We start from the raw sequence: 54,319 nt of genomic DNA on the forward strand, positions 1-54,319 counted from the left end.
TCATGGCCAAGGCCAAATTTGAGCGGACCAAACCCCACGTAAACGTTGGGACGATTGGACACGTTGACCACGGGAAGACCACATTGACGGCAGCCATCACCACGGTGCTGGCCACGGTGGGCAAGGCACAGGTCAAGAAATACGAAGAGATCGACAACGCTCCGGAAGAGCGGGAGCGGGGGATTACCATTAACACCGCCCACGTGGAATACGAGACCGAAAAGAGGCACTACGCCCACGTGGACTGCCCGGGCCACGCCGACTACGTGAAGAACATGATCACGGGTGCGGCCCAGATGGACGGGGCGATTCTGGTGGTATCGGCGGCGGACGGTCCCATGCCCCAGACCCGGGAGCACATTTTGCTGGCCCGGCAGGTGGGCGTGCCCTACATTGTGGTGTACCTGAACAAGGCGGACATGGTGGACGACCCGGAACTTTTGGAACTGGTGGAGATGGAAGTGCGGGAACTTCTGTCCACCTATGAATTTCCGGGAGACGACGTACCGGTGATCACCGGTTCGGCGTTAAAGGCTTTGGAATGCGGCTGCGGCAAGCGGGAGTGCGAATGGTGTAAATCCATCTGGGAACTGATGGATGCGGTGGACGAATACATTCCCACGCCGGAGCGGGACATTGACAAACCCTTCCTGATGCCCATTGAGGACGTGTTCAGCATCACCGGTCGCGGTACGGTGGTAACGGGCCGTGTAGAGCGGGGCACGGTGAAGGTAGGCGACGAAGTAGAGATCGTAGGACTGATGGATAAGCCGAAGAAGACGGTGGTCACGGGAGTGGAGATGTTCCGGAAGATCCTGGACCGCGGGGAAGCCGGGGACAACATTGGGTGTCTATTGCGGGGCATCGACCGGAAGGAAGTGGAGCGTGGGATGGTGCTGGCGAAGCCCGGGAGCATCAAGCCGCACACCCACTTCAGCGCGGAAGTATACGTGTTGACCAAGGAAGAAGGTGGACGGCACACGCCGTTCTTTAACGGGTACCGGCCGCAGTTTTACTTCCGGACCACGGACGTGACGGGGACGATTACCCTGCCTGAAGGTGTGGAGATGGTGATGCCCGGGGACAACATCCGGCTGGAGATTAAGCTGATCACCCCCATTGCCATTGAGGAAGGGCTGCGCTTCGCCATTCGGGAAGGTGGTCGTACCGTCGGAGCCGGCGTGGTCACCTCGATTATCGAGTAAAGGAAGGGCTGCGCTTCGCCATTCGGGAAGGTGGTCGTACCGTCGGAGCCGGCGTGGTCACCTCGATTATCGAGTAAGCCAGCTAGAACGAGAAGTGGGAAGTGGAAAGTGGGGCCAGTAATGGAAAGCATCCCACATCCCACTTCCCATATTTACGAAAACCCCTTTGCCGGATTTGAAAGGAGGTAGACCCTTGAAAAAGCAAAAGATTCGCATCCGGCTCAAGGCCTACGATCACCACATGCTGGATCAGTCGGCCCAAAAGATTGTGGAGACCGCCCGGCGCACCGGTGCCCAGGTAGCCGGCCCTATTCCTTTGCCCACGGAGAAAAATATCTACACCATTTTGCGTTCACCCCACGTCAATAAGGACTCACGGGAGCAGTTTGAGATACGGACGCACAAGCGCTTGATTGATATCCTGGAACCTACGCCTAAAACCGTGGACGCCCTAATGCGCCTGGATCTGCCTGCCGGGGTGGACATTGAAATCAAGCTTTAGGAGGTGCTAAGGACCATGCCCAAGGGCATCCTCGGCCGTAAAGTCGGCATGACCCAGATCTTTAATGATGCCGGGCAGGCCATTCCCGTTACAGTCATCGAAGCCGGTCCCTGCGTAGTGGTGCAAAAGAAAACCCCCGACCGGGACGGATACAGCGCAATACAGCTGGGTTTTGGCGAAAAGCCCGAGCGTTTGGTCAACAAACCCTTAAAAGGGCATTTTGCTAAAGCCGGCGTGCGGCCATTGCGTTTTTTGCGGGAATTGCGCGTTGAAAATGTGGAAGATTACCAGGTGGGGCAAGAAATTAAGGCCGATGTCTTTGCCATCGGTGAAAGGGTGGATGTGGTCGGCACATCCAAGGGCCGCGGTTTTGCAGGCGGCATTAAACGCCACGGCTTTCACCGGGGACCCATGGCCCACGGCTCCAAGTACCACCGCCGGCCCGGCTCCCTGGGAGCGAAAGGACCGGCCCGGGTTTTCAAGGGAAGAAAGTTGCCCGGACATTACGGTGTAGAGCGGGTAACGGTGCAAAACCTGGAAGTAGTGCGGGTGGACCCGGAGAGAAATCTTTTGGCCGTGAAAGGATCTGTCCCTGGCCCCCGCGGGGGTCTTTTGCTGGTTAAGGAAACCGTTAAGGCCCGCTAGTAACCAGGCACCGGAAGGAGGAAAGCGTTATGCCTACAGTTGCCGTTTACAATATCAACGGGGACCAGGTGGGCGAAATCCATTTGCGGGACGATGTTTTCGGCGTCCCCGTGCATATGTCCGTGCTGCACGATGCCGTAGTCTGGCAACTGGCCGGGCGCCGTCTGGGAACCCATGATACCAAGACCCGTGCCGAGGTTCGGGGCGGCGGACGCAAACCCTGGCGCCAGAAAGGTACCGGCCGTGCCCGTCACGGCAGCATTCGTTCCCCCATCTGGCGGAAGGGCGGCATAGTTTTTGGTCCCCATCCCCGGGACTACAGTTACCGGTTGCCCCGCAAGGTGCGGCGTCTGGCACTGAAGTCCGCCCTGTCGGCCAAGGTGCAGGACGGCAAAATTTTGGTTTTGGAAGACCTGAAGTTGGAACAGCCCCGCACCAAGGATATGGTGCGCATTTTGGGGAATCTCAAGGTAAATGACAAGGCCCTGGTGGTTACAGCCGACCGGGAGGAAAACGTGATCAAGTCCGCCCGGAATATCCCCGGTATTAAACCCATGGCGGCCGATGGTCTTAATGTGTACGACCTTTTGGCACATAATACGCTGGTCATAACGAAGGACGCGGTGGCCAGAGTCCAGGAGGTGCTGGCCCAGTGAAAAATCCCCGGGATATTTTAAAGCGGCCGTTAATAACGGAGAAGAGCATGTCCCTGCTGGCCGACAACAAGTACACCTTTATCGTCGATCCCAATGCCAACAAGGTGGAAATTAAGAAAGCGGTAGAAGAACTGTTCAAGGTGAAAGTGGAAAAGGTAAACACCATGCGGGTTAAAGGGAAAACAAAACGGGTGCGGAATGTCGTTGGTCGCCGCCCCGACGTGAAAAAAGCCATCGTCACCCTGCGGAAAGGGGATAAGATCGAACTCTTTGAGGGTGTGTAAAACTTCCCTCCCCCCCATTCGGGTGCGCGGGCTCATTTTGGAAGGAGGGAAACCAGTTGGGTATTAAAAAGTTCAAGCCGACATCTCCCGGGCGGCGGTTTGTAACCGTATCGACCTTTGATGAAATCACCAAAACCGAACCGGAAAAATCCTTGCTGGTGCCGCTGAAGAAAAAGGCCGGCCGCAATTCCCAGGGCAGGATCACCGTAAGGCACCGGGGTGGCGGCCACAAGCGCATGTACCGGATCATTGACTTCAAGCGGAATAAGGACGGCATTCCGGCCAGGGTAGCCAGTATTGAATACGATCCCAACCGTTCGGCCCGTATTGCCCTGTTGCACTATGCAGACGGGGAAAAGCGCTACATCCTGGCTCCCGTGGGCCTGGAAGTGGGCATGACGGTTGTATCGGGTCCCGATGCCGACATCAAGGTGGGCAACACACTGCCCTTGCGGAATATCCCGGTGGGTACCCTGGTGCACAACCTTGAGCTCTATCCCGGCGGCGGCGGCCAGCTGGTGCGCTCGGCGGGTGCGGCGGCCCAGGTTATGGCCAAGGAAGGCAAGTATGCCCATATTCGTATGCCCTCGGGCGAAATGCGCCTGCTCCTTTTGGATTGTCGGGCCACCATCGGCCAGGTGGGCAATGTGGAGCATGAAAACATCACCATCGGTAAAGCTGGCCGCTCACGCTGGCTGGGCATCAGGCCGACTGTGCGCGGTGTGGTCATGAACCCGGTGGATCACCCCCACGGCGGCGGTGAAGGCCGTTCCCCCATTGGCCGTAACCCGGTTACTCCCTGGGGCAAACCAGCCCTGGGTGCCCGTACGCGGAAGAAGAAACCCAGCGATCGCCTGATCATCAAGAGAAGGGCGAAGTAATTCGGTAATCCGGGTAACAGCCGAAAGGAGGTAGGTGAAAAGGCTATGGGACGTTCTTTGAAAAAGGGCCCCTACTGCGATCCGAAGCTATTGAAAAAAATCGAGGAAATGAACGCTAAAGGGGAAAAGCGGGTCATCAAGACCTGGTCCCGCCGTTCAACCATTTTCCCGCAGATGATCGGTCATACTATTGCCGTACACGACGGCCGGAAACACGTTCCTATATATATTACCGAAGACATGGTGGGGCATAAGCTGGGTGAGTTTGCTCCCACCCGGTTGTTCCGGGGCCACGGTGCCCACACCGAAAGGTCCACGGCCCTGAAGTAATCATAAGGAGGGTTTGGGATGGAAGCCAGAGCAGTGGCCAGGTACGTGCGCATTTCGCCCCGCAAGGTACGCCAGGTGGTGGATCTCATCCGGGGGAAGGATGTGCGTGAGGCACTGGCTATCCTGAGGTTTACGCCTAAAAGGGCCGCGGTTCCGGTGGCCAAAGTAATTAAGTCGGCTGCGGCCAACGCCGAACACAACTACGATATGAATCCGGATAATCTCTATATTGCGGCGGCTTATGTGGATCAGGGGCCAACCTGGAAGCGTTACCAGGCCCGGGCCATGGGTCGGGCGGACCTGCTGCGCAGGCGGACCAGCCACATCACCGTGGTGGTCAAGGAAAAGGAATAGGAAAGGAGGAATAGCGTGGGACAGAAGGTACATCCCAAAGGGTTGCGCATTGGCATTATCAAAGACTGGGACGCTAAGTGGTTTGCCGATAAGAAGAATTTTGCCAGCCTGCTTTTAGAAGATGTAAGGATCCGCAGATATATCAAGCAAAAGCTTTATGCCGCCGGCATCTCCCGCATTGCCATTGAACGGGCAGCCAACCGCATCCGCATCAGCATTTATACGGCTAAGCCGGGGATTGTCATTGGCCGGGGCGGTGCGGAAGTGGAAAACCTGCGCCGGGAGCTGGAAAAAATGACGGGTAAGCAGGTGCACGTGAACATCGTGGAAATAAAAGTGCCCGAGCTGGACGCCCAGTTAGTGGCGGAGAACGTGGCCGCCCAGATCGAAAAGCGGGTTGCCTTCCGGCGGGCCATGAAACAGGCCGTGGCCCGGGCCATGAAGATGGGCGCCAAAGGGATCAAGGTTTCCGTCAGCGGCCGGCTGGCCGGAGCGGAGATTGCCCGTACCGAGTGGTACAGCGAGGGCAAGGTACCGCTGCACACCCTGCGGGCGGATATCGATTACGGCTTTGCCGAAGCGGATACCACTTACGGCAAGATCGGCATAAAGGTATGGATCTACAAGGGAGAAGTGCTGCCGGAGGCCAAGGCTGCGGCCGGTCAAGGAGGAGAGAAGGCCTATGCTCATGCCCAAGAGGGTTAAATATCGTAAACAGCACCGTGTAAGAGATCTGAGCGGCAGGGCCAAGGGGGGTACGGAGGTACACTTTGGCGAGTACGGGCTGATGGCTCTGGAGCCGGCCTGGATTACCAGCCGTCAAATTGAGGCCGCCCGTATTGCTATGACCCGCCACATTCGCCGGGGCGGGAAGGTGTGGATCAGAATATTCCCCGACAGGCCGGTAACCGCCAAGCCTGCCGAAACCCGGATGGGCAGCGGTAAAGGTGCTCCCGAGTACTGGGTGGCGGTCGTCAAACCCGGGCGGATACTGTTTGAACTGGCCGGTATTGACGAGGAGGTGGCCCGGGAAGCCATGCGCCTGGCCTCTCACAAGCTGCCCATTAAAACAAAGTTTGTCAAACGTGGGAGTGAGGCAAATGAAGGCTAAGGATTTGCGGGAACTATCCGATGAGGAGCTGGTCAAGAAGCTGGACGATTCCAAGGATGAACTCTTCAAGCTGCGGTTCCAACTGGCTACCAACCAGCTGGATAACCCCATGAAAATCAGGGAAGTGCGCCGGAACATTGCCCGTTTAAAGACTGTGCTCCGGGAGCGGGAGCTGGGCATCCGGCGGGCCTAACGAAAGGGGAGTCACGAGGTGGAAGTTCGTAAACAGCGAAAAGTCCGGACGGGCCGCGTGGTTAGCGATAAAATGGACAAAACGGTAGTGGTGGCGGTGGAAACCCTGGTGCGGCACCCGCTCTACCAGCGCACCATTCGCAAGACCAAGAAGTTTAAAGCCCATGACGAGGAAAATGCCTGCCGTGTCGGGGACAAGGTGCGCATTATGGAAACCCGGCCCCTTTCGAAAGAAAAGCGCTGGCGGGTGGTTGAAATCCTGGAACGGGCTGAACGGATTTAATAAACCCTTGCGAAGGGAGGTTAAAGCCGATGATCCAGGTACAGTCAATGCTCAACGTCGCCGACAACACCGGTGCCCGCCGCTTGATGTGCATTCGCGTGCTCGGCGGCAGCATGCGCCGTTATGCCAGTTTGGGAGATGAAATCATTTGTTCCGTCAAGGAGGCTACGCCCGGCGGCGTTGTAAAGAAGGGCGATGTGGTGCGGGCGGTGGTTGTGCGGACCAACAAGGAAGTGCGCCGCCCGGACGGTTCATATATTAAATTTGACGAAAACGCTGCGGTGATTATCAAGGACGACAAGAGCCCCCGGGGCACCCGTATCTTCGGACCTGTGGCCCGGGAATTACGGGATCGGGACTTCATGAAGATTATTTCCCTGGCTCCGGAGGTAATTTAGCCGGGGAAGCTGGAGGTGGGTCAGGATGCCCAAGTTACACGTGCGCAAAGGCGATACAGTGCTTGTGTTGACCGGCAAATATGCCGGCAAAAGAGGCAAGGTATTGGCGGCATTACCGGCTGAAGGGCGGGTAATTGTGGAGGGCGTGAATATCGTGAAGCGCCATACCAGGCCCAGCCCGCGCATGCCCCAGGGAGGCATCGTGGAGAAGGAAGCTCCCATCCACGCCTCCAACGTCATGCTGGTCTGCAGCAAGTGCAACAGCCCAACCCGCATAGCTAAAAAGTTTTTGGAGGACGGCAAAAAGGTGCGGGTATGTAAAAAATGCGGGGAAGAACTAGGCTAAAAGGCAGGTGAAAAAGCGTGCCGAGACTTAAAGATAAATATAAAAACGAAGTAGTCAAGGCCATGATGCAGAAGTTTGGTTATAAAAACGTGATGGAGGTACCCAGGCTGGAAAAGGTGGTCATCAACATGGGGGTGGGTGAGGCCACCCATAACAGCAAGGCCATGGACGCGGCGGTCAGCGATCTGGCCACTATCACCGGCCAGCGTCCAGTGATCACCCGGGCCAAGAAATCCATTGCCGCCTTTAAAGTACGCCAGGGGATGACCGTGGGGTGCAAAGTGACCCTGCGGGGAGACCGCATGTATGAGTTTATCGACAAGCTTTTCAACGTGGCCCTCCCCAGGGTGCGGGACTTCCGGGGGGTTTCGCCCAAGTCCTTTGACGGCCGCGGCAATTATAGCCTGGGCATCCGGGAGCAGCTGATCTTCCCCGAAATCGAATATGATAAGATCGATAAAGTGCGGGGAATGGACATCATCTTTGTAACCACGGCCAAAACCGACGAGGAGGCGCGGGAACTCTTGCGCCTGCTGGGCATGCCTTTTGCGGCCGCCTGAGCGGAAACAACTTCGAACGATTATGGCAAAGCAGGTAAGAATCGTATATAAGGGGGGACTCAAGTGGCCAAAAAATCGATGATCGCCAAGGCAATGCGCGAACCCAAATTCAAGGTACGCCAGCACAACCGCTGCAAGCTCTGCGGTCGTCCCCGGGCGTACATGCGCAAGTTCGGCATTTGCCGCATCTGTTTCCGGGTTCTTGCTTACCGCGGCGAGATTCCCGGCGTTCGTAAGGCCAGCTGGTAAAGAGGAAGGGGGTATTGCCATGGTTATGACCGACCCGATCGCGGACTTTCTCACCCGTATTCGCAATGCCAATACGGTTTATCTCGATAAAGTGGAGGCCCCTGCTTCCCGCTTGAAGAAGGCCATTGCCGACATTCTCAAGGAAGAGGGCCTGATTAAGGATTATGAAGTGATCGACGACGGCAAGCAGGGCGTCATCCGCGTATATTTGAAGTACGGCCCTGACAAAAAACGGGTAATTACCGGATTGAAACGGATCTCCAGGCCGGGACTACGGGTCTATGCCCGCAAGGATTCTATCCCGAAGGTGCTGGGTGGCCTGGGTATTGCCATCCTGTCCACCTCCAAGGGCATTATGACCGACAAGAAGGCCCGGAAACTGGGTGTGGGCGGCGAAGTAATCTGTTACGTTTGGTAGGAGGAGGGAAGGCTTGTGTCCAGGATCGGCAAAAAGCCCATTGCCCTGCCCCAGGGGGTTGATGTGCAAATAGAAGGCAATACCGTGCGCATAAAGGGGCCAAAGGGCCAGCTGGAGCGGGAATTCCACCGGGATATGCGCATCCGTCTGGACGAGGAGGGGCGCCTGGTGGTGGAACGTCCCTCGGACGAAAAGCTCCACCGGTCTCTGCACGGTTTGACCCGCACCCTGCTGTACAACATGGTGGAAGGAGTGACCAGGGGGTTTTCAAAAACCCTGGAGCTGGTCGGCGTGGGTTACCGGGCCACCAAGCAGGGTAACAAGCTGGTGCTGTCGGTGGGCTATTCCCACCCGGTTGAAATTGTCCCCCCGCCGGGGCTGGAGATAGAAGTCCCCGCGCCAACTAAAATTGTGGTCAAGGGAACGGACAAAGAAAAGGTTGGCGCCCTGGCTGCGGTTATCCGCGGTGTACGGGAGCCGGAACCCTACAAGGGCAAGGGCATTAAGTACGAAAACGAACAAATCCGGCGCAAGGCCGGTAAGGCTGGCGGTAAAGGTAAGAAGTAGGGAGGCTTGATTGCTTTGATTAAGAAACCGGATCGCAAGGCATTGCGGGCCAAGAGACATTTACGGGTACGCAAGAAGATCTCCGGTACCGCCGAGCGCCCCAGGTTGAATGTCTTCCGGAGCTTAAAGCACATGTATGCCCAGATTATTGACGACGAGCGGGGAATTACCCTGGTCAGCGCTTCGACCCTTTCCCCCGAATTGAGGGAGCAGCTCAAAGCAGGTGGCAACAAGGAAGCAGCTGCCGCGGTGGGCCGCCTGGTGGCCCAGAAAGCCCTGGAGCGCGGGATTAAGAAAGTGGTTTTTGATCGGGCTGGATATATTTACCACGGCCGGGTGAAGGCTTTAGCCGAGGCCGCCCGGGAAGCCGGTCTGGAATTCTAGGTGACGAAGGAGGGAAACGGGTGACCAGGATTGACGCCAGTAAGCTGGAGCTTACCGAGAAAGTAGTATCCATTAACCGCGTGGCCAAGGTGGTCAAAGGCGGACGGCGCTTTAGTTTTTCAGCCCTGGTGGTGGTGGGCGATGGCAACGGCCGGGTCGGCGCCGGGCTGGGCAAGGCCGGCGAGGTGCCCGAGGCCATTCGCAAGGGCATTGAGGATGCCAAGAAAAACATGATCCAGGTGCCCTTATCTGGCACCACCATTCCCCATGAAGTGATTGGTGAATTTGGTGCTGGCAAGGTGCTGTTAAAACCGGCTGCCCCCGGTACCGGTGTAATTGCCGGCGGTCCCGTACGGGCGATTTTGGAGTGTGCCGGGATCCGGGACATCCTCACCAAGTCCCTGGGTTCGCACAACGCCAACAACATGGTTCATGCTACCATGGTGGCATTAAAGAGCCTGAAGACCCCGGAAGAGGTGGCCCGGCTGCGGGGTAAAACGGTGGAAGAATTACTGGGCTAAGGGGGTAAGAACATGGCCAAGTTGAAGATTACCCTGATCAGAAGTCTCATCGGTCGCCCCGAAGACCAGCGCGTAACCGTACGCACTCTGGGCCTGCGCAAACTGCACAGCTCGGTAGTTCAAAACGATACGCCGCAGATACGGGGCATGATTAACAAAGTATCCCACCTGGTCAAGGTCGAGGAAGTCTAAACGACGGGTACGGACGGCCTTTCGACCAGCAACCAACTGGAGGTGTAATTGTGGCTCAACTGCACGACCTGCGTCCCAACCCGGGGGCGCGTACCAAACCAACCCGCAAGGGGCAGGGTATCGGTTCCGGGTTAGGAAAAACGGCCGGCCGGGGGCACAAGGGACAAAAGGCGCGTTCCGGCGGCGGGGTGAGGCCCGGTTTTGAAGGCGGCCAGATGCCCCTGCAGCGGCGCATACCCAAGCGGGGTTTTACCAACGCGCGCTTTAAGAAGGAGATAGTGGCCGTAAATATTGATGTTTTAAACCGTTTTGAAGACGGTGCGGTAATAACGCCGGAAACGCTCCTGTCGGAACGGATAATCAAAAAGCTGGGTGATGGAGTAAAGATCCTGGGCGAAGGGCAGCTGGAAAAGGCGCTCACCGTGCGGGCCCACGCCTTCAGCAAATCGGCGGTGGAAAAGATTGAAGCTGCCGGCGGCAAGGCTGAGGTGATCTAGGTGCTGGACAGCCTCAAAAGTGCCGTCAGGATTGATGAGCTGCGTTCAAAACTTCTCTTTACCCTGGCCATGCTCTTTGTTTTCCGCATCGGCGCTCATATTCCCGTGCCGGGGGTCAACACCGAAGTTTTTGCGAAACTGCTGGAAACGGGAGCCCTTTTCGGCTTCTTTGACGTGATCTCCGGTGGAGCCTTCAAAAATTTTTCTATCTTTGCCATGAGTATTACACCTTACATTAACGCTTCCATCATCATGCAGCTTCTGACGGTGGTCATTCCCTCCCTGGAGCGGCTGGCCAAGGAAGGGGAAGAGGGCCGGAAAAAAATCGTCCAGTACACCCGCTACCTCACCGTCGTGCTGGCGTTTGTCCAGGCTATCGGTATCAGCTTCGCCCTGCGCAACCAGAATGTGCTGGTGAGCCCCACCGTCGGTCACTACCTCCTGGTGGCCCTGACCCTGACCGCCGGGACGGCCTTCCTGATGTGGATCGGGGAGCAGATTACCGAAAAGGGCATTGGCAACGGCATCTCGCTTTTGATCTTTGCCGGTATTGTCTCCCGGGTTCCGGCGGGCGTTGTGCGGGTGGTGGAGTACCTGCAGGCCGGGACAATCAACATCTTGAGCGTGATCCTGCTCGTGGTCATTGGCGCACTGGTCATTGCCGCCATTGTGGCCGTCAATGAGGGGCAGCGGCGCATTCCCGTGCAGTACGCCAAGCGCGTGGTGGGACGCCGGATATACGGCGGGCAGTCCACTCACCTGCCCTTGAGGGTGAACCAGGCCGGCGTTATCCCGGTGATCTTTGCTTCTTCCATTTTGATGTTTCCGGAACAGCTTGCCACCTGGTTTCAAAACACCTGGTTCGGCAACTGGTACCTGGCCTATTTTGCCTGGGGTACGCCCATACACACCATCATTTACGCCCTTTTGGTGATTGGCTTTACCTATTTCTACACGGCAGTGATCATGAACCCGGTGGATATTGCTGAAAACATCAAGAAGTACGGCGGCTTCATCCCGGGCATCCGGCCCGGACGCCCCACGGCCGAGTATATCAGCCGGGTCATGAGCCGGGTAACTCTGGCGGGGGCTATTTTCCTGGCCTTGATTGCCATCCTGCCGAACTTTGTCCTGCTGGCTACCCGCATCCCCCAGATTTACTTTGGCGGCACCGCCCTGTTGATTGTGGTTGGGGTGGCCCTGGATACCATGAAGCAGGTTGAATCACACATGTTGATGCGCAGCTACCAGGGTTTTATCAGGTAGGGAGATGACCTTTATAATGATCATGATTAAATCGCAGCGGGAACTGCGCTACATGCGCGACGCCGGCCGCGTGGTGGCGGGTGTCCTGGGCGAGCTCTCCCGGGCCATTAAACCGGGGGTGACCACCGCAGAACTGGACCGTCTGGCTGAGGACTTTATCCTGGCCCGGGGTGCCAGGCCCGCGTTCAAGGGCCTCTATGGTTTTCCGGCCAGCATCTGCACCTCGGTCAACGAGCAGGTGGTGCACGGTATCCCCGGTTTAAGAAAACTGGAAAGTGGAGATATTATCAGTATTGACGTCGGAGCGGAAATAAATGGATATTTTGGGGACGGTGCAGCCACCTTTCCGGTAGGTGAGGTTTCCCCGGAGGCAAAAAAACTGCTGGCCGTAACCGAAGAAGCTTTGTACGAAGGTATTCGCTTTGCCCGGCAGGGTAACCGGCTGTCGGATATTTCCCATGCCGTACAGAGCTATGTGGAGAAACACGGGTTCTCTGTGGTCCGGGAATACGTGGGCCACGGTATTGGCCGGAGCATGCATGAGGAGCCACAGGTGCCCAACTTCGGAAAGCCGGGACGGGGTCCCAGGCTGAAGGCGGGAATGACTTTAGCCATTGAACCGATGGTCAATGCGGGTACCCATGAGGTACGCACCCTTGGGGACAACTGGACGGTGGTAACCGGGGATTCCAGGCTATCGGCCCATTTCGAGCACACCGTTGCCATCACCGATGGTGAGCCGGAGATCCTTACCCGGTTGTAACTGGAGGTGATCCCGGTGAAGGATTATTTTACGCCGGGCCGGCTGGTGAGCTCTACTGCCGGCCGGGATTGCGGCAAATTTTACCTCATTCTCGACCGCGTCAACGAGACAAGGGTACGGGTGGTCAATGGGGCGGACCGCAAGGTAAGCGGGCCGAAGTTGAAAAATATTAAGCATCTAAAAGTTTATCCCCTGGTGGCCGGCGATATTGCCCACAAGGTAAGCACCGGCCAGCGGGTTACCGATCTGGATGTCCGCAGGGCGATCAAGGAACTGCTGGAAACTTACGGGCAGGCAACACCTGAGCAAAGCAAACCATCGGACGGAAAACTGGAGCTAAAGCTAAACGGCTCCGGAAAGGAGGTTGGCTAAAGCCCATGTCCAAACAGGAAAAGGATGTTATTGAAGTTGAGGGCACTGTGATTGAGCCACTTCCCAATGCCATGTTTCGCGTCGAATTGCAGAACGGCCATAAAGTTTTAGCTCACGTTTCGGGGAAAATCCGCATGAACTTTATCCGCATTTTACCCGGTGACCGGGTGCTGGTGGAACTGTCACCCTATGATTTAAGCCGTGGTCGGATTGTTTACCGTTATAAATAAGGTGATGGTCCGGGCAAAGGAGGTTTAACAAATGAAAGTGCGCCCGTCGGTAAAACCCATTTGTGAGAAATGCAAGGTTATCCGCCGTCATGGTAAAGTGATGGTCATCTGCGAAAATCCCAAGCATAAGCAAAAACAAGGTTAATGGAGGTGTGTTTTCACGCATGGCTCGTATTGCAGGGGTTGACCTGCCCAGGGATAAACGGGTAGAGATCGCCCTGACCTATATTTACGGCATCGGCAGGCCCACATCCAAGAAAATCCTGGCCCAGACAGGAATTAACCCCGATATCCGGGTGCGCAACCTCACCGAAGACGAGGTTAACCGTTTAAGGGACGTCATTGAGAAGAACTACCGGGTGGAGGGCGATCTCCGCCGGGAAGTGGCCATGAATATTAAGCGACTCATCGAAATCGGCTGCTACAGGGGCTTGCGTCACCGCCGGGGCCTCCCGGTACGGGGCCAGCGCACAAAAACCAACGCCCGGACGCGCAAGGGTCCGCGGAAAACTGTGGGTGTGCGGCGGAAGAAATAAAGGGGGGTAAGGTAAAATGGCCAGAAAAGCAGCACGTACTAAAAGGCGGGAGCGCAAGAATATAGAACACGGAGTGGCCCACATCCGTTCTACTTTTAATAATACCATCGTGACCATAACCGACACGCGGGGTAACGCCATTTCCTGGGCCAGTGCCGGGACCGTGGGGTTCAAGGGTTCCCGGAAGAGCACGCCATTTGCCGCCCAGATGGCCGCCGAGGCGGCAGCCAGGGAGGCCATGGAACACGGCATGAAAACGGTAGAAGTGATGGTCAAGGGCCCGGGGGCGGGTCGGGAAGCGGCCATTCGCTCCCTGCAGGCGGCGGGGCTGGAAGTAAGCCTGATTAAAGACGTTACACCCATTCCCCATAATGGATGCCGGCCACCAAAGCGCCGGAGAGTTTAAGGAGGTATCAAGGAAATAGATGGCCAGATACACAGGTCCGCAATGCCGGCTGTGTCGCCGTGAGGGAATTAAGCTTTACTTGAAAGGGGATCGCTGCTACACGGGCAAGTGTGCCATTGACCGGCGGCCCTATGCACCGGGCGCCCACGGGCAGGCGCGCCGCAAGATCAGCGAATACGGTTTGCAGTTGCGGGAAAAACAAAAGGCCCGCCGTATCTACGGGGTGCTGGAAACCCAGTTTCGCAATTACTTTGAACGTGCCGAGCGCCAGCCGGGGATTACCGGCGAAAACCTGCTCCGTTTGTTGGAACGGCGCCTGGACAATGTTGTCTATCGTTTGGGACTGGCCGCGTCCCGCATGGAGGCCAGGCAACTGGTGCGCCACGGCCACTTTACCGTCAACGGGCGGAAGGTGGATATCCCTTCCTACCTGGTGCGGGTTGGCGACGTCATTGCCGTACGGGAAAAGAGCAAGGACTCCCCGCGCATCAAGGAATTGATGGAGCGGGCAGCCGACAGGACACCCCCGCCCTGGCTGGAGTATGACGAGAATCAGGCACAAGGTCGCGTGGTGGCCCTCCCAACCAGGGACCAGATTGACACTCCCGTGCAGGAACACCTGATTGTGGAGCTGTACTCCAGGTAATGGCCTTGGTAAACTCTTATGGCCGGAACCGGCACTTGAGGGGGTTGCCGTATGCTGGAAATTGAGAAGCCCAAAATTGAGTGCGTGGAAAGCAGTCCTGATAATACCTACGCCAGGTTTGTGGTGGAACCTCTGGAGAGGGGATATGGCATTACGCTGGGTAATTCCCTGCGGAGGATCCTGCTTTCATCCCTTCCCGGGGCGGCGGTTACCTCGGTAAAAATCGAGGGCGTACTGCACGAGTTTTCCACCATTCCCGGCGTACGGGAAGACGTGACCGACATCATTCTCAATCTGAAGAGCCTGTGCCTGAAGCTGCATACCGACGAGGAAAAGATCCTGCGGATTGAGGCCAAGGGGGAAGGGGAGGTCAGGGCCGGCGATATCATCCACGACCAGGATGTGGAGATTTTAAATCCCGACCTGCATATTGCCACCCTCGCCCCCAACGGCCGCCTGTTCATGGAAATTACCGTGGCCAAAGGGCGGGGCTATGTACCGGCGGAAAGGAATAAGAAGGGGGATCATATCATCGGCGTGATTCCCGTGGATTCCGTGTTCACCCCGGTACGTAAGGTCAATTACACGGTGGAAAACACCCGCGTGGGCCAGCGCACCGACTACGACAAGCTCACCCTGGAAGTGTGGACCGACGGCAGCATAAGGCCCGATGAGGCTACCAGCCTTTCGGCCAAAATTCTGGGTGAACACCTGCGCTTGTTCATCGGGCTCACCGAAGCGGTTAAAGATGTAGAAATAATGGTTGAAAAGGAAGAGGAAAAGAAGAACAAGATCCTGGAAATGACCATTGAAGAGCTGGATCTCTCCGTCCGTTCCTATAACTGCCTGAAGCGCGCGGGCATCAACACGGTGGAGGAACTGATCCAGCGCAACGAGGAAGATATGATGAAGGTGCGCAACCTGGGTAAGAAATCCCTGGAAGAAGTAATCAACAAGCTAAGTGAGCTGGGCCTGTCCCTGCGCAAAAGTGATGAATAAGGGGGGAGTAAAAAATGGCGTATCGGAAGCTGGGACGTAATACCGGTCACCGCCGGGCCATGCTCAGAAATCTGGTTACGTCCCTTTTCCGCGACAATCGCATCCAGACCACCGAACCCCGGGCTAAGGAAGTTAAAAGCATTGCCGATAAAATGGTTACCCTGGCTAAAAGGGGTGACCTGGCAGCCCGGCGTCAGGCGCTGGCTTACATCTACGATGAACGGGTGGTTCGCAAGCTCTTTAACGACCTGGCTCCCAGGTATGCCGACCGTCCGGGCGGCTATACCCGCATTATCAAGATGGGTTACCGCCGGGGCGATGCCGCACCCATGGTGATCCTCGAACTTGTGTAAGGCAGAGATTTCCATCCGGGGGTTGAGCCATATTTATCACCCGGGCCAGCCCGGGGAAAGAATTGCCCTACAAGACATTAACGGTGATATTCGCCAGGGGGAATTGCTGGCCATCATTGGCCCCAATGGTTCGGGCAAATCTACCCTGGCCCGTCACTTTAATGCCCTCCTCTTGCCGACCCGGGGAACCGTAACGGTGAACGGGCTATCTACAGCCGATCCGGCCAACCGGTGGGAGATCCGCTGCCGGGTGGGGATGGTCCTGCAAAACCCTGACAACCAGCTGGTGGCGGCGGTGGTGGAGGAAGATGTGGCCTTTGGTCCCGAAAATTTAGGCCTGCCCCCGGAAGAAGTGCGGCGGCGGGTCGACCGGGCCCTGGCTCTGGTCGGGCTTGGCGAGCAGCGGCTGCGCCCTCCCCACTCGCTTTCCGGTGGGCAGAAGCAGCGGCTGGCCATTGCCGGTGCTCTGGCCATGAAGCCGTCCTGCCTGGTACTGGACGAGCCTACGGCCATGCTGGATCCTGCCGGGAGGCGGGAGGTTATCCAGACGCTCTTAAGTTTGAACCGGGAGGAAGGCCTGACCGTAGTGCTGGTTACCCATTTTATGGAAGAGGCCGTCCTTGCGGACAGGGTCTGGGTCCTCTCCGGGGGCCGGCTGGTGCTGGAGGGAACACCGGCGCAGGTTTTCAGTCACCGGGAAGCCCTGCAAAAAATTGGCCTGGCCCTGCCCGGGCCGGCGGAACTGGCCTGGCGATTGCGCAACTCCGGGTGGCCCGTCCCTGACGGCATTCTGACTTTAGACGACTTGTTTGCCTGCCTGGCAGGTTTGCTTTTTGAAACTGAATGGGGGCAGCGGCAATGATCCTGGTGGAACACCTGACCCATATTTATGCCCCCGGTACTCCCCTTGCTCTGACATCCCTGGAGGATGTTTCCCTGCGTATAGAGGAAGGGGAATTTGTCGTTCTGGCCGGGGCTACCGGTTCGGGCAAAACCACCCTGGTCCAGCACTTCAACGGGCTGCTTTTGCCCACTGCCGGCCGGGTGCTGGTCGACGGCCGGGATACCCGGGATAAACTGGTGCGCCAGGATTTGTGGCGCACGGTGGGGTTGCTTTTTCAAAACCCGGAACAGCAGCTCTTTGAGGAGAATGTTTTTGCCGAGGTGGCCTTCGGGTGCCGCAATCTGGGCCTGGATGAGGGGACGATCGAGGTCAGGGTCCGCCGGGCACTGGAAATGGTGGGGCTGGATCCGGCTCAGTTTGGCACACTGTCACCCTTTGCTTTGAGCCAGGGCCAGCGGCGCCGGGTGGCCCTGGCCAGCGTGCTGGCCTACCGTCCCCGGGTATTAATCCTGGATGAGCCGACTTCCGGCCTGGACCCGGCCGGCAGGGAACAGATCTGGCAGCTCCTCAAGGCAATGCAACAGCACGACCATACGGTGGTGGTGATCACCCACCACATGGAAGATGCCGCCCGGTATGCGGACCGGGTGGTGGTGCTCCACCGGGGGAAAATATATTGCCAGGGACCGCCGCGCCAGGTTTTCGGCGATCCCGAAGGCCTGCGGGCGGTGGGGCTGGACGTCCCCATGCCCTGTGAGCTGATGTACCGTTTGCGGCAAAGGGGCCTGCCCGTTAGTACCGGCGTCCTGACCCTGGACGAGGCCGAGACGGAGCTCAAAAAACTGGTACCCCATGAGATGGATTCCAGTAAGTAAGCTTCATGGTGGGAAGTGAAATATGTTAAGCGGTATTACCCTCGGCCAGTATATCCCGGGGCGGTCCTTTGTCCACCGCCTGGATCCCCGGACCAAAATCCTTGCCTGTGCCGTGATGATCATGGCCGTGCTGGTATGCAACAAACCGGCGGGGTATGTCTTCCTGACCCTGGGCACACTGCTGGCCCTGGGGTTTGCCGGCACGTCCCCGCGCCTTCTGGTGGGCATCCTGCGCCCCTTTTGGATTATCCTCACGCTAACCCTGATTTTGCAGCTTTTTTTCACTCCCGGGCAGGCCCTGCTGGCCCTGGGACCCCTCCATGTAACCAGGGAAGGGCTGGTCCTGGGAGGACAAATCCTGTGGCGCCTAACCCTGTTAATTGTTTTCAGCTCGCTTTTAACCCTGACCACTTCTCCCCTGATGCTTACTGCCGCCCTGGAGAGTCTTTTGAAACCTCTGCAGCGGGCAGGGGTGCCGGCTTTCGACCTGGCCATGATGATGACCATTGCCCTGCGCTTTGTGCCCACGTTGCTGGAAGAGGCCCAGCAGATTATCAAGGCGCAGCAGTCCCGGGGGGCGGTTTTTACCCGGGGCGGTTGGCTCCAGCGCGTCCGGGGGCTGGTGCCTTTGCTGGTGCCCCTTTTTGCCGGAGCATTTCGCCGGGCGGAGGAACTGGCTACGGCCATGGAAATTCGCTGCTACCGGGTTGGGGCAAACCGCACCCGCATGCACCAGCTCCGCTATGAGTGGCGGGACTACGCCGTGCTGGCTGGGGTGGGGACGTTACTTCTGGCTATTTTGGCCTTGCGCTGGTGGGGATAGCCTTGCGGAACATTAAGCTGACCATTGCCTACGACGGGACCAATTACCACGGGTTCCAGGAGCAGCGGGGTACAGGTCTGGTGACCATCCAGGGGGTTCTGGAAAAGTGCTTGAGGCGCCTGGTGGGCAGGGAAATACGGGTAATTGGTGCCGGGCGCACCGATGCCGGGGTCCACGCCCGGGGTCAGGTGGTGAATTTTGACGCCTGCGGGTGGAGTATTCCCACGGAGCGCATTATCCTGGCCTTAAACGGCATGCTACCCCGGGACATTGCCGCACTGAAGGCGGAGGAGGTAGGCCCGGAGTTCCACGCCCGCTATTCGGCCCTGGCCAAGACCTACTGCTACACCATTTACAACAGCCGCATCCCTTCACCTTTCTGGCGGCTGTACAGCCACTTTGTGCCCCGCCCCCTGGACGTGGAAGCCATGGCGCAAGCGGCTCAAAAGCTGGTGGGGACGCACGATTTTGCCTCCTTTCAGGCGGCGGGCTCGCCAGTAAAACATACCGTGCGTACCCTGTTTGCTGTGGATGTCTTTCGGGAAGGAAAAGAGCTAATCCACCTGAACTTTCGCGGCAACGGCTTTCTTTACAATATGGTGCGGATCATGGTGGGTACATTAATCGAAGTGGGGCTGGGGAAACGGGACCCGGATGACATACCGGCCATTTTGGCCGCCCGGGACCGCACCCGGGCCGGTCCCACCGTGCCGCCCGAAGGTTTGTGCCTGGAGCGGGTGGAATACTGAAGAAGCAGGCAGCAGGCCAGCGTAGCGGACTCGTTCAAGTCGAGTCTTATTAGATGGCATTGATGGCCGTGTAAAATTTTGATAGGAGCCCATGACCCATTCAACGCCACTAACAACGGATAAAATGGCCGCTGTTTTGCACAAAGCGAGGCGAATGGAGCGAGCGCGTGCAAAACAGCGGGCGAGTACAGAGTTACCTACTGAATCTTGATACGGGCTCATTGGATCGCGTTCTTGACACTGGCAGAGCGAGGCATTAAAATACTATTATGTGGATTTTTGCCCCGGCCCTATGAGCCCCGGGGTTGGGGGCATAAAAGGCGATTAATATTTATCGTTGAGCCATTTCTTGTCCGGAATTTATGCTTATACACGGGCATGACGTAAACGATTGGGGTCTCCCCAGTGTACTGCCCACGCAAGAGGAGTGGGCAAATCCAGCCGAAAGGAGCGAAAACCTGGTCGGGGGGAGGCCGCCTGTATGTTCGGCTGTACCAGGTGAGCTGGCATGAATAAAACGTATATGGCCAAGCCAGGTGAAATACAGCGCAAGTGGTATATTCTTGATGCCACGGATAAGCCCCTGGGGAGGCTGGCCGCCGAGGCCGCCCGCATCTTACGGGGCAAGCACCGCCCCCAGTTCACTCCCCACGTAGATACGGGAGATCACGTTATTGTGATTAATGCCGAAAAGGTAATCCTTACCGGCAACAAGCTCAAAAAGAAAAAGTATATCCGCCATTCCGGTTATCCCGGCGGCTTAAAGGTGACGGGGTACGACGAGCTCCTGGCCAGGCGCCCCGAACTGGCCGTACGCAAGGCCATTGTGGGCATGCTGCCCCACAACCGGCTTGGTGCCAGAATGGCCAAAAAATTGCGGGTGTACCGGGGAGAGAATCATCCCCACCAGGCCCAGAAACCAGAAGTTTGGTCCATGTAGCGAGGGGAAGGAGGTCAGCAATGGCTGTCATAAAGTTTTACGGTACCGGGCGGCGTAAGAATGCTGTGGCGCGGGTTTACCTTGTTCCCGGGGAAGGCCGGATAATCATCAACGACCGGCCGGTGGAAGTCTATTTAGGGCGCAAGACCCTGGAGGTGCTGGTGCGGCAACCCCTGGAACTGACGGGCACGGAAGGGCGTTTTGATGTGCTGGCCCGGGTCAGGGGCGGTGGTGTTAGCGGCCAGGCCGGGGCGGTAAGGCATGGTATTGCCCGGGCACTGGTCAAGGCTGATCCCAACCTGCGTCCGGCGCTGAAAAAGGCCGGTTTTCTCACCCGGGATCCGCGGATGAAGGAAAGAAGGAAGTACGGCTTGAAGAAGGCCCGCCGGGCGCCGCAATACTCCAAGCGTTAATGCCTGTGCGGAGTTAAGATTTAGTAAAGGAAGGGCAGGTTCCCTTCCTTTTATCATTTTGTAAGTATTCAGTGAGCCCGGTTGGATGCGGTGCTGTCCTCGCTCACTCCAGTACTTCGCGCGCTATATTTGCATCATTTTTTTGCCCTAAAACGGGCGAAGAGGGCGGATAAAACCACGGCCGTGCCTACGCCCAGGGCCATACCGGCACTATCATTCAATCCCAGGGCTACCGACCAGAAGTAATATACCCCCACTGATGCAGTTACGGTTAGCATCATGGGTAAAAAGCTCCTGCTCATGCGTAAACCTCCCGATACAGCCTGTCCCTTCTAGCATAACAGGGAAAGAAATTCCGGGCAAGCGAAAAGGGCCCTTTAGGAAAAGGGCCGAAAATGGAGGTTAGAGGTCGGTTCAGGCTGTGGCCTGGTCGATGATCTTGCGATAGGGATTGCCGGCGTCATTGCCGGACTCGAGCAACTGGTAGATCCTGCCGGCAGTGTTGTCGTCGATACCCGCTTCTCCCAGCAGGGCCAGCACTTCCTCCCGGGACCAGCCTTTCGCCCGGGCGGCCGGACCGACCAGACTGGCCGCCACTGGAATGAGAGGCTCCGTTTTTTCGGCCAGGGCCATTGCTTCTGCCTTTTGGGCCGCTTTCAGGGACCGGTTCAACAAATCATGGTCCTCCGGCCTGAGTTTTTTGCGCAGCGCTACTTCCAGCCGGTTCCGGATGATCTGGGGCTGGCTTTGAATTGTCTTTGCCATTTCGCCAAGACATTTGCTGGCATAGGAGCACCAGGCGGCACAACCGGGATCGAACCGGGGATTACCCACCAGTTGCTTGCAATTGGGGCAGCGCAGGGTTATATCATCTTTCCAGAACTCGATGCTCTGGCCGCAGTGGGGGCAGGGAGACTCGAATATATCTTCAGGTTTCCAGAAGCTGCGGTCCTGTCCGGGACACTTCCAGATGGACATGGGACACTCCTCCTTTTTCCGGTGTTGAATTGATCATAATATTTCAGGGCAATAGAAATCTGTGAGTATGGTCACACTATCCGGTGAATCGGGAAAATATCAAAAAAAGAGAGGTGGGTGCTGAAATGAAAATTGCCGTTCAGGACAACCTGGAAGAGGTAAGAAATTTTCTGGCTTCCCAGGGGTACGAGGTGGTCAGTCCTTCCAATGCCCTGGGTGCGGCCGCCATGGTCGTTACCGGGGACATCGATGCCCGGGAGGAAGAGCACACCCTGGCCCTGGCCACCAACCCGACCATTACCACCTATGCCCCGGTAATTAACGCCGCCGGGAAGTCCCCGGAAGAAATCCTGCAACGCATCCGGGAAGTGGTTGGGGAAAGAAAAGCCTGATCATACCTTGCGTAAAGTTAAAGCCCGTTCCGGGGAAGGTGCTGTTTAAATAGTCCCTTACCTGCACCTGATCGATTGGCCCGGGACGGGCTATCTTTTATAGAAAATTTGCAGGATTTTCCTTCCTCCCCGTCGAAGGGAAACAAGTAAATTGAACCAAGGGGAGGGGTATTATTGTTGCGCATGAGGTTGCGCTTAACATGCCTGTTAACGGCCGTGCTGTTTTTGCTCTCCGGCCTGTTTTCTGTATGTGGGGCTTTAGCAGCGGGAGAAACATTTAAAGATATCCGGGGTCACTGGGCGGAAAAGGTTATGCTGGAAATGAACGCTTACGACATTGTGCACGGCTACCCCGGGGGGGAATTTCGTCCCAACAATAATGTAACCCTGCTGGAAGCGGTGGTGATGATCCTCAACACCCTGGGGTTGAACGAAAAAGCCGGGCAGGTGGATCTCTCCGGCCTGCAGTTTCACCCTTCGCTGACCTGGGGTAAAGGGCACCTGGCCCTGGCGGTGGAAAAGGGCATGCTTACCCGGCAGGGCCTGCCGCAGATAGATAACCGGCGGCTGGCCAGCCGGGTGGAAGTGGCGGCCCTGGTTTGCCTGGCCCTGGGCTTGACCCCCGATTCCAGCTATGTAACCTTTTTCGACACCAGTGAGATTCCAGAGAAATACCGGGGTTACGTGGGAGCCGTAGTGAAACACAATATCATGCGGGGAATGCCCGGCAACATGTTCTCGCCCGACGAGCCCGTTACCCGGGCCCAATTATGTGCCACTTTATCCCGCTTGATTGACCAGAAACTGGTGCCCCCGCCGGCACCCATGAACCTGGTGGTGGGCCGGATTGCCTCCATAGATGTGGATAAGCGGAAGGTTGTTTTGCGCAACCTGGAAGGAGAAAAAACCGTCTATTTTCCCGCGGATAAGTCCGTGTTCACAGCCTCCGGGACTACCACCCCGGAATCCCTGAGCACCGGTGACCGCCTGAAATGCATTACCGATGGGCAGAACAATGTCCGCTACGCGTCTTTGGTGGATGGTTCACCTTCTATAAAAACCACGGTGGAAGGGGTGGTCGTTTCCTTTGCCAGAGGCAGCCGGGGTTACTCCCTCACCCTGGAAAACAATGAGGGAGATCGCCTTACCTACCCGGTGGAAGATGATGCCCGCTTGATCCGGGCGGGCAAGGAAATCGATGCCTCCGGGCTGGTGGAAAATGACTACGTGGAAATCGGGCTGGACGGGAACGACCGGATTGTCAGGATTGAGGTATACCCGCCGGAAAGAATCAGCGGTACCGTGGTGGAAGTGGAAAGAGATGCCCTCACCCTCAGAAGGCAGGGTGAAGAAACGGAGTACGAAGTAAGCCCCCGGGTGCAGGTAACCAGGAACTTCATCCGCGGGATGAGCTACGGTGAATTAAAGCGCGGCGACCGGGTGGAAGTTGTGGTCATGAACAAGACCATATTCCAGATTAATCTCCTTTCCGACGTGCTTACCGGGCAGAGCGGCATGGTTTCCCGGGTGCACAGCAAGGCCGTATACCTCTACGTGGGAGATGAAGAAAAGCGCTATGAACTGGATGAACGGGTGGAAGTGATCAAGGACGGCCGCCTGGTAAGCCTGGACAAGCTGCGCCGGGGAGACTATGTAAACTTCGAGGTGGATAGCCGCGGGTATTTAATCACCATTGAGGTTCTGGACGAAGAAGACGGTGACTTCGAGGGGACGCTGAAATACCTTGAATTTTACCCCACGCCGTGGATAACCATTGTCACCTCCGGCGGCCTGGAACTGGAATATGAAGTGTCCAAAAGCGCCGGGGTTTTGCGGGACGGGGACAGGATCAACTTGAGCGACATCATTCCCGGTTCGCAGGTCGGCATCCGGGTCGAAGACGGCAGGGTGACGGAAATAGAGGTGCTGGACGATCAAAACCTCACCGTGAAATGCCGGGTGTCCAGTATAAACCGGGAGCGCCTGCGGGTCACCCTGGAGATCAACGGCCGTTACTTCACCTATTCCCTGGCTCCCCAGGTCACCATCCTGGACCGCAACGGCAAACCGGTATCCCTGGAGGATGTCGAAGGATACCAGGTGGAGGTGCGCCTGAAGGACGGGGAGATAAACAGCATCACGATAATTTAACCCGAACCTGCTTACTGTCCCGGTCAAACCGGGATTTTTTTCTTTCCTTCCCGGCATTTCTATCGTATAATTACGATATATAGATATTTCTCTGCCCTGGAAGCCCTGCGGTGCGACCAGAGGTTGAGGCAGATGCTGGAACGGGAGGGTTGTTGTTGCCGGAAGTAAACGTTTCTCTGGGGGCTGCTTTTCTTGCCGGGCTGGTTTCGTTCCTGTCCCCGTGCGTACTCCCTTTAATACCCACCTACATGGCGTATTTAACCGGAGTTTCGGTAACGGAGTTAACGGCACCGGGGACGGCGCGCCTGCGTTTTTTGCTCCTGACCAACGCCCTTTTGTTTGTGGCCGGCTTCAGCCTGGTTTTCGTAGCCCTCGGGCTTTCCGCCAGCGCTCTGGGCAAACTGTTGCTCCGCCACCAAAACCTGCTGCGGCAGGTGAGCGGATTGTTGATTATCTTCTTCGGGTTGCATATGGCGGGCCTGCTGCGCCTTAACTGGCTGATGAGGGAAAAGAGGGTTCATTTTGTACCCCAAAGGGCCGGCTGGATAAACTCTCTTGTGATGGGCATGGCTTTTTCAGCAGGCTGGGTGCCCTGCATCAGCCCCATTCTCGCTTCGATTTTACTGCTGGCCGGCCAAAGCGAAAGCCTTATCCAGGGAGCCTACCTGCTGGTAACCTACGCCCTGGGGCTGGCCCTGCCCTTTTTAATAGCTGCCCTGGGTTTGGGCCACATGGTGCAGGCTTTGCGCCGTCATGCTTCCCTTTTGCCCCTGGTGACCAGGGTGGGCGGGTGGTTGATGGTTGGTGTGGGCTTGCTGGTGCTGACCAACTCCTTCGCCCGCCTCTCGGGCTATGTACCATTTACTCTTTAATGATTAGGAGGCTTAAAGGTGAATAAGAGGCTGTTTTCTGTGGTCATCCTCTCTGTGATAGTTGTTAGCCTTATCGCCGCTTATGCTTACGTTTGGTCGGGCGGCAAGGAAAGGGGGAAGGACGGCACACCGCCCGCCGCAACCGGCAACAAGGAGAGTGGTGTTCCTGTGGGCACGGAAGTGGGCCAGCGGGCTCCCGACTTCACCCTGACCACCACCGGCGGGAAGGAGGTTTCCCTTTCCAACTTCAGGGGCCGGCCGGTGGTGCTCAATTTCTGGGCTACCTGGTGCCCTCCCTGCCGGGAGGAGATGCCGGCCATCCAGAGTTTCTATGAAAAAAGGGGCGGGGAAATTCAGGTGCTGGCGGTTAACCTCACGGCCAGCGAAAAATCCGCCGCCCATGTAAAGGACTTTTTAAAAGCCGGCGGCTTCACCTTCCCGGTTTTGCTGGACACCCGCAACACTACGGCCCAGGAATACCTGGTGCGGGCCATTCCCACCACCTTCTTTATTGACCGGGAAGGCATCATCCGGGGGATCCATACCGGGCCCATGACCCTGGAGATGCTGGAGAAGGCTGTGGAAAAATAGGCAACCAGTAGAATAACTTCTTCTGGAAATGCCTCCCTGTACGATTTTATCATTGACAAACCCCCTGGCCCCTGTTATGCTAAATCCCAGAAGGGGAGTAGCAAGCTTTCCCGGCGGCGTCAGTTCGGCCTGCAGGCCCGCTGCCGGGGCGGTTTTAAGCCGTTTGCAAGACCTTCACCTGTGAAGAGGTGGAGGTCTTCATTTTTTCCTGCCGGCGGGAAATTGGAAACCCATATTGTCTAATTGGAGGTGTACAATCAATGGAATGGCTGAGCACCCAAAACCTGTTCGCCATACTTACTATTATCATTGCCGACTTATTGCTTGCCGGCGATAACGCCCTGGTCATTGGCCTGGCCTGCCGGGGGCTGCCGCCGGTACAAAAACGCCGGGCTCTCCTTTGGGGTACGGGCGGTGCGGTTGTCCTGCGCATCATTTTAACTTGCGGCGTGACTTTGCTGCTTGCCATCCCCTTCCTGCAGGCGGCCGGGGGAATATTGTTAACCTGGGTGGCCTTGAAATTATTGTTGCCGCACAAAGAAGTGGGCGTTGATGCCGCAGAGAATCTCACCGGTGCCATAAAAACTATTATTATAGCCGATGTGGTAATGAGCCTGGACAATGTGCTGGCCGTAGCCGCTGCGGCCCACGGGAGCATTGCGCTGGTTGTCTTTGGGCTTGTCTTAAGTATTCCCATTGTCATTTTTGGCAGCCAGTTAGTTTCCCTGCTGGTGGAAAGGTACCCCATTCTTATTTTTGCCGGGGCTGGTGTGCTGGCCTGGACGGCCGGCAAAATGCTGGTGGAAGACAGGGTGGTGCACCGGCTGGTTTCGAACATTGATTATGTACCGGTGGAAATTATTATCCCGACCGGGGTAACCCTGCTCGTGCTGGGTGCCGGTTGGTACCTTAAGCGGCGCGGGCATAAGCAGGCGCCACTTAAGCGGGGGGTACCTACCCAACAGGGGTAACAAAAAAGGGGGCTTTAACACCCCCTTTTACTCTTCATCAAGGGACCTGGCCAGCAGCTCCACCGTGTGCACCACTTTCTGGGGCATCTGCTGCTGGGTTAGCCCGTCGGTCAGGTGCATCCGGCAGGCGGGACAACCGGTAACTACCAGTTGTGCGCCGGTTCCTTCGATATCTTTTAACTTGCGAGTGAGAATCTGATAGGACAAATCGTAATGGGTCAGGCTGAAGGAGCCGGCATTGCCGCAGCACCGGGCCGGTTCCTTCAGGGGCAGGTAATTGACCCCGGGAATGCTCCGGATGATGGAAAGGGGTTCCTGCACCACGCCCAGACCGCGGCCCAGGTGACAGGGCTGGTGGTAGGTGACGGCTAATTCCAGCGCCTTGAACAGCTTCGGGTCAAAGGGCAGCTTGTGCAGGAACTGGGTTATATCAAGGATTTTGGCGGCCACTTCCCGTGCCCTGTCCCCGTGTCCTGAGACACCATCCAACAGTTCCGGGTACAGGTGTTTAAAGGCTTCCCCGCACGTCCCGCACACGGTGATGATGGCGTCGGCCTGTATACTGCTGAACAAATCCACGTGGGACCTGGCCATCTCCAGGGCCAAGTCCGCCGCCCCGCTATAAAGGATGGGAGCGCCGCAGCAGTGCTGCAGCCGGGGGATAATCACGTCCACCCCGTGGGCCTTCAGGACGCGCAGGGTGGCCTGTCCGATCCCGGGATACAGGTAATTGGTCATACATCCGGTAAAGAAAGCCACCGTGGCCACGGGTCGCTCGACCGTATGCTTTTCCGCCACCTGGCCCCGGAAGGGAACCGGTGCCAGAGGAGGAAGGATCCGGCGCAGTTCCAGGCCGATAGGGAAGCGGGGCTGCATCTTTCCCGGCTCAATGTGTTTAAATAGCAGTCCCTGTATGCGGGCGGCGGTTTTTACCCCCAGATCAAAAAGGCGGGGGCGGCTGAGGCCGGTAAACACGGTCTTCTTTATGAAGGGCAGTCCTTTCCTCTGGGTCAGGGCCGTTCTGGCGGCCAGGATGATCCGGTCCACCTTCACGCCGGAGGGACACGAAGCTACGCAGGCCAGGCAGGTGAGACAAAGGGCGAAGCACTCGGCCAGCCCGGCCGTTGGTTCCAGTTTGCCCTCCAGGACCGCCGCGGCCAGGCGGATTTTTCCCCGGGCCACGGCCGGTTCCCGCCGGGATTCCTGGTATAAAGGGCAAACAGCCTGGCAGTTGCCGCATTTCATGCATTTAAGTATTTCTTCTTCCACCGCCGCCAGCCCGTCAAAAATGCTCATGCTTGCTCCTCCTCAAGTTAGATCTACAATTTTGCCCGGGTTGAGGAGATTGTCCGGATCCAGGGCCTGCTTGATTTTCTTGAGTACCTGCACGCCCGAATTGCCCATCTCCCAGGGGAGAAATTGCTTTTTGGCGATGCCGATCCCGTGCTCCCCGGAAAGGGTGCCTCCCAGGTTCAAGGCCGCGCGGAAGATTTCTTCCACGGCCTGGCGTACCCGCTCCATCTCCTCCTCGTTGCGGGCATCGGCCAGGATGGTCGGGTGCAGGTTGCCGTCACCGGCGTGCCCAAATGTGCCGATAACCAGGTTGTAACGCCTGCCGATGTCTTCCACGGCCAGGAGCATATCCGTGATCTTGCTCCTGGGCACGGTGGCGTCCTCCAGGATGGTTGTGGGCTTGCGTTGGGCCAGGGCGGGCAGGGCGGCCCGGCGGGCGCTCCATAATTTTTCCCGTTCTTCATCATTTTCCGCTGTTTTGACCCACCCGCCGTTTTTGGCAATAACCTGCCTGACGGCAGCCGCCTCGGATTTAACCACCTCGGGAATCCCGTCCACTTCGATGAGCAGGATGGCCGCCACACCGGTGGGCAGACCGACGTGGGCAAAATTTTCCACGGTTTCTACCGTAACCCGGTCCATAATTTCCAGGGTGGCCGGGATTACCTTTTGCCCGATGATATCAGCAACGGCATTTCCCGCGTCGGCCAGGCGGCTGAAACCGGCCAGCATGGTTTCCCTGGCCTGGGGTGCCGGGATCAGGCGGACAATAATTTCCGTAATGATCCCCAGGGTGCCTTCGGAGCCGGTGAACAACCGGACCAGGTCGTAGCCCGTTACATTCTTCACCGTCTTGCCTCCATACCGGATTACCTCCCCGTCGGCCAGTACTACTTCCAGCCCCATGACGTAATGCCTGGTGACTCCGTACTTGAGTCCCCTCAGTCCTCCGGAACACTCGGCTACGCTTCCTCCCATGGTGGCGGTGTTCACCGTGCCCGGGTCGGGCGGGTAAATCAAACCGTATGGGGCGACGGCGTTATTCAAGTCCTGAATGATCACCCCGGGCTGCACCGTGGCCGTCAGGTTGGAAGGATCTATTTCCAGAATGCGGTTCATTTTTAAAGTGCTGAGCACAATTCCCCCTTTGATGGGAACTGTGCCGCCGCTTAAATTTGTTCCCGAACCGCGGGGGTAAATGGGTAAGCGAAACTGGCGGGCAATTTTGACCACTTTCACCACCTGATCCACGTTTTCCGGGGTAACCACCACGTCCGGCTTTTGCTCCGGCAGGTCAGCCGTGGCGTCATAGGAATAACAGAACAAATCTTCGGTGGCGGTAATGACGTTATTTTCGCCCAGTTCCCGGCGTAACGCTTCGATAGCCTGTGTGACGGACATATAATTCCCCCCCTCGGAGAGAAGTTGTCTGATGGTACGACCACCATACGTTTAAAATATTCGCTCTTTTCTTGGTGAATTCCTCCTGTGGTTCGGCATGTTACCAAAAATTTTTTAGGCATTTCTGTAATCAGGAGTAGTGAGTGTTGAGGGCAAGAAAAAATCCTGGTATGGTGTAAAGATAAAAACCCGGTTTAACAACCGGGCCAGGCTTTACGCCATATTGACTACCCTTCCGTACTTTCTGAGAAACCGCATGCCTTCGAAGAGCATGATATCTTCCTTGCCCACGTTTTTGCCAATTCTGGCCATAAACACATTGGCGGGGTGCTCCAGAATGTCGGGATCGTCGGTGGTTACCTTTTGCAGACCCACTTTTCCGAAGAGCCTGGTGAGCATCTTTTGATAAGCCCAGATATCCAGGCCGGTGTTTCTGGTGTCCCAGTGCCAGCAATACTCGGTAGTGATTACAATGAAGTCTTCCACGGCGGGATGGGAAAAGGCCAGTTTCATCAGGTTTTCCGCCACGCCATAACCACGCCATGCCGGGCTTACCTCAATGCCGCCCATTTCCTGCACCCGCGGATGCTTGGACCAGCGGCTGAAATCATCGGGGTGATGGAAGGTGACATAGCCGATAATTTCATTTTCATGGCGGGCAATGAATATCATACCGTCGGGCAAATTGGTAATTTGCTTAAGGGCTTCTTTCTGGCGGTCCGGTGGGCGGAAATTGGTAAGACCCTCGTTCATGGAGAGCCTGTCAATGTAGCTGTCCGTTACCGGTCCTTCAAAGACCACCAGTCCTTTGGAAGTATTCAACTCCACCGGTTTTAACTGTACTGTTTTGGCCATCGACCCCACCTCCCGGGCTGACCATTCGGGTGTCATAATCGACCGTTTATCCCTGGATTACAACCGTTTAGCTATCTTTATTATAGGTGACCCTGCCAATATATTCAATCCTGCCACCTGAAATAGATATATTAAAAATATTCACATATTTAGTTTGCCATGGACTCTTGTATTTATTCCCGGGTTCTGCACCAGCGGCGCAACCACGACGGGGTATAGTGATTCGAATTACACTTACGTAATCAGGAATGATCGAGCGTTTACGATAATTACGTTAATAACCGGCAACTTTGTAATGCAATTAAAAATTAAAGTTAGGATTTGACGAAACTGGGCATTATAGATTATAATACCATCAAAAATAAAAAGGAGATGTGATGTATGGCTTTTGAAGTTTACAAACCTCGTGGTGAAAGGGCAGAAAAAGCACCCATGGTTTCTTTCTCCAAAAGTTCAATTGTGTTAAATAATGTGGCCAGGGAAAAACTGGGTGCGCAGCATGTGGAATTAGCCTATGATCGGGATGCACATATTATCCGGATCCGGGCGATGGAAGAAGGGGGCATGCAGATCAAAAAAACAAAGGTTTTTGGTAAGGGCTTTTTTAAACATTTTAACATCAGCCCCCGCGGAAAGTATGAAGCCAGGTTTGATGAGAATGATCGGGCGCTCTATGTCCAACTGGATGGTACAGTGGAAAACTCTTAATTCGAAGGACAATCTTTAACCCGCATGAGCTTGCGGGTTTAATTATTACCTGCTTTTTGAAAGTAAGTCTGTCCCGCGCAGGCTATATATGCTAACGGTGTAATCAGGTACGTTTTACCCCGCCACGAGCGAGGACGAGGTGAGACGAGATGGGGAAGTGCCTACGGAGGGACATAACCGGCGTCTGGAAGAATTACTGCGTGCCATTTATCGCATTCAGATGAATCATTTTTATCCCCATGAAATAATTACGGGGTATTTCCTTGCCGGCGAGGGAGGACTTTTCCTGGTAACTGTAGAATAAGTTTTTTTCAAACCTTTAAAAGGGGGCTCTTTCCGTGGAAATCTTTCAGAAAATAGGTGAAACGGCTAAGGGGCTGAGCGATAAGGCCAAAGAGGTGACCAGGCGGTCAGGCGAATTTCTGGAGGCCACCCGGCTAAAATTTGAGCTCTCGCGTCTAGAAAAAGAGTTGGAAAACAATTTTTTGAGTTTGGGAGAACTGGTTTATCGCCGTTATAAAGGTGAAGAAGGATTGGACGGGGAAATTGAGCGCCTGTGTCAGAGCACCCGGGGGATAGAAACCGATATGTTATCCATCCAGGAGCAGATCGACAGGTTACAGCCAAAACCCCTGGTTTGTCCTCAGTGTAAAATAGAACTGCCGACGGGGGGCAAATTCTGCAGCTACTGTGGTAACCTGGTTGCTTCGGAAAAACTGGCCGGGGGAGATGATAAGGCCGGCAAGTGAGGTATATAAATGTATTGAGATCGTTCAATAAATAGAAGGGACGAGGGAACGCCGGGTTGATACTTTTGAAAATGCGCGCTGGTAATTGGCGGCCGGTACGGGAATGTCGGGGGGGGCGGTCGCCGCTGAAATTTATCTAAATAGTATGAAATATATCTACGGGAGGTGAACTATCATTTCTACATCCTACCAGGAGAAAATCCGTACCCTGGCCGAACTTCTGCGCCGCTACGACCGCAATTTTGCCCTGACGGGGGCTGGGGTAAGTACCGAGAGCGGTATTCCCGATTTCCGCAGCCCGGGAACGGGGTTGTGGACCAAGTATGACCCGATTAAAACGGCCAGTTTGAGCGCCTTAAAGCGGGATCCGGCGACTTTTTACAAAATAAATCTCTCCCGCTGGGCGGCCTTTAGCGGCGTCGAGCCCAACGATGCCCACCGGGCAATAGCCCGCCTGGAGGAGCTGGGTTACCTGGTGGGGGTAATTACCCAGAATATCGATGGCCTGCACCAGCGGGCGGGTTCAAAGCGGGTGTGGGAAATTCACGGCCACCTGCGCACCTGCCATTGTATGAGCTGTGAGCAAAGTTACCCCTTTTCTTACCTGGTAGAACGGTTTGAAAAGGGGCAGAACCCGCCCCTTTGCGGCATATGCAAGGGAACTTTGCGGCCGGATGTGGTCCTGTTTGAAGACCGGATGAGCGAGGACTTTTTCAAAGCCACCAGGGCCTTGTCCGGCTGCCAGTTAATGCTGGTGGTGGGGAGCAGCCTGCAGGTTTACCCGGCTGCCGGATTGCCGCAGTTTGCCCGAAAGGTGGTGATCATCAACCGGGAGCCGACCCCCTGGGACGAACAGGCCGAGCTGGTGATTCATCACAGTGCGGGCCAGGTATTCCGGGACCTGATGGCGGAACTGGGGGAACCCCTCACCGGCCAGTAGAAATATTCAGTGAACCCGGTTGGATGCGGCCCAGCACTCACCTGAATATGACTCTGCTCCCGGTGTTTCAGGTTTAATACACATCAGGTTTTGGGAAGAGCTAGTATTCCAGTGAGTGCTGGGTTCACCGGGTGCTGTTACCGGCGTGTGCTGCGTCGTTCGCTCCGGACAGCGCCGCATCCTCCTCATAACGGTTTTCTGAATATTTCAGTTCGCCGGTACCAGTTCCACCAGCAGGGGCAAATGGTCGGAAGCTCCTGTGGAAGGAGTAAAAGCCTTGATGATGCGCCAGTGGCAAGAGGCAAATATGCGGTCCAGCCCGAACCGGGGGCGGTAAGAGGGAAATGTTGGCAGATGGTCCGGCGGGGTTACGGGCAGTTCGGGGAAGGCGAGCCGTTCTGTATTCATATCACCGGCTAAGACCACCGGCCCGCTCAAAGAGCGTATGATCTCCCTTGTTGCTTCCGCTTGTTTTTCCCTTTCCTGGTAGTTTAAGCCCAGGTGGGTGTTGAGCAGGAAAAACGTTCCTGCCTCGTGGTCTAAACTGGCGGACTGCAGCCCCCGGGGCTCGTGAGCGCTGGGCAAAGGGTAGTATTGATGTTCTGATATGGGGTAACGGCTTAAAATGGCCAGGCCGTACTGGCAGATGCCCAGCCAGCTTAAGGTGGGGGTAAAAACAAAGTACATGTTCAGGTGCCGGGCTAGCGCCCGGGCCTGGTGGCGCAGGTAGCTGCGGGGAAGGTGGCAGTCCACTTCCTGCAGGGCGACCGCATCGGGGTTATGCCGCTGCAGGACTGCCGCCACGCGCCGTAAACGTACTTTGCCATCAACTCCCTTACCGTGGTGTATATTGTAGGTGAGCAGCCGCACAACGCGCTCCATCTGTTGTTCCCCCGGTGGTTGCGTACCCCGGCAGTTATGCCGGGGTGTTTTTTGTGGTATTATTATAGTATTGTTACTTTGCTTTTGAGAGAGGTAGTGAGATGGGCGTTAAGATTCTGGCAATCGAAACTTCCTGTGATGAAACTTCCGCCGCCGTGGTGGCAGATGGTGTGGAAGTGCTTTCAAATATTATTTCCTCGCAGGTGGATGTACACAGGAAATTTGGCGGGGTCGTGCCTGAAGTAGCCTCCCGCAAGCACCTGGAATTAATCAATCATGTTATTAAAGAAGCGCTGGACCAGGCCCGGCTGGGGTTTGGCGATTTGGATGCGGTGGCGGTTACCAATGGTCCCGGGCTGGTGGGTGCCCTGCTGGTGGGGGTGTCCGCCGCCAAGACTGTGGCCTTTGCCCTGAATATTCCCCTCATTGCCGTTAATCATCTGGAAGGCCACATCTATGCCAATTTCCTGGTCCGGCCCGATTTGCCCTTTCCCCTCATCTGCCTGGTGGTGAGCGGCGGCCATACGGATCTGGTGCTGGTTCTGCATCACGGTGATTACCGGTTATTGGGCAGTACCCGGGATGATGCCGCCGGTGAAGCCTTCGACAAGGTGGCCCGGGTGCTGGAACTGGGTTACCCCGGGGGGCCGGCAATTGAGCGCCTGGCCAGGGAGGGTAACGAAGAGGCTATTGATTTTCCCCGGGCCTGCGTGGACGGCCTTGATTTTTCCTTCAGCGGTCTGAAGACGGCGGTGCTCCAGTACCTGCACCGCTGCCGGCAAAGGGGAGAAGAAGTAAACCTGGCCGATGTGGCGGCCAGCTTTCAGAAAGCCGTGGTGGACGTGCTGGTGGATAAAACCGTGGAAGCTGCCTGCAATTACAACTGCCCGACCATAATCCTGGCCGGGGGAGTGGCGGCCAACGGCCGGTTGCGGGCGGCCCTGGCGTCCCGGGCGTGTCAGGAAGGACGGGAAGTGTTTTATCCCCCGCCGGTGTTCTGCACCGATAATGCGGCCATGATCGGGTGTGCGGCCTATTACAAGTATCTGCGGGGCGATCTAGCCCCCCTAACCCTCAATGCCGTGCCCGGCCTACCCCTGCTCTCGTCTTAAGCAAACTTTGTCGAAGGAATTTTATCGCTTTTTGCCTGTGGATTATCCCGAGTTATCCACAAAAAGTGTGGCCTTTGGGGAACAGCAAATCCGGCGGGCAAAAAGGCGTTGAAAAACGCGAAGCCTTGAAAATCAAGGCTTACAGGGTTGAAATAGTTCCCTGTAAAAACCGGTTTCCGGTCGGGTGAATGGCGGTTCTGTGGATTACGGGTTGTGGATAATGTGAATAAGCTTGTTAATAACTGACCAGTCAAAGGATCGGCCTGTGGGTGAAATTGTGGGTCGATTGATGTCCAATATTTCCGAAACAGATTTCTTTTTGTCTATTAACTTGCCAGATATTTACACCAGCTAATGGCGAGGTAACGAAAAATTTTTCCTCCGGCAGGATGCCCGGAAGTGGTTGTTGAAGTATTCTTTAAATAATGAGTTTATAGTAAAGGAGCAGTGAGCTTGTGTACTGGGATCGCGAGCATGAGACCATGTCCCGGGAACAGCTTCGGGCGCTGCAACTGGAGCGCCTGCAGCTAACCATTGAGCGTGTTTACCGCAACGTACCCTTTTACCGCCAAAGGTTTACCGAAATGGGTATCAAACCCTCGTCCATCCGTTCTTTAGAGGACCTGCGGCGACTGCCCTTCACCACCAAACAGGATTTGCGCGATAACTATCCCTTTGGCTTGTTTGCCGTACCCATGAGCGATGTGGTCCGCGTGCACGCTTCTTCAGGCACCACGGGCAAGCCCACCGTGGTGGGATATACCAGAAACGATATCAACACCTGGGCGGAATTGATCGCCCGTTCACTGGTCTGTGCCGGTGCCACCAAGTTCGATGTGGTGCAGAACGCTTATGGTTACGGTTTATTTACCGGAGGATTGGGCCTGCACTTTGGTGCGGAACGCCTGGGGGCAACGGTGGTCCCCGTTTCCGGGGGCAACACCCAGCGACAGCTCATGCTCATGCAGGACTTCGGTACCACCATCCTCACCTGCACGCCGTCCTATGCCCTGTACATGGCCGAAGAAGGGCAAAAAATGGGGCTGGATTTTAAGAAGCTGCCTTTGAAGGCCGGCATCTTTGGTGCCGAGCCCTGGTCGGAGCGCATGCGCCGGCAGCTGGAGGAGAAACTGGACCTCATGGCGCTGGATATTTATGGCCTGTCCGAAATCATGGGGCCTGGTGTGGCCATGGAGTGTCCCGCCAAGCAGGGGATGCATATCTTCGAGGATCACTTTATCCCCGAAATCATTAACCCCGACACGGGGGAGGTACTACCTCCCGGGGAAGAGGGGGAACTGGTGATCACGACCATCACGAAAGAGGCTTTCCCCCTCATCCGCTATCGCACCCGGGATATCACCCGCATTGACCCGGAGCCGTGCTCCTGCGGCCGTACCCATGTGCGCATAAAACGGATTACCGGCCGCAGCGACGACATGCTAATCATCCGCGGGGTTAACGTGTTCCCCTCCCAGGTGGAAAGCGTGCTCCTGGAATTCGGCGAAACTGAGCCCCACTACCTGCTGGTGGTGGACCGCAAGGCCAACCTGGACTACCTGGAAATATGGGTGGAAGTGGCGGAGCACATGTTCAGCGATACGGTGCGCAAGCTGGAAGACCTGGAACAACGCCTGCGGGAGCGGATCGAAAGCATTCTGGGTATTTCCGCCAGGGTGAAGCTGGTGGAGCCAAACACCATCCCGAGAAGTGAAGGCAAGGCGAAACGGGTAGTCGACCGGCGGCAGATATAAGCGGTATAATTCAAAGAAGGGAAAGGGGGGTTCTCCCATGAAAGTCAAACAAATCTCCATCTTCCTGGAAAACAAATCGGGGCGTTTGGCCCAGGTGACCAGGGTACTGGGAGACAACGGCATCAACATCCGCGCCCTGGCCATAGCCGATACCACCGACTTTGGCATTTTGCGCCTCATTGTCAACGACCCGGACCGGGCTTACCGGGTTCTCAAGGAGGCCGGTTTTACCGTCAGCGCCACCGATGTCATTGCCGTGGAAGTGGTTGATGAGCCCGGCGGCCTGGCCATGGTGCTGGCGGTGTTGCAGGAAGCAAACCTGAACATCGAGTACCTGTACGCCTTCTTGCAGAAGGCTTCCAAGGCCGCCCTGGTGGTGTTCCGGGTGGAACAGCTGGACGACGCCATTGCCGCCCTGCAGGCAAAGGGTATCCGTATCCTGAGCGGGGAAGAGGTATACGCTTTGTAAAAAAAATAGCCCGGCTTGCGCCAACAGCCGGGTTTGCTTTTGCAAATTATCTGTGCCTTTACTGGTATAGGGTAGTGGGGGCAAATAAACGCCCTTTTTCTTTGCAGCCAGGGGAGTGGACAGAACCATGCGCTTTTCAAGGTACGATATGATCTTCATCTTTGCCCTGCTGGTTGCTGCTGGAGCCGGCCTGGCTACGCTGTATAACCTGGTGATTATCGAAATGCTGGCGTCCGGCAACACCCGGCATGTTAGCGGGGCCATACATTATGCTTTGTGGCTTAACCTGGCCTTTTGGGGATTGTCGGTGGTGCTTGGCGCCGCCGGCCTGCGGTTTTATTTGCGGCAAAGACAACCCCAGGATGACACCGTGCATAATGATGTGGGAGAACGCTTCACCGAAAGGGTTGCACCGCCCTGTACCGAACAAATGACGGAGCTGGTCCGGACGGTAAAGGAGGCTTTAGAGGTTATCCAACCACTGATACTGCAGCTTATCGCCGGGCAGGAAACGGCCGCGGGTACAACCACTGCCGGTCCTCCGGTTTCACCGCCAAAGGAGCAGTTAAGGTCCTCCGAGGGCAGGACGGCAGAGCCGTTGGGTGAAGAAGACTGCGAGCAGGAATTCTGGCCGGACTTCCCCAAAGGGCTCAATAAGGTGACTTTAAAGCAGGTTTTATCATATCTGGAGGAACATAACGAAACGGGGGTTTCTTCAGAGGAAATAGCCACAGGGGTGGGTATTTCCCGGGTTACCGTAAGGCGGTACATGGATTACCTGGAGCAGATTGGTTATGTTAAGGTGGAGTTGAGATATGGCACGGTGGGGAGACCTTTAAAAATATACACCCTTGCTAATTTGTTTAGTTCCTGACAGTAAACTGTCGAAAAACATCGAAAAGAAAAAACCCGGGGCGCTGTTGTCCCGCCGGAGCCACGGAGGGACAGCAGCCGCCCACAGGAAATCTTTGCTGACCTTAAAAACCCCTTGTGGTTTTTTTCTTTTTTTAAGAGATTTATGTACTTTATGATGTTTATTTAGCTTTCATTGTCGTATGCGGAAAAATCATTAAAATTTGAATCGGTAAAGTCTAAAACTTTTGAAGAATTGGAGGGGGTTTGTATATGGAGGGAACGGGCAGAAAGTTTGAAAAGTTGCAGGAGATTGTTGCCCGTCATGAAGGCAAGGTGTCGCATTTAATTGCCATCCTGCAGGAAGTGCAGCATGAATACCGCTACTTACCCGAAGAGGTATTGACCTATATTGCCACGGCTTTAAATATTCCGCCGGCAGTGGTCTACGGTGTGGCCACCTTTTACGCCCAGTTTTCCCTGGTGCCCAAGGGTAAATATGTGATCCGGGTTTGTGACGGCACGGCCTGTCACGTGCGGGGTTCGGAACCGATCCATTTTGCCCTGCGTAAGGAACTGGGGCTTGCGGAAGGCCAGCAAACAACCGATGACCTGCAGTTCACCGTGGAAACGGTCTCCTGCCTGGGGGCCTGCGGACTGGCCCCGGTGGTAACCATTAACGACCAGGAAGTGCATGGACAGATGACACCTGAAGATGTTTTAAGGGTGTTACGGGCTATAAAAGCGGGGGAAAGCCAGGAAGAACGGAGGGAAGCCCATGCTTAAATCAAGGCAGGATTTGAAGGCGCTCACAGAGCGGGCCAGGGAGGCCCTGAAAAAAGAGAAGTTGCGTATTTTAATCTGTGCCGGTACCGGTTGTGTGGCAAACGGCTCCCTGAGCGTATACGAAGCCTTCCGGGAGGAACTGGTCAAAAGAGGTTTACCTTATAAAGTAGAGCTGGTGCAAGAGGTGGAACACCCGGCAACCGCTTTAAATATCAGCGGCTGTCACGGGTTTTGCCAGATGGGCCCACTGGTGCGTTTTGAGCCGCAAGGAGTGCTCTATTTAAAGGTAAAGAAAGAGGACGTCCCGGAGATCATCGAAGAGCACATTTTGCACAACCGGCTGGTGAAAAGGTTGCTCTATTATCATCCAGTTACCGGCCAGGTGGTGGCCCGGGAAGAGGACATTCCCTTTTACCAGAATCAGGTGCGGGTGGCTCTGGAATTGTGTGGCCTGGTTAACCCGGAGGATATCAATGATTATCTGGCCCATGGCGGTTATCAGGCCCTGGAAAAAGTCCTTTTTGAAATGACTCCGGATGACGTAATTAAGGAAGTCCTGGATTCAGGGCTACGCGGCCGGGGCGGGGCCGGTTTCCCCACCGGCCGGAAGTGGGCTTTTGCCCGGTCTGCCACGGGGGACAAAAAATATGTCATTTGTAACGGCGATGAAGGGGACCCGGGAGCCTTTATGGATCGCAGCGTGATGGAAGGTGCTCCCCACCGGGTGCTGGAAGGGATGATGATTGCCGGTTACGCTATCGGTGCGGACGAAGGGTACATTTACGTCCGGGCCGAATACCCACTGGCGGTAAAACGGTTGAAAAAGGCCGTGGCTGATGCCGAAGCTCTTGGCTTTTTGGGCGATAACATCCTGGGCAGCGGATTCGCTTTTCGCATCCACATTAAAGAGGGTGCCGGCGCCTTTGTCTGCGGCGAGGAAACGGCTTTGATTGCCTCCATTGAAGGTCAGCGCGGTATGCCCCGTCCCCGTCCTCCTTTCCCGGCCCAGAGCGGCTTGTGGGGTTGTCCCACCATCATCAATAATGTAGAAACCCTGGTCAACGTGGCTCCCATTATCACCCGGGGAGCAGGTTGGTTCAAGCAGTACGGCACTCCCACCAGCCCCGGTACCAAAACCTTTGCCCTGGCCGGTCAGGTGGCCCATACCGGTCTGGTGGAAGTGCCCATGGGCATTACCCTGCGGGAAGTGGTTTTTAACATCGGCGGTGGGCTGCGGGAAGGCAAGAAGTTCAAGGCGGTGCAAATCGGAGGGCCTTCCGGAGGTTGCCTGACCGAAGAGCACCTGGACCTGCCCCTGGATTTTGACTCCCTGCAAAAGGTAGGGGCGATGATCGGTTCGGGCGGCATGGTGGTCATCGGGCAGGACAGCTGTATGGTCGAAGTGGCCAGGTTCTTCATGACCTTCGTTCAAAATGAGTCCTGCGGCAAATGTGTGCCCTGCCGGGAAGGGACCAGGCGGATGCTGGAGCTCTTGACCAAAATAACCCAGGGTAAGGCCACGGAGGAAGACCTGTTCCTGCTGGAGGAGCTGGCGCTGGTGGTCAAAGACGGTGCCCTGTGCGGCCTGGGCAAAACCGCTCCCAATCCCGTGCTGACCACGCTGCGCTATTTCCGTGATGAATACGAAGCCCATGTGCGGGAGAAAAAATGTCCGGCGGGAGTCTGCAAGGCGCTGCTCAGTTACTTTATTGACCAGGAAAAATGTAGGGGCTGCGGTTTGTGTGCTAAGAACTGTCCGGTGGAAGCCATCAGCGGTGAGAAAAAACAGCCCCACACCATTGATCTGGTTAAATGCATTAAGTGCGGCACCTGCTTGGAGAAATGCAAGTTCGGCGCCGTTTACACCGCCTAATATCATGGTGAAAGGAAGTGCCAACGGGTATGTCTACAGGGAAAGTTACCGTAGATGGTCATGTGGTGGAAATAAATGATGCCAGGAACATCCTGGAAGTAGTGCGCCGGGCCGGTATCAAACTGCCTACCTTTTGCTACCACTCGGAATTGAGCGTTTACGGCGCCTGCCGCATGTGCATGGTGGAAGTGGAGGGGCGGGGGCTGGTGGCCTCCTGTTCAACTCCTCCAGCCGACGGCATGGTTATTCACACCAGCACCCCCCGCACCCGCCGGTTGCGCCGCATGATTATAGAACTGCTTCTGGCCAACCACGACCGGGAATGCACCAGCTGCGAGCGCAGCGGCAGCTGCAAACTGCAGCAACTGGCCCGGCAGATGGGGGTTACGGAGGTCCGCTTCGGTCAGCGGGATAAAAAGCTGCCGGTGGATCGTACTTCCCCGGCCCTGGTGAAGAACCCCAACAAGTGCATTCTCTGCGGCGACTGCGTGCGCATGTGCAAGGAGGTGCAGGGCCTGGGGATCTGGGACTTTGCCTTCCGGGGCGCTAAAACCCAGGTGACCACTGCTTTTGGCCTGCCCCTGGCGGAGGTGGCTTGCGTCAACTGCGGTCAGTGCGTGGCCGTCTGTCCTACCGGTGCCCTGACAGTGAAATCGGAAGTGGACAAGGTTTGGGAAGCAATCCAGGATCCCGGCAAAGTGGTGGTGGTGCAGGTGGCTCCGGCGGTCCGGGTGGCCATCGGTGAGGAGTTTGGCCTTTTGCCGGGCGAAAAGGCTACCGGCCAAATTGTGGCGGCGTTGAGAAAACTGGGCTTCGACCGGGTTTTTGACACTCTGTTTACTGCCGATATGACCACCATCGAGGAAGGCATGGAGCTGCTGGGCCGGCTGCAAAACGGCGGCAAGTTGCCCCTGTTCACCTCCTGCTGCCCGGCCTGGGTGAAATATACCGAACAGTTCCACGCCGACCTCCTGGATAATTTGTCTACCTGCCGGTCTCCCCAGCAAATGTTCGGTTCGCTGGTGAAGAAATATTACGCCCGGGAGATTGGTAAGAATCCGGCGGAAGTTGTCTGCGTGTCGGTAATGCCCTGTACGGGTAAGAAATTTGAAGCCAGACGGCCCGAATTTACCACCGGGGGCGTGCCCGATGTTGATTTCGTCCTCACTACCGTGGAACTGGCTCAGATGATTAAAGAAGCGGGAATTGTCTTTAACGAACTGGAGCCGGAAGTGTTTGACAATCCCCTGGGGATGGGTTCCGGCGCGGCAGTGATCTACGGTGCCTCGGGTGGAGTGATGGAATCGGTGGTGCGCTTCATTTCGGCCCATCTGTCTCCTGGTGATGTGAGCCGGGTGGATTTTTACCCGGTCCGGGGCATGCTGGGAATTAAGGAAGCCGAATTTACCATTGGTGGGCAAACCCTCAGGCTGGCGGTGGTAAACGGCCTGGCTAATGCGGAGAAGCTCATCAACCGCATCAAGTCGGGAGAAGCCTTCTACCACGCCGTGGAAGTAATGGCCTGTCCCGGTGGATGCCTGGGCGGTGGCGGTCAGCCTTATCCCAACAGCACCGCTTCACGGCTGGGGCGCATGAAGGGCCTTTACGCCCTGGACCGGGCGGAACAGCTGCACAGGCCCCAGGACAACATTTTTGTCACCAGAGCACTGGAACGGTGGTTTGGCGGTCCGGCCAACGCAAATACCCATCAGGCCCTGCATACCCGCTATTATCCGCGGCGGCGCATCAGCGGTAAGCCTGTGGAAGTGAACGGCCGCCGGGAAGAACATCCGGTGGAAGTGTCGGTCTGCGTCGGTACCAACTGCTATCTGAAAGGTTCCTACGATATTCTGAACAAATTCGTGGAACTGGCCCGGCAGATGGGCATCGCTGATTACGTGCAGCTGAAGGGAACCTTCTGCCTGGAGCACTGCGACCGGGGAGTGAGCATTAAGGTCAACGACGAAATCATTACCAACGTAACCCTGGATAACGCCGAAGAAGTCTTCAGGACTAAGATTGCCATCAAGGCCGAGCCGCCCTGGGTGGTTTAAGGAAGGGCGGTGCGACAAGGGACGGGGCAGGAACCCCGTCCCTTGTCGTAGAATTGACTTCAAACACGTAAATGTTCAGTAAAAACCGCTCTGTTAACTCCAAAGGCACGGCGTTGTCTAAAGCGAACGATTTTGCGGAGCGCCGGTAACAGCACCCGGTGAAGCGAGGCTGCCGGCTCGGCTCTCGAGGACGCAAGATGGACTGCCCGGAAGAAGACTTTTATGACATGTTTATTTCAACAGGTAACAACGAAGAGTGACTGGTAGCGGGCAATCCGCAGAGAGCCAGAGCCGGCCCGAAGCGAGCCGTGGTGCTGTCGGCGCGGAGCATATGAGTGAGCGGGACAACGCCGTGCCTTAATCGGGTTGACTGAACATTTACTCAAACACGTTTTCACGGTACGAGGGGGCACTTTTAGTGGGTGAACAGGCATCCTTTCCCATCACCACCGTGGCCGACCGCTGCCGGGACTGTTACCGCTGCATCCGTTCCTGCCCGGTGAAAGCCATTCGTATCGAAGCGGAAAACGACAAATTGCGTGCCCGCATTGTGGAAGACCTTTGCGTCCTTTGCGGCCGGTGTGTTTTAACCTGCCCCCAGGGAGCAAAAAAGGTTACCTCGCGCCTGGAGCGGGTGAAGGAGTTGCTTGCCTGCGGCGGCCCGGTGGTGGCCAGCGTGGCCCCTTCCTTTGCGGCCATGCTGCCCCCCGGGTATGCCCTGGCCCTGCCCGCTATGCTCAAAGCCCTGGGATTTGCCCTGGTGCAGGAAACTTCCTGGGGGGCGGAACTGGTCTGCCGGGCGCAAAAGCAATTGCCCAGAGACACATCGTACGTTTCCACTGCCTGCCCGGTGGTGGTGAACCTGGTGGAAAAATACTACCCGGAGTTAATTTCCAGGCTTGATCCCCTGGTGTCCCCCATGGTGGCCCACGGGCGGTGGATCAAACAAAACCACCCGCAGAGCAGGGTGGTCTTCATCGGACCCTGTATCGCCAAAAAAGAAGAAGCCAGGCAATTTCCCGATGCTGTTGATGAGGTGCTGGGATTTGATGAACTCTGGCAGTGGTTCAAGGAGGAAGGGCTTTCCCCCGACCGATTTTCCCCGGCGGAATTTGATCCCCCCCATCCCCATAAGGCCGTTCTATTTCCCGTGGAAGGCGGCCAGCTGCACACCTTGTCCATGAGCACCGATATGCTGGATACCCGGGTGGTGGCCATCTCGGGGCTGGTCAACTGCATTGATTTCCTTTCCCAGCTGCAGCGGGGGCAGATTGAAAACCCTCCGGCCTTTATGGAATTGCTGGCCTGCAGCGGCGGGTGTATTGCCGGCCCCCTCATGGAGACTGCCGGGGATATCTTCGTGCGCCGCCAGAGGGTTATTGAATACTTCCGGGCCAGGTCCTCCGCGGCTCCCCTCAAGGAGGACGAAGAGACCCAGCCCCTGCCCTTAAACATGCTCCGGAGGCGCTACCGGGAACGCAAGATTTACCGGCCCGAACCGCCGGCGGAAGCCATCAAGCAAATACTGGCCCAAACGGGCAAGTACACTCCCGAAGACGAATTGAACTGCGGTGCCTGCGGCTACAACTCCTGCCGGGAAAAGGCTGCGGCGGTGTACTGGGGGATGGCCGAGGTGCAGATGTGCATCCCCTACATGCGCCGCCGGGCGGAATCCATGTCCAACCTGGTGATCAATGCCATGCCCAACGGCTGTATTATTGTGAACCGGCACCTGGAGATCCTGGAGGCAAACCCGGCGGCCCGGGAGATGTTTGGCTGGCAGGGGAAAGAAATTACCGGGCGGAAGCTGGATCAACTGCTCGATGCCACCAACTTCCGCCGGGTGCTGGCCACCGGGGAACCCTTGAACGTTTTGCATACCTATGACGAACACGACCGGATCATCCGGGAAGTAATCTTTCCCCTGGAAAAAGGGGAGGTTGTGGTAGGCATCCTGGTGGACATCACCCACGAGAAGCGCCAGCAGGAAGAGTTAAGGCAAATGAAGACCCAGACCATCAAGCGGGCCCAGGAGGTCATTAACAAGCAGATGAAGGTGGCCCAGGAAATTGCCGGCCTGCTGGGGGAAACCACGGCGGAGACCAAGGTTTTGCTCAGCCAGTTAATTCGCCTGATGCAGGAGTAGTGGCTGGAGATAAGGGGGGTGAGCCGCTCTTTTCCCTCGAATAAAATCGGGGGTACTCCAGCGGCGAGTTTACATGAAAATTTCCCTTGACATTGGATGGGCTCAGCTAAATAAGGCCGGGGAAGAGCTCTGCGGCGACAGCATCGAGGTGGTTCGAAGCCGCTCTTCCACCATCGTGGTCCTCTCCGACGGTCTGGGCAGCGGGGTGAAGGCCAACATCCTCTCCTCTCTGACCACCAAAACTGCCGCCACCATGCTGCGCATGGGCGGGGAAATCGAGGAAGTCATCGAAACCCTGGTGCAGACCCTGCCCACCTGCAGGGTGCGCAAGCTGGCCTACAGCACCTTCTCCATCCTGCAGGTTATGGCCGGCGGCCGGGCTTACCTGGTGGAATACGACAACCCCAGGGCCTTCCTGGGTCACGGGGACCGGTTGAGGGAGATCAGCCGTATCCGGCGGGTGATCAATGACAAAGAGATTGCGGAAGCTTTTTTCGATTTCCGGGAAGGGGACTGGCTGGTGCTGATCAGCGACGGGGTGGTGCACGCGGGTATTGGCGGCGTTCTTAACCGGGGCTGGGGCTGGGAAGGGGTGCGCAACTTTCTCCTGGAGCTTGCCGCCAAAAGCCTGGATGCAGCAGCCTGGGCCAGGGAACTAATCCAGCGGTGCCACCAGCTTTATGCCGCCCGGCCGGGTGACGATACCAGCGTGGTGGTAGTGAAAGCCCTCGCCCCCCGTAAGGTGACGGTAATGATCGGGCCCCCCATGGACAGGTCCGCCGATGCCCTGGTGGTGGAAAAACTGGTGCGCTCGCCCGGGGTGAAGGTGGTCTGCGGGGGTAGCACGGCCAGCATTGTGGCGCGCGTTCTGGGCAGGGAAATAGAGGTGGACCTTTCCACCCGCAGCGACCGGGTGCCGCCGGTAGGCATCATTACCGGCATTGACCTGGTTACCGAAGGTACCCTGACCGTGCTTTACGCCCTGGAACACCTGCGCCAGGGTGTGCCCTTCGAAGATTTGCAGAAGGCCCGGGACGGCGCCAGCCGGCTGGCGGCCACCCTGCTCGGGGCCGATGTTATTCATTTTATTGTGGGGCTGGCCGTCAACCCGGTCGGGGATTGCGCTTACAAACACCGGACCATCGAACAATTAATCCGTTTGCTCAGGAAAAAGGGGAAGGAAGTCACAGCGGAATACCATTAAGAGGTGGAAAATAAGCTTTCGCCAGGTTTGTCATTTTAAGATACAGAAGCTGGAGGATTTTCATGGAGCACACATCGTAAGAATGTGTGCTCTTAGATTTTAACGGAAGATATTTAACTCAGTGGACCTGAATGGCCATTCTTGCCCCGTTTGCTTATAAATATTGCCTTATAAGGGTTATTATTAACCGGTATTTCCCTTATTACCCTTTCCAGTGGTAAACTTTAAAAAAAACGACAAGGGGAGATGGTCGTAAGTGAGGGTTGAAATTCTTCAGCGCAAAGCTTTTTTTCACGGTGGAATTCAAGGGCTTATTTTAACCATAGTAGTGGGGATTCTTGCTCATAATATTGCCACACTACCTTTTTTTTCTGTATCCGGACCTATGGTTATTGCAATTTTAATTGGTATCTGCTGGCGGGGCGTTATGGGGATACATAAACAAGCTAATGTAGGAATAAATTTCGCCAGTAAGAGACTTTTGCGTTATGGTATCATTTTGATGGGTGTTCGACTCAACCTCGATGCCATAGTTGCTACAGGTCCCAAAATTATTCTTCTCGATGCTGCGGTTATTTTATCGGCCATTGTTATTATTTGTTTTCTGGGACGATTATTTGCGGTAGAGGAACGAGTGGCTTTACTAACAGCGGTAGGAACAGGTGTTTGTGGAGCTGCTGCTGTAGCTGCCGTTGCGCCAACGGTTAAGGCCAGCCAGGATGAGACAGTCGTATCAGTGGCAAGTGTTGCCGTTTTAGGGACCATTGGTAGTGTTTTATATCTCTTATTACAGCCGTTTTGGGGTCTTGATGCAAGTTCTTACGGCGTTTTTGCAGGAGCAACCTTACATGAAATAGCACACGTGATAGCTGCAACCCAGTCGGCAGGAAGCTCTGCGGCTAACATGGCCCTTTTAACCAAACTCGGCCGGGTGGCCCTGCTGGTTCCCGTTATCCTGGGAATCAGCCTCTGGTTTAATTTGAAAAATGGGGAGAAAGAACAAATTAGCGGGTGGCGTAGCTTATCATTTCCCTGGTTTCTTCTGGGTTTTCTCGGGATGAGTTGCCTTAGAACCACTGGTTTAATAGCAGATGAGCTTGCTTCTTTAATCCTGCAAATTAGCAATCTTTTTTTGATTATGGCCATGGCGGGTATGGGACTTAACGTTGATATTGTAATGTTCAAACGTATGGGCTTAAAATCATTTTTCGTCGGTTTGCTCGGATCCCTGGTCATTTCGATTGCTGGATTTGCTGCTGTTCGCATTGTTCATTTTTAGGCTTTGGAGGTGTTAAAATGGTTAGCGGGCTGGCCGAGCAACTTTTAAGAGGATATCAACTGGAAGTAGCAAGTATTTCCATTAACAGGATTATTCTAGCGGTGGATGGTTCGGCTCCGGCTGTTGAAGCAACTAAATATGCCGTAGTTTTAGCCAGGTGTCACGGTGCAAAAATAACTGCAGTGTTTGTAGACTCCGACGGTGAAGAGGCCGTTGTTCCAGAAGATCAGTGGGAATACCTGGCAAAAAAGAGTAAAAGGATCCGTTATGGGCTGGCTGGCCTGGAGCTTGTTCAGAGGTACGGTAAGGCATACTGTTTAGATGTTAAGCAGCTTCTTTTAAGGGGCAATCCTGTTAAACAGATTGTAGATACTGCTGAAAAAGAAGAGGCCGACTTAATTGTTGTGGGGGATACCGGCTTAACGGGAATTAAAAGAATAGCATTGGGGAGCGTTGCAGAAGCAGTGGTTGAAGCATCAGAAATCCCCGTTCTGGTTGTTAAGGGTAGGTAGCGATCGCCATGAACTTTCACCAGTTGTATATTTTTAAGATAGTAGCTGATAAAAAGAGCTTTTCAAAGGCTGCACAGGTTCTGTTTATTTCCCAGCCGGCCATCAGTATGCAAATTAAATCCCTGGAAGATCACTTTGGCATACGGTTATTTGAGCGCAACACCCACCAGGTGAATCTAACGGAGGCCGGCCATATCCTGTATAATTATGTAGAGAAGATCTTGTCCCTGGTAGATGAAGCAGAGAAAGATATCTCTGCCCTTACAGGATGTATGAGGGGTACACTGTCCATTGGAGCAAGTTTTACTCTGGGTGAGTATGTAATTCCCCAGGTAATTGGCCGTTTTAAGAATCAGTATCCACAGGTAAAAGTGTTTCTACAGGTAACCAATACAGAGCAAATTGCGAAACGGGTATCAAAAAACATCCTGGATTTAGGACTGGTAGAGAGTCATGTAGACGATCAGGAACTGGCTGCCAGCCCTTTTTTGCAGGACGAGTTGATAGTGGTACTTCCGGCCGGGCACCCTTTAGCTGGAAAAAAGTCTATCTCGCTGGATGAATTCGTTGCGCTTCCCCTGGTGTTGCGGGAACAGGGGTCGGGTACAAGGAAAGTTACCGAAGAGCGGTTGAGGGAAGCGGGGGTAGAATTGTCTGCATTAAACGTTGTTATGGAACTGGGGAGTACCGAAGCAGTAAAAAAGGCTGTAGAAGCTGGTTTTGGAGCCAGTATCATTTCCATGTGGGCGGTTCAAAAGGAATTAAAACTATGTACACTTGTACCTGTGAGGATTAAGGAATTTTCTTTGCTTCGAAACTTTTATTTAATTTTTAAAAAAAACAGGTCCCACACATCTGTGGTAAAAGAGTTCGTTTCTTTTATAGAACAAGGTGCTTTTCTGTATTAGTTTCAGTTAAGCCAGGATGGCTTTTTGTTGATGGCGGCAAAAACTTGAAGGCCAAGGAAGTAATGGCAGAATACCGTTAGACGGGTTATAAACCTCTGTTCAGTGTATCAATTATGAAAATTAATTGCATTTGGAGGATTTTCTTTAAATGAAGTAGAATTTAAGACGGAGGTGGTTGCGGGCCGTCTTTTTTATTTCTTCAATTTCTTCTTCGTAACATCGGGTGGGGTGGTGGTACCACACATGCACTCCCTCAAACAGCAAATTACCTTACTCGTGGTTGGGGCAATTATTATCATGACCGCGGGTTTCATGCTGGCGGTTTTCTTTCAAACCCGGGCTACCGCCCTGATGGCCGCAGAAACCAAGGCCATGAGTGACCTGGCCACGGTGGAAGCACTGATCAATCTGCAGTATCCCGGCCCCTGGAGAGTTAAAGGCGGGGTGTTGTATAAAGGTGAAGTTAAAATTAACGATAACTTCGCCATTGTCGATTACGTGGAAAAGTTGACCGGTGACTCATGTACCATCTTTTTAAATGATGTACGCGTGACCACCACCGTGCGGGATGACCAGGGCAACAGGGCCGTTGGTACCCATGCTTCTAGAGAAGTAGTCCAAAAAGTGCTCGGGGCCAAACAGGAATATGTCGGTGAAGCCTACGTGGTCGGCAGGAAGTATCAGACCGCATACAAACCGATCACGGACGAAAGCGGAGAGGTAATTGGTATGCTCTACGTAGGAGCACCCCGGACCTTTTACGATACCATACTGTACGGTTCACTTAAAGTTATGGGTCTGGTGGCAGTGGTATTGACTCTGGTAATAGGCCTGGGGACCTGGGTCTTTACCCAGCGCACCATTATCGATCCCCTGCAGGAGATCATTGCAGGTACAAGACAGGTGGCCCTGGGCAGCCCGGGGCAACCTGTGGCCGTACACAGCAATAACGAGATTGGTGAACTGGCCCGGGCCTTTAACCAGATGGTGGAGGGAATGCAGGCCCTGGCCAACGAGCTGGGTAAAGTGGCCGGCTTTGCCCAGAACAACGGGCAGCTGCCCCTTGCTAAGACTGTTGCTTCCCAGGTTAATCAGCAAGAAATCAAAATTGTACCAAAACTACAGGAGGAGCTCCCCAAGGGTTTAAACAGGGTTACGCTGGAACAGGTGGTCAAGTTCCTGGAGCGGAATAAAAACAGCGGTGTATCTTCCGATGAGGTGGCCGAAGGAGTGAATCTTTCCAAGGTTACCGTGCGGCGCTATCTTGATTATTTGGAACGGTGCGGTCTTCTGGACATTGATCAGAAGTATGGTTCAGTGGGAAGGCCTATGAAAATTTACAGGCTGAAAACATAGCCCCTCCTGGTCTTTACCCGCGTTCGGGGCTTATTCAACCCCTACATAAAGGGGCTTTTTATTTTTTGGCGGATTTTTGTGCGTTTATGCGTTTATTATTTTTTATTTATTTTATTTTTTATTTATCTTTTATCTAATATTTTTAAGTTTTTGTTCACAGGTTCTGATTTTAAATTAAACATTTTTAACAAAAATTGCCCCGGGTTTAAAGGCCTTAATATAATACCTATTGACTGAATTCAAAAAATTGTTGAAGGGAAGGGTGGTGTGGAAATGGAAGCAGGCAAGCGATGACAAGGGGTTTATGGCCGCCCAACCAGATACTCCCGGTACTTTGCATTAAGGAGGTATTAAGCCAATGGCTGTTCTAAAACCGGCGGAAATTTTGGAATCCTGCGGCAATATGGGAGCCATGCGAGCCAGGACGGGGATTCCGAAGACTTTAATGCTTGCTTTTCTGGCCGGGGCATACATCGCTTTTGGCGCTTTGTTAATGGTAACCGTGGTGGCGGGCCTCCCCCAGGAAAGTTTTGGCACCCTAACAAAGTTCATTGGCGGTGCGCTCTTTCCCATCGGTTTGATTATGGTTATACTTGGTGGTGCGGACCTTTTTACCGGGGATGTGATGTACAATACCGTTGGTCTGTTCCAGGGGAAAATGGGCGCCGGTGAACTTTTCAGAAACTGGTTTTTTGCTTATGCAGGGAACTTCCTGGGGGCGATATTTGTGGTTTACCTGGCCATGTCTTCCGGGTTTCTCTCCGCCGAGCCCTGGCTTGGCTGGATCCAGAAAATTGCCGTAACGAAAACCTCTCTTACTTTTGAACAGGCTTTCTGGCGTGGTGTTGGCTGCAACTGGCTGGTTTGCATGGCCTGTTGGCTGGCCATGGCTTCGGATCATGCGGCTGGGAAAGTTTTGGGTATCTGGGTGCCCATCATGGCTTTTGTCACCATGGGGTTCGAACACAACATTGCCAACATGTTTTTCATCCCTGCCGGGATCTGGGTCGGCGCACCAGTAACCTGGATCCAGTTCTGGATCAACAATCAGTTGCCCGTTACCCTTGGCAATATCGTGGGCGGCGGGCTTTTTGTGGGGGTGATTTACGCTTTTTGTTATGGCAACCTTTCCTGGACGGTTCTTAAAAGTCGCATTTCCCTCAGAGTCAACGATAACACTGTAAAAAGATAAATGTCCTTCTTTCTTTAATTTCAAATATAGCTTGCGTTTGAGAGTCGACGGCAAACATTTTTTTAATGAAAAGGAATGTCGATACGGACAGGAACTTTGGTCGTGCCGGCGAATTGTTTTTTCATGAACTAATTAAAAATTTTTATTGAAATCTGACAGCTGGAGGATTTCTGGTGGGCAAGGGCGAATTAAGAAAAGATGTCTTAAAAGCACGGGGCAGTCTTTCTCCGGAAGAAATAGCCGAAAAAAGCGGGCGGATTTTGCGCCGCGTGCTGTCCCTGGAGGAGTTTCAAAGGGCCCGGACTCTCATGGCCTATGTTGACTTCCGCAACGAGGTGCAGACCGGCGCCCTGATCATGGAATCCATGGCCCGGGGCAAAAGGGTGGCCGTGCCGGTGACCGACGTGGCCGGCAGGCGGCTCACCCCCTCCTTGTTGCTGGAATACCCGGGGGATCTGGCGCCGGGAACCTGGGGCATCCTGGAACCCCGTCCTGAACGCCTGCGCCCCCTTGAGCCGGAGGAACTGGATCTGGTGGTGGTGCCGGGGGTGGCCTTTGATCTCAAGGGCAACCGGCTGGGTTACGGCGGCGGCTTTTATGACCGCTTCCTGCCCCGCACCAGGCCGGATACTGTTTGGCTGGCCCTGGCCTTTGAGTTGCAGATCCGCCCGCAGGTTTATGCCGGCCCCCACGATTGCCCGGTGCACATTCTGGTTACCGAGGAGCGGGTTGTTTACACCCGCTGGTAAAGCCTGTGCACCCGTAATGCGCAGGCTGTTGGCTGTATTAGTAAGCGGGTTTATTTACACCTGCAAGGGAGAGCAATGGGAGGAGGGAAATTCTGGTGAGCTGTCAATGTGGATGTCAGGATGAAGCGGCCAAAAGAGAAGCCCTGGAGAAGGTTTTTGAGCAGTACCGGGGCACTAAAGGGGCGCTCATCCCGCTGTTGCAGGAAGCTCAGGAGATTTACGGGTACCTGCCCGGGGAAGTGATGCAAAGGATAGCCGCCGAGCTGAAAGTTCCCTTCAGCAAGGTCTTCGGGGTGGCCACCTTTTACGCCCAGTTTCACTTAAAACCCCGGGGGCGGAATATTATCAGAATCTGCCAGGGTACGGCCTGCCACGTGCGGGGTGCGGCCCGGGTATTTGAATCGGTATCGGAGAAGCTTGGCGTGGGCAGAAACGAGACCACCGCCGACCTGCGCTACACCCTGGAGACGGTGGCCTGCCTGGGTGCCTGCGGCCTGGCGCCGGTGATGATGGTTAACGACGATACCCACGGCCGTCTGACCCCGGAGCGGGCGGCTGAAGTTCTCGAGCAGTACGAATAGAAAGGGGGCGGCGAAAGAAATGAAGTCATTAATGGATAAATGCTGTGAAAAGTGTTTCCATTCCCCGGCCAGCCCCTGCAAAGACTATATCAAATGCCGCCGGCAGGGGCCCCTGTGCCACGAGGATGAAAGCTGCCGGGCCAAATACAGGGCATTTCTGGAGGATATCCACCTGCCTGAAGACAGCCCCAGGCGGCAGATTCTCATTTGCGCCGGTACCGGCTGCACCTCCTCCGGTTCCCGCAAACTGGTGGATGCCCTGGTGGAAGAGCTGCAAAAGCAGGGTTTGCGGGATAAAGTATCGGTCAAGATCACCGGCTGCCACGGTTTTTGCGAACAGGGTCCCTTAATGATCGTGGAACCCCAGAAGGTTTTCTACACCCGGGTGCAGGTAGAGGATATTCATGAGATTGTGGCCAGCCATCTGGTGGGAGGCCAGGTGGTTGACCGCCTGCTCTACGTAGATCCCGCTACCGGTGAAAAATCCCTCACCTACGAGACCGTTCCCTTCTACGCCAAGCAAAAGCGTCTGGTGCTTGCCAACTGCGGGCACATCAATCCCGAAGAAATTGCCGACTATGTGGCCAATGACGGTTATCTGGCCCTGACCAGGGCACTGTTTGAAATGACCCCCGAGCAGGTAATTGAAGAAGTCAAGATCTCCGGCCTGCGGGGCAGGGGCGGCGCCGGTTTTCCCACCGGGATGAAGTGGAGCTTTGTCCGTGCCGCGGAAGGGGACAAGAAGTATGTAGTCTGCAACGCCGACGAAGGGGACCCGGGAGCCTTTATGGACCGCAGCGTCCTGGAGGGCGACCCCCACGCGGTGCTGGAAGGGATGCTGATCTGCGGCTATGCCGTTGGCGCCGATGAAGGCTACATTTACGTGCGGGCCGAATATCCCCTGGCCATTCACCGGCTCAAGATAGCCATTGCCCAGGCCGAGGAATGCGGCCTTTTAGGGGACAACATCCTCAATTCCGGGTTCAACTTCCGCATCAAGATCAAGGCCGGGGCAGGGGCCTTTGTTTGCGGCGAAGAGACCGCCCTTTTGACTTCCATTGAAGGCAACCGGGGCATGCCGCGGCCGAGACCGCCTTTCCCGGCGCAAAAAGGTTTATGGGGCAAGCCCACCAATATCAACAACGTAGAAACCTTTGCCAACGTGCCCCTGATCATCCGCAACGGCGGCGCCTGGTATGCCGCCATGGGCACGGAAAAGAGCAAGGGCACCAAGATTTTCGCCCTGACCGGCAAGGTGAATAACACCGGCCTGGTGGAAGTGCCCATGGGCATTACCATGCGGGAGATCATCTTTGGCGTGGGCGGCGGCATCCGGGACGGCAAGAAGTTCAAGGCCGTGCAGATCGGCGGACCCTCCGGCGGCTGCCTGCCCGAGGAACAGCTGGACCTGCCCATCGACTATGAATCCCTCACCTCTGCAGGGGCCATCATGGGTTCCGGCGGCCTGGTGGTCATGGATGAAACCACCTGCATGGTGGATGTGGCCCGGTTCTTCTTAAACTTCACCCAGGCCGAATCCTGCGGCAAATGCACCCCCTGCCGGGAAGGCACCAAGCGCATGCTGGAAATCCTCACCCGCATCTGCGAAGGCCAGGGTAAGGAGGAGGACATCGAGACCCTGGAGCGGCTGGCCCGGGTGGTTAAAAACACGGCCCTGTGCGGCCTGGGACAGACCTGCCCCAACCCGATCCTGTCCACATTGCGCTACTTCCGGGACGAATACGAAGCCCATATCAGGGGTAAACGCTGCCCGGCTCGCGTCTGCCAGGCGCTTTTGGTGTACACCATTAATGCCGAAAAGTGCACCGGCTGCGGCAGCTGTGCCCGCGCCTGTCCGGCCGGAGCCATCAGCGGCGAAAAGAAACAGCCCCACGTCATCGATATTTCCCGGTGCATCA

Annotated in this window: 71 protein-coding genes (1 of these 71 cut by a window edge); 65 read left to right on the top strand and 6 right to left on the bottom strand. The window is 55.6% G+C overall.

What is annotated here, in order from left to right; all coding sequences use genetic code 11:
* The first annotated feature begins 2 nt into the window (after positions 1-2).
* The 39 genes from tuf (at position 3) to rpsI (ending at position 20,790) form a co-directional block, all read left to right on the top strand.
* Positions 3-1,205, top strand: coding sequence for an elongation factor Tu (gene tuf, locus D7024_RS02330; RefSeq protein ID WP_121450360.1), 1,203 nt, complete (start codon positions 3-5; stop codon positions 1,203-1,205).
* A gap of 20 nt (positions 1,206-1,225) precedes the next feature.
* Positions 1,226-1,282: a hypothetical protein gene (locus D7024_RS15320; RefSeq protein ID WP_243113815.1), complete on the top strand. Its 57-nt coding sequence runs from the start codon at positions 1,226-1,228 to the stop codon at positions 1,280-1,282.
* A gap of 116 nt (positions 1,283-1,398) precedes the next feature.
* Entirely contained in the window at positions 1,399-1,707 is a 309-nt protein-coding gene (gene rpsJ / locus D7024_RS02340) for a 30S ribosomal protein S10 (protein WP_013824064.1), read from the top strand.
* A gap of 15 nt (positions 1,708-1,722) precedes the next feature.
* Positions 1,723-2,352 carry a 50S ribosomal protein L3 gene (rplC, locus tag D7024_RS02345; RefSeq protein WP_121450361.1) on the top strand — a complete coding sequence of 210 codons (630 nt, stop codon included), beginning with the start codon at positions 1,723-1,725 and terminating at the stop codon, positions 2,350-2,352.
* A gap of 29 nt (positions 2,353-2,381) precedes the next feature.
* A complete protein-coding gene (gene rplD, locus D7024_RS02350) occupies positions 2,382-3,008 on the top strand; it encodes a 50S ribosomal protein L4 (protein WP_121450362.1) in 627 nt (208 codons plus the stop codon).
* Positions 3,005-3,292 carry a 50S ribosomal protein L23 gene (gene rplW, locus D7024_RS02355; protein ID WP_121450363.1) on the top strand — a complete coding sequence of 96 codons (288 nt, stop codon included), beginning with the start codon at positions 3,005-3,007 and terminating at the stop codon, positions 3,290-3,292. The genes rplD and rplW overlap by 4 nt, the downstream gene beginning before the upstream one ends.
* Before the next feature lie 56 nt (positions 3,293-3,348).
* Positions 3,349-4,173, top strand: coding sequence for a 50S ribosomal protein L2 (gene rplB, locus D7024_RS02360; protein ID WP_121450364.1), 825 nt, complete (start codon positions 3,349-3,351; stop codon positions 4,171-4,173).
* A gap of 45 nt (positions 4,174-4,218) precedes the next feature.
* Positions 4,219-4,503 (top strand): 30S ribosomal protein S19, encoded by a 285-nt coding sequence (gene rpsS, locus D7024_RS02365; protein ID WP_013824059.1) that lies wholly within the window; start codon positions 4,219-4,221, stop codon positions 4,501-4,503.
* Positions 4,504-4,521: 18 nt separating this feature from the next.
* A complete protein-coding gene (gene rplV, locus D7024_RS02370) occupies positions 4,522-4,857 on the top strand; it encodes a 50S ribosomal protein L22 (RefSeq protein WP_072868780.1) in 336 nt (111 codons plus the stop codon).
* A 15-nt stretch (positions 4,858-4,872) separates the two neighbouring features.
* Positions 4,873-5,562, top strand: coding sequence for a 30S ribosomal protein S3 (gene rpsC / locus D7024_RS02375; RefSeq protein ID WP_121450365.1), 690 nt, complete (start codon positions 4,873-4,875; stop codon positions 5,560-5,562).
* Positions 5,540-5,968: a 50S ribosomal protein L16 gene (gene rplP, locus D7024_RS02380; RefSeq protein WP_121450366.1), complete on the top strand. Its 429-nt coding sequence runs from the start codon at positions 5,540-5,542 to the stop codon at positions 5,966-5,968. The genes rpsC and rplP overlap by 23 nt, the downstream gene beginning before the upstream one ends.
* Positions 5,958-6,161 carry a 50S ribosomal protein L29 gene (rpmC, locus tag D7024_RS02385; protein WP_013824055.1) on the top strand — a complete coding sequence of 68 codons (204 nt, stop codon included), beginning with the start codon at positions 5,958-5,960 and terminating at the stop codon, positions 6,159-6,161. The genes rplP and rpmC overlap by 11 nt, the downstream gene beginning before the upstream one ends.
* 18 nt (positions 6,162-6,179) lie before the next feature.
* Positions 6,180-6,443, top strand: a complete 264-nt coding sequence (gene rpsQ / locus D7024_RS02390) for a 30S ribosomal protein S17 (protein ID WP_013824054.1) — start codon at positions 6,180-6,182, stop codon at positions 6,441-6,443.
* A 29-nt stretch (positions 6,444-6,472) separates the two neighbouring features.
* Positions 6,473-6,841 (top strand): 50S ribosomal protein L14, encoded by a 369-nt coding sequence (gene rplN, locus D7024_RS02395; RefSeq protein WP_072868783.1) that lies wholly within the window; start codon positions 6,473-6,475, stop codon positions 6,839-6,841.
* A 25-nt stretch (positions 6,842-6,866) separates the two neighbouring features.
* A complete protein-coding gene (gene rplX, locus D7024_RS02400) occupies positions 6,867-7,187 on the top strand; it encodes a 50S ribosomal protein L24 (RefSeq protein ID WP_121450367.1) in 321 nt (106 codons plus the stop codon).
* 17 nt (positions 7,188-7,204) lie between these two features.
* Complete coding sequence (rplE, locus tag D7024_RS02405) at positions 7,205-7,747, top strand: 50S ribosomal protein L5 (protein ID WP_121450368.1); 543 nt, start codon at positions 7,205-7,207, stop codon at positions 7,745-7,747.
* A gap of 63 nt (positions 7,748-7,810) precedes the next feature.
* Positions 7,811-7,996, top strand: coding sequence for a type Z 30S ribosomal protein S14 (locus D7024_RS02410; RefSeq protein ID WP_013824050.1), 186 nt, complete (start codon positions 7,811-7,813; stop codon positions 7,994-7,996).
* Positions 7,997-8,015: 19 nt separating this feature from the next.
* Positions 8,016-8,414, top strand: coding sequence for a 30S ribosomal protein S8 (gene rpsH / locus D7024_RS02415; protein ID WP_121450369.1), 399 nt, complete (start codon positions 8,016-8,018; stop codon positions 8,412-8,414).
* A gap of 15 nt (positions 8,415-8,429) precedes the next feature.
* Positions 8,430-8,981: a 50S ribosomal protein L6 gene (gene rplF / locus D7024_RS02420; RefSeq protein ID WP_121450370.1), complete on the top strand. Its 552-nt coding sequence runs from the start codon at positions 8,430-8,432 to the stop codon at positions 8,979-8,981.
* Between the two features lie 15 nt (positions 8,982-8,996).
* Positions 8,997-9,365, top strand: a complete 369-nt coding sequence (gene rplR / locus D7024_RS02425) for a 50S ribosomal protein L18 (protein WP_121450371.1) — start codon at positions 8,997-8,999, stop codon at positions 9,363-9,365.
* A gap of 20 nt (positions 9,366-9,385) precedes the next feature.
* Positions 9,386-9,886 (top strand): 30S ribosomal protein S5, encoded by a 501-nt coding sequence (gene rpsE, locus D7024_RS02430; RefSeq protein WP_013824046.1) that lies wholly within the window; start codon positions 9,386-9,388, stop codon positions 9,884-9,886.
* Between the two features lie 12 nt (positions 9,887-9,898).
* Entirely contained in the window at positions 9,899-10,078 is a 180-nt protein-coding gene (gene rpmD / locus D7024_RS02435; RefSeq protein ID WP_013824045.1) for a 50S ribosomal protein L30, read from the top strand.
* Between the two features lie 50 nt (positions 10,079-10,128).
* Complete coding sequence (rplO, locus tag D7024_RS02440) at positions 10,129-10,575, top strand: 50S ribosomal protein L15 (RefSeq protein ID WP_121450372.1); 447 nt, start codon at positions 10,129-10,131, stop codon at positions 10,573-10,575.
* A complete protein-coding gene (secY, locus tag D7024_RS02445) occupies positions 10,576-11,841 on the top strand; it encodes a preprotein translocase subunit SecY (RefSeq protein WP_121450373.1) in 1,266 nt (421 codons plus the stop codon).
* 16 nt (positions 11,842-11,857) lie between these two features.
* Complete coding sequence (map, locus tag D7024_RS02450; protein WP_121450374.1) at positions 11,858-12,604, top strand: type I methionyl aminopeptidase; 747 nt, start codon at positions 11,858-11,860, stop codon at positions 12,602-12,604.
* A gap of 15 nt (positions 12,605-12,619) precedes the next feature.
* A complete protein-coding gene (locus D7024_RS02455; RefSeq protein WP_121450375.1) occupies positions 12,620-12,976 on the top strand; it encodes a KOW domain-containing RNA-binding protein in 357 nt (118 codons plus the stop codon).
* Positions 12,977-12,981: 5 nt separating this feature from the next.
* Positions 12,982-13,206, top strand: a complete 225-nt coding sequence (infA, locus tag D7024_RS02460; protein ID WP_013824040.1) for a translation initiation factor IF-1 — start codon at positions 12,982-12,984, stop codon at positions 13,204-13,206.
* Positions 13,207-13,237: 31 nt separating this feature from the next.
* Positions 13,238-13,351, top strand: coding sequence for a 50S ribosomal protein L36 (rpmJ, locus tag D7024_RS02465; RefSeq protein WP_013824039.1), 114 nt, complete (start codon positions 13,238-13,240; stop codon positions 13,349-13,351).
* A gap of 19 nt (positions 13,352-13,370) precedes the next feature.
* Positions 13,371-13,742, top strand: coding sequence for a 30S ribosomal protein S13 (rpsM, locus tag D7024_RS02470; protein ID WP_121450376.1), 372 nt, complete (start codon positions 13,371-13,373; stop codon positions 13,740-13,742).
* A 16-nt stretch (positions 13,743-13,758) separates the two neighbouring features.
* Positions 13,759-14,148, top strand: a complete 390-nt coding sequence (gene rpsK / locus D7024_RS02475) for a 30S ribosomal protein S11 (protein WP_013824037.1) — start codon at positions 13,759-13,761, stop codon at positions 14,146-14,148.
* A gap of 19 nt (positions 14,149-14,167) precedes the next feature.
* Positions 14,168-14,794, top strand: coding sequence for a 30S ribosomal protein S4 (rpsD, locus tag D7024_RS02480; RefSeq protein WP_121450377.1), 627 nt, complete (start codon positions 14,168-14,170; stop codon positions 14,792-14,794).
* Between the two features lie 51 nt (positions 14,795-14,845).
* Positions 14,846-15,793 (top strand): DNA-directed RNA polymerase subunit alpha, encoded by a 948-nt coding sequence (locus D7024_RS02485; protein WP_121450378.1) that lies wholly within the window; start codon positions 14,846-14,848, stop codon positions 15,791-15,793.
* A 14-nt stretch (positions 15,794-15,807) separates the two neighbouring features.
* On the top strand, positions 15,808-16,146 hold the full coding sequence (gene rplQ / locus D7024_RS02490; protein ID WP_013824034.1) for a 50S ribosomal protein L17: 339 nt from the start codon (positions 15,808-15,810) through the stop codon (positions 16,144-16,146).
* On the top strand, positions 16,139-17,008 hold the full coding sequence (locus tag D7024_RS02495) for an energy-coupling factor transporter ATPase (RefSeq protein ID WP_121450379.1): 870 nt from the start codon (positions 16,139-16,141) through the stop codon (positions 17,006-17,008). Before rplQ ends, D7024_RS02495 begins: the two co-directional genes overlap by 8 nt.
* Complete coding sequence (locus D7024_RS02500) at positions 17,005-17,865, top strand: energy-coupling factor transporter ATPase (protein ID WP_013824032.1); 861 nt, start codon at positions 17,005-17,007, stop codon at positions 17,863-17,865. Before D7024_RS02495 ends, D7024_RS02500 begins: the two co-directional genes overlap by 4 nt.
* A 22-nt stretch (positions 17,866-17,887) precedes the next feature.
* Positions 17,888-18,688 (top strand): energy-coupling factor transporter transmembrane component T family protein, encoded by an 801-nt coding sequence (locus D7024_RS02505; protein WP_121450380.1) that lies wholly within the window; start codon positions 17,888-17,890, stop codon positions 18,686-18,688.
* A gap of 2 nt (positions 18,689-18,690) precedes the next feature.
* Entirely contained in the window at positions 18,691-19,437 is a 747-nt protein-coding gene (gene truA, locus D7024_RS02510) for a tRNA pseudouridine(38-40) synthase TruA (protein WP_207666880.1), read from the top strand.
* A gap of 508 nt (positions 19,438-19,945) precedes the next feature.
* Positions 19,946-20,377 carry a 50S ribosomal protein L13 gene (gene rplM, locus D7024_RS02515; protein ID WP_013824029.1) on the top strand — a complete coding sequence of 144 codons (432 nt, stop codon included), beginning with the start codon at positions 19,946-19,948 and terminating at the stop codon, positions 20,375-20,377.
* A 20-nt stretch (positions 20,378-20,397) separates the two neighbouring features.
* Positions 20,398-20,790 (top strand): 30S ribosomal protein S9, encoded by a 393-nt coding sequence (gene rpsI, locus D7024_RS02520; RefSeq protein ID WP_121450381.1) that lies wholly within the window; start codon positions 20,398-20,400, stop codon positions 20,788-20,790.
* A 134-nt stretch (positions 20,791-20,924) separates the two neighbouring features.
* Here the strand turns inward: rpsI and D7024_RS14685 are convergent, their stop codons facing one another.
* Together D7024_RS14685 and D7024_RS02525 are read right to left on the bottom strand one after the other, a co-directional pair.
* Positions 20,925-21,092, bottom strand: coding sequence for a hypothetical protein (locus D7024_RS14685; protein ID WP_165859243.1), 168 nt, complete (start codon positions 21,090-21,092; stop codon positions 20,925-20,927).
* Between the two features lie 112 nt (positions 21,093-21,204).
* A complete protein-coding gene (locus D7024_RS02525) occupies positions 21,205-21,768 on the bottom strand; it encodes a hypothetical protein (protein WP_121450382.1) in 564 nt (187 codons plus the stop codon).
* A 125-nt stretch (positions 21,769-21,893) separates the two neighbouring features.
* Here D7024_RS02525 and D7024_RS02530 point away from each other — a divergent pair, with 125 nt between their 5' ends.
* The 5 genes from D7024_RS02530 to D7024_RS02550 all read left to right on the top strand — a co-directional run bounded on the left by D7024_RS02530 (position 21,894) and on the right by D7024_RS02550 (position 26,745).
* On the top strand, positions 21,894-22,160 hold the full coding sequence (locus D7024_RS02530; RefSeq protein ID WP_121450383.1) for a YkuS family protein: 267 nt from the start codon (positions 21,894-21,896) through the stop codon (positions 22,158-22,160).
* Between the two features lie 183 nt (positions 22,161-22,343).
* The gene (locus D7024_RS02535; protein ID WP_243113817.1) at positions 22,344-24,311 is read left to right on the top strand and encodes an S-layer homology domain-containing protein; all 1,968 of its coding nucleotides are present in this window, start codon (positions 22,344-22,346) and stop codon (positions 24,309-24,311) included.
* Positions 24,312-24,466: 155 nt separating this feature from the next.
* Positions 24,467-25,183: a cytochrome c biogenesis CcdA family protein gene (locus tag D7024_RS02540; protein WP_165859244.1), complete on the top strand. Its 717-nt coding sequence runs from the start codon at positions 24,467-24,469 to the stop codon at positions 25,181-25,183.
* Positions 25,184-25,201: 18 nt separating this feature from the next.
* On the top strand, positions 25,202-25,774 hold the full coding sequence (locus tag D7024_RS02545; protein WP_121450386.1) for a TlpA family protein disulfide reductase: 573 nt from the start codon (positions 25,202-25,204) through the stop codon (positions 25,772-25,774).
* A 260-nt stretch (positions 25,775-26,034) separates the two neighbouring features.
* Positions 26,035-26,745: a TerC family protein gene (locus tag D7024_RS02550; protein WP_121450387.1), complete on the top strand. Its 711-nt coding sequence runs from the start codon at positions 26,035-26,037 to the stop codon at positions 26,743-26,745.
* A gap of 27 nt (positions 26,746-26,772) precedes the next feature.
* Here D7024_RS02550 and D7024_RS02555 read toward each other — a convergent pair whose 3' ends face one another.
* From D7024_RS02555 to D7024_RS02565, 3 genes are all read right to left on the bottom strand, one after another.
* Positions 26,773-28,041, bottom strand: coding sequence for a (Fe-S)-binding protein (locus D7024_RS02555; RefSeq protein WP_121450388.1), 1,269 nt, complete (start codon positions 28,039-28,041; stop codon positions 26,773-26,775).
* A gap of 12 nt (positions 28,042-28,053) precedes the next feature.
* Positions 28,054-29,439, bottom strand: coding sequence for an FAD-binding oxidoreductase (locus D7024_RS02560; protein WP_121450389.1), 1,386 nt, complete (start codon positions 29,437-29,439; stop codon positions 28,054-28,056).
* Positions 29,440-29,652: 213 nt separating this feature from the next.
* On the bottom strand, positions 29,653-30,294 hold the full coding sequence (locus tag D7024_RS02565) for a GNAT family N-acetyltransferase (protein WP_121450390.1): 642 nt from the start codon (positions 30,292-30,294) through the stop codon (positions 29,653-29,655).
* A gap of 381 nt (positions 30,295-30,675) precedes the next feature.
* Between D7024_RS02565 and D7024_RS02570 the strand changes: the two genes are divergently transcribed.
* The 4 genes from D7024_RS02570 (at position 30,676) to D7024_RS02580 (ending at position 32,691) form a co-directional block, all read left to right on the top strand.
* Positions 30,676-31,002: a hypothetical protein gene (locus D7024_RS02570; RefSeq protein ID WP_121450391.1), complete on the top strand. Its 327-nt coding sequence runs from the start codon at positions 30,676-30,678 to the stop codon at positions 31,000-31,002.
* Between the two features lie 139 nt (positions 31,003-31,141).
* On the top strand, positions 31,142-31,306 hold the full coding sequence (locus D7024_RS14690) for a hypothetical protein (RefSeq protein WP_165859245.1): 165 nt from the start codon (positions 31,142-31,144) through the stop codon (positions 31,304-31,306).
* Positions 31,307-31,340: 34 nt separating this feature from the next.
* Positions 31,341-31,751 carry a zinc ribbon domain-containing protein gene (locus D7024_RS02575; protein ID WP_121450392.1) on the top strand — a complete coding sequence of 137 codons (411 nt, stop codon included), beginning with the start codon at positions 31,341-31,343 and terminating at the stop codon, positions 31,749-31,751.
* A 175-nt stretch (positions 31,752-31,926) separates the two neighbouring features.
* Positions 31,927-32,691 (top strand): SIR2 family NAD-dependent protein deacylase, encoded by a 765-nt coding sequence (locus D7024_RS02580; protein WP_121450393.1) that lies wholly within the window; start codon positions 31,927-31,929, stop codon positions 32,689-32,691.
* Between the two features lie 207 nt (positions 32,692-32,898).
* Here D7024_RS02580 and D7024_RS02585 read toward each other — a convergent pair whose 3' ends face one another.
* Entirely contained in the window at positions 32,899-33,573 is a 675-nt protein-coding gene (locus D7024_RS02585) for an endonuclease/exonuclease/phosphatase family protein (RefSeq protein WP_121450394.1), read from the bottom strand.
* Between the two features lie 101 nt (positions 33,574-33,674).
* On the opposite strand from D7024_RS02585, the gene tsaD reads away from it, so the two are divergent.
* From tsaD to nuoF (D7024_RS02670), 17 genes are all read left to right on the top strand, one after another.
* Positions 33,675-34,685 (top strand): tRNA (adenosine(37)-N6)-threonylcarbamoyltransferase complex transferase subunit TsaD, encoded by a 1,011-nt coding sequence (gene tsaD, locus D7024_RS02590; RefSeq protein ID WP_121450395.1) that lies wholly within the window; start codon positions 33,675-33,677, stop codon positions 34,683-34,685.
* A 455-nt stretch (positions 34,686-35,140) separates the two neighbouring features.
* Complete coding sequence (locus tag D7024_RS02595) at positions 35,141-36,439, top strand: phenylacetate--CoA ligase family protein (RefSeq protein ID WP_121450396.1); 1,299 nt, start codon at positions 35,141-35,143, stop codon at positions 36,437-36,439.
* A gap of 37 nt (positions 36,440-36,476) precedes the next feature.
* The gene (locus D7024_RS02600) at positions 36,477-36,908 is read left to right on the top strand and encodes an ACT domain-containing protein (protein ID WP_121450397.1); all 432 of its coding nucleotides are present in this window, start codon (positions 36,477-36,479) and stop codon (positions 36,906-36,908) included.
* Between the two features lie 127 nt (positions 36,909-37,035).
* Positions 37,036-37,782: an HTH domain-containing protein gene (locus tag D7024_RS02605; protein WP_121450398.1), complete on the top strand. Its 747-nt coding sequence runs from the start codon at positions 37,036-37,038 to the stop codon at positions 37,780-37,782.
* Between the two features lie 251 nt (positions 37,783-38,033).
* Positions 38,034-38,546, top strand: a complete 513-nt coding sequence (gene nuoE, locus D7024_RS02610; RefSeq protein WP_121450399.1) for an NADH-quinone oxidoreductase subunit NuoE — start codon at positions 38,034-38,036, stop codon at positions 38,544-38,546.
* Positions 38,539-40,419 carry an NADH-quinone oxidoreductase subunit NuoF gene (nuoF, locus tag D7024_RS02615; protein ID WP_121450400.1) on the top strand — a complete coding sequence of 627 codons (1,881 nt, stop codon included), beginning with the start codon at positions 38,539-38,541 and terminating at the stop codon, positions 40,417-40,419. Before nuoE (D7024_RS02610) ends, nuoF (D7024_RS02615) begins: the two co-directional genes overlap by 8 nt.
* A 29-nt stretch (positions 40,420-40,448) precedes the next feature.
* On the top strand, positions 40,449-42,473 hold the full coding sequence (locus D7024_RS02620) for a [FeFe] hydrogenase, group A (RefSeq protein ID WP_121450401.1): 2,025 nt from the start codon (positions 40,449-40,451) through the stop codon (positions 42,471-42,473).
* A gap of 418 nt (positions 42,474-42,891) precedes the next feature.
* Entirely contained in the window at positions 42,892-44,619 is a 1,728-nt protein-coding gene (locus D7024_RS02625) for a [Fe-Fe] hydrogenase large subunit C-terminal domain-containing protein (protein ID WP_121450402.1), read from the top strand.
* A gap of 73 nt (positions 44,620-44,692) precedes the next feature.
* On the top strand, positions 44,693-45,823 hold the full coding sequence (locus tag D7024_RS02630; RefSeq protein ID WP_121450403.1) for a SpoIIE family protein phosphatase: 1,131 nt from the start codon (positions 44,693-44,695) through the stop codon (positions 45,821-45,823).
* A gap of 256 nt (positions 45,824-46,079) precedes the next feature.
* Positions 46,080-47,102: a YeiH family protein gene (locus D7024_RS02635; RefSeq protein WP_121450404.1), complete on the top strand. Its 1,023-nt coding sequence runs from the start codon at positions 46,080-46,082 to the stop codon at positions 47,100-47,102.
* Positions 47,103-47,119: 17 nt separating this feature from the next.
* The gene (locus tag D7024_RS02640; RefSeq protein ID WP_121450405.1) at positions 47,120-47,614 is read left to right on the top strand and encodes a universal stress protein; all 495 of its coding nucleotides are present in this window, start codon (positions 47,120-47,122) and stop codon (positions 47,612-47,614) included.
* Between the two features lie 8 nt (positions 47,615-47,622).
* Positions 47,623-48,522: a selenium metabolism-associated LysR family transcriptional regulator gene (locus tag D7024_RS02645; RefSeq protein WP_121450406.1), complete on the top strand. Its 900-nt coding sequence runs from the start codon at positions 47,623-47,625 to the stop codon at positions 48,520-48,522.
* Positions 48,523-48,765: 243 nt separating this feature from the next.
* Positions 48,766-49,878: a cache domain-containing protein gene (locus D7024_RS02650; RefSeq protein ID WP_121450407.1), complete on the top strand. Its 1,113-nt coding sequence runs from the start codon at positions 48,766-48,768 to the stop codon at positions 49,876-49,878.
* Between the two features lie 358 nt (positions 49,879-50,236).
* Positions 50,237-51,070, top strand: a complete 834-nt coding sequence (locus D7024_RS02655) for a formate/nitrite transporter family protein (protein ID WP_121450408.1) — start codon at positions 50,237-50,239, stop codon at positions 51,068-51,070.
* A gap of 173 nt (positions 51,071-51,243) precedes the next feature.
* Positions 51,244-51,819: a 5-formyltetrahydrofolate cyclo-ligase gene (locus tag D7024_RS02660; protein ID WP_121450409.1), complete on the top strand. Its 576-nt coding sequence runs from the start codon at positions 51,244-51,246 to the stop codon at positions 51,817-51,819.
* Positions 51,820-51,914: 95 nt separating this feature from the next.
* Complete coding sequence (nuoE, locus tag D7024_RS02665; protein ID WP_121450410.1) at positions 51,915-52,400, top strand: NADH-quinone oxidoreductase subunit NuoE; 486 nt, start codon at positions 51,915-51,917, stop codon at positions 52,398-52,400.
* 19 nt (positions 52,401-52,419) lie between these two features.
* On the top strand, positions 52,420-54,319 hold the 5' portion of the coding sequence (nuoF, locus tag D7024_RS02670) for an NADH-quinone oxidoreductase subunit NuoF (protein ID WP_121450411.1). 53 nt of this gene lie beyond the right edge of the window; 1,900 of the gene's 1,953 nt are visible here — the first part of the coding sequence; its start codon is at positions 52,420-52,422; its stop codon lies beyond the right edge, outside the window.

The sequence above is a fragment of the Desulfofundulus salinus genome, assembly GCF_003627965.1.
Lineage (GTDB): Bacteria > Bacillota > Desulfotomaculia > Desulfotomaculales > Desulfovirgulaceae > Desulfofundulus > Desulfofundulus salinus.

What these genes read in the sequence shown, in the direction of transcription:
- rpmC (WP_013824055.1), top strand. Translation starts at nt 5,958, where the DNA reads ATGAAGGCTAAGGATTTGCGGGAACTATCCGATGAGGAGCTGGTCAAG.
- D7024_RS02560 (WP_121450389.1), bottom strand. Translation starts at nt 29,439, where the DNA reads ATGTCCGTCACACAGGCTATCGAAGCGTTACGCCGGGAACTGGGCGAA.
- rplV (WP_072868780.1), top strand. Translation starts at nt 4,522, where the DNA reads ATGGAAGCCAGAGCAGTGGCCAGGTACGTGCGCATTTCGCCCCGCAAG.
- D7024_RS02620 (WP_121450401.1), top strand. Translation starts at nt 40,449, where the DNA reads ATGTCTACAGGGAAAGTTACCGTAGATGGTCATGTGGTGGAAATAAAT.
- infA (WP_013824040.1), top strand. Translation starts at nt 12,982, where the DNA reads ATGTCCAAACAGGAAAAGGATGTTATTGAAGTTGAGGGCACTGTGATT.
- D7024_RS02640 (WP_121450405.1), top strand. Translation starts at nt 47,120, where the DNA reads ATGGTTAGCGGGCTGGCCGAGCAACTTTTAAGAGGATATCAACTGGAA.
- D7024_RS02655 (WP_121450408.1), top strand. Translation starts at nt 50,237, where the DNA reads ATGGCTGTTCTAAAACCGGCGGAAATTTTGGAATCCTGCGGCAATATG.
- nuoF (WP_121450400.1), top strand. Translation starts at nt 38,539, where the DNA reads ATGCTTAAATCAAGGCAGGATTTGAAGGCGCTCACAGAGCGGGCCAGG.
- D7024_RS02645 (WP_121450406.1), top strand. Translation starts at nt 47,623, where the DNA reads ATGAACTTTCACCAGTTGTATATTTTTAAGATAGTAGCTGATAAAAAG.
- rplX (WP_121450367.1), top strand. Translation starts at nt 6,867, where the DNA reads ATGCCCAAGTTACACGTGCGCAAAGGCGATACAGTGCTTGTGTTGACC.
- tsaD (WP_121450395.1), top strand. Translation starts at nt 33,675, where the DNA reads ATGGGCGTTAAGATTCTGGCAATCGAAACTTCCTGTGATGAAACTTCC.
- D7024_RS02550 (WP_121450387.1), top strand. Translation starts at nt 26,035, where the DNA reads ATGGAATGGCTGAGCACCCAAAACCTGTTCGCCATACTTACTATTATC.
- rplP (WP_121450366.1), top strand. Translation starts at nt 5,540, where the DNA reads ATGCTCATGCCCAAGAGGGTTAAATATCGTAAACAGCACCGTGTAAGA.
- D7024_RS02525 (WP_121450382.1), bottom strand. Translation starts at nt 21,768, where the DNA reads ATGTCCATCTGGAAGTGTCCCGGACAGGACCGCAGCTTCTGGAAACCT.
- D7024_RS02555 (WP_121450388.1), bottom strand. Translation starts at nt 28,041, where the DNA reads ATGAGCATTTTTGACGGGCTGGCGGCGGTGGAAGAAGAAATACTTAAA.
- D7024_RS02605 (WP_121450398.1), top strand. Translation starts at nt 37,036, where the DNA reads ATGCGCTTTTCAAGGTACGATATGATCTTCATCTTTGCCCTGCTGGTT.
- D7024_RS02505 (WP_121450380.1), top strand. Translation starts at nt 17,888, where the DNA reads ATGTTAAGCGGTATTACCCTCGGCCAGTATATCCCGGGGCGGTCCTTT.
- rpmD (WP_013824045.1), top strand. Translation starts at nt 9,899, where the DNA reads ATGGCCAAGTTGAAGATTACCCTGATCAGAAGTCTCATCGGTCGCCCC.
- rplQ (WP_013824034.1), top strand. Translation starts at nt 15,808, where the DNA reads ATGGCGTATCGGAAGCTGGGACGTAATACCGGTCACCGCCGGGCCATG.
- rplC (WP_121450361.1), top strand. Translation starts at nt 1,723, where the DNA reads ATGCCCAAGGGCATCCTCGGCCGTAAAGTCGGCATGACCCAGATCTTT.
- rpsK (WP_013824037.1), top strand. Translation starts at nt 13,759, where the DNA reads ATGGCCAGAAAAGCAGCACGTACTAAAAGGCGGGAGCGCAAGAATATA.
- D7024_RS02530 (WP_121450383.1), top strand. Translation starts at nt 21,894, where the DNA reads ATGAAAATTGCCGTTCAGGACAACCTGGAAGAGGTAAGAAATTTTCTG.
- D7024_RS02565 (WP_121450390.1), bottom strand. Translation starts at nt 30,294, where the DNA reads ATGGCCAAAACAGTACAGTTAAAACCGGTGGAGTTGAATACTTCCAAA.
- rplN (WP_072868783.1), top strand. Translation starts at nt 6,473, where the DNA reads ATGATCCAGGTACAGTCAATGCTCAACGTCGCCGACAACACCGGTGCC.
- D7024_RS02570 (WP_121450391.1), top strand. Translation starts at nt 30,676, where the DNA reads ATGGCTTTTGAAGTTTACAAACCTCGTGGTGAAAGGGCAGAAAAAGCA.
- D7024_RS02600 (WP_121450397.1), top strand. Translation starts at nt 36,477, where the DNA reads ATGAAAGTCAAACAAATCTCCATCTTCCTGGAAAACAAATCGGGGCGT.
- rpsH (WP_121450369.1), top strand. Translation starts at nt 8,016, where the DNA reads ATGGTTATGACCGACCCGATCGCGGACTTTCTCACCCGTATTCGCAAT.
- rpsS (WP_013824059.1), top strand. Translation starts at nt 4,219, where the DNA reads ATGGGACGTTCTTTGAAAAAGGGCCCCTACTGCGATCCGAAGCTATTG.
- D7024_RS02630 (WP_121450403.1), top strand. Translation starts at nt 44,693, where the DNA reads ATGAAAATTTCCCTTGACATTGGATGGGCTCAGCTAAATAAGGCCGGG.
- tuf (WP_121450360.1), top strand. Translation starts at nt 3, where the DNA reads ATGGCCAAGGCCAAATTTGAGCGGACCAAACCCCACGTAAACGTTGGG.
- rplD (WP_121450362.1), top strand. Translation starts at nt 2,382, where the DNA reads ATGCCTACAGTTGCCGTTTACAATATCAACGGGGACCAGGTGGGCGAA.
- rpsI (WP_121450381.1), top strand. Translation starts at nt 20,398, where the DNA reads ATGGCTGTCATAAAGTTTTACGGTACCGGGCGGCGTAAGAATGCTGTG.
- D7024_RS02585 (WP_121450394.1), bottom strand. Translation starts at nt 33,573, where the DNA reads ATGGAGCGCGTTGTGCGGCTGCTCACCTACAATATACACCACGGTAAG.
- rpsD (WP_121450377.1), top strand. Translation starts at nt 14,168, where the DNA reads ATGGCCAGATACACAGGTCCGCAATGCCGGCTGTGTCGCCGTGAGGGA.
- rpmJ (WP_013824039.1), top strand. Translation starts at nt 13,238, where the DNA reads ATGAAAGTGCGCCCGTCGGTAAAACCCATTTGTGAGAAATGCAAGGTT.
- D7024_RS02650 (WP_121450407.1), top strand. Translation starts at nt 48,766, where the DNA reads ATGCACTCCCTCAAACAGCAAATTACCTTACTCGTGGTTGGGGCAATT.
- D7024_RS02500 (WP_013824032.1), top strand. Translation starts at nt 17,005, where the DNA reads ATGATCCTGGTGGAACACCTGACCCATATTTATGCCCCCGGTACTCCC.
- nuoE (WP_121450399.1), top strand. Translation starts at nt 38,034, where the DNA reads ATGGAGGGAACGGGCAGAAAGTTTGAAAAGTTGCAGGAGATTGTTGCC.
- map (WP_121450374.1), top strand. Translation starts at nt 11,858, where the DNA reads ATGATCATGATTAAATCGCAGCGGGAACTGCGCTACATGCGCGACGCC.
- D7024_RS02485 (WP_121450378.1), top strand. Translation starts at nt 14,846, where the DNA reads ATGCTGGAAATTGAGAAGCCCAAAATTGAGTGCGTGGAAAGCAGTCCT.
- rplM (WP_013824029.1), top strand. Translation starts at nt 19,946, where the DNA reads ATGAATAAAACGTATATGGCCAAGCCAGGTGAAATACAGCGCAAGTGG.
- D7024_RS14685 (WP_165859243.1), bottom strand. Translation starts at nt 21,092, where the DNA reads ATGAGCAGGAGCTTTTTACCCATGATGCTAACCGTAACTGCATCAGTG.
- D7024_RS02535 (WP_243113817.1), top strand. Translation starts at nt 22,344, where the DNA reads ATGAGGTTGCGCTTAACATGCCTGTTAACGGCCGTGCTGTTTTTGCTC.
- rpsM (WP_121450376.1), top strand. Translation starts at nt 13,371, where the DNA reads ATGGCTCGTATTGCAGGGGTTGACCTGCCCAGGGATAAACGGGTAGAG.